Annotated in this window: 53 protein-coding genes and 2 pseudogenes (1 of these 55 only partly in view); 19 read left to right on the top strand and 36 right to left on the bottom strand. The window is 58.5% G+C overall.

Annotation, left to right across the window (positions count from 1 at the left end):
- The 4 genes from FHT77_RS17215 to FHT77_RS17200 all read right to left on the bottom strand — a co-directional run.
- Positions 1-1,424: the 5' portion of a response regulator gene (locus FHT77_RS17215; protein ID WP_183756152.1), read on the bottom strand. Its footprint begins 631 nt before the window's first position; the window shows 1,424 of its 2,055 coding nt (coding positions 1-1,424); its start codon is at positions 1,422-1,424; its stop codon lies off the left edge, out of view.
- On the bottom strand, positions 1,417-2,913 hold the full coding sequence (locus FHT77_RS17210) for an ATPase domain-containing protein (protein WP_183756151.1): 1,497 nt from the start codon (positions 2,911-2,913) through the stop codon (positions 1,417-1,419). The genes FHT77_RS17215 and FHT77_RS17210 overlap by 8 nt, the downstream gene beginning before the upstream one ends.
- A 143-nt stretch (positions 2,914-3,056) precedes the next feature.
- Positions 3,057-3,437, bottom strand: coding sequence for a response regulator (locus tag FHT77_RS17205; protein WP_183756150.1), 381 nt, complete (start codon positions 3,435-3,437; stop codon positions 3,057-3,059).
- A complete protein-coding gene (locus FHT77_RS17200) occupies positions 3,437-4,855 on the bottom strand; it encodes a sensor histidine kinase (protein WP_183756149.1) in 1,419 nt (472 codons plus the stop codon). Before FHT77_RS17200 ends, FHT77_RS17205 begins: the two co-directional genes overlap by 1 nt.
- A 555-nt stretch (positions 4,856-5,410) precedes the next feature.
- On the opposite strand from FHT77_RS17200, the gene FHT77_RS17195 reads away from it, so the two are divergent.
- Positions 5,411-5,656, top strand: coding sequence for a DUF982 domain-containing protein (locus FHT77_RS17195; protein WP_183756148.1), 246 nt, complete (start codon positions 5,411-5,413; stop codon positions 5,654-5,656).
- Between the two features lie 38 nt (positions 5,657-5,694).
- Here the strand turns inward: FHT77_RS17195 and FHT77_RS17190 are convergent, their stop codons facing one another.
- Genes FHT77_RS17190 through FHT77_RS17180 form a run of 3 tightly spaced genes read right to left on the bottom strand, consistent with a single transcriptional unit; the run spans position 5,695 to position 9,441 of the window.
- Positions 5,695-6,738, bottom strand: coding sequence for a glutathione synthetase (locus FHT77_RS17190; protein WP_183756147.1), 1,044 nt, complete (start codon positions 6,736-6,738; stop codon positions 5,695-5,697).
- A gap of 1 nt (position 6,739) precedes the next feature.
- Positions 6,740-8,623 carry a flavohemoglobin expression-modulating QEGLA motif protein gene (locus FHT77_RS17185; RefSeq protein WP_183756146.1) on the bottom strand — a complete coding sequence of 628 codons (1,884 nt, stop codon included), beginning with the start codon at positions 8,621-8,623 and terminating at the stop codon, positions 6,740-6,742.
- Positions 8,620-9,441, bottom strand: a complete 822-nt coding sequence (locus FHT77_RS17180; protein ID WP_183756145.1) for an N-formylglutamate amidohydrolase — start codon at positions 9,439-9,441, stop codon at positions 8,620-8,622. Before FHT77_RS17180 ends, FHT77_RS17185 begins: the two co-directional genes overlap by 4 nt.
- Before the next feature lie 637 nt (positions 9,442-10,078).
- Here FHT77_RS17180 and FHT77_RS17175 point away from each other — a divergent pair.
- Positions 10,079-10,617 (top strand): annotated as a pseudogene (locus FHT77_RS17175) (efflux RND transporter permease subunit); the annotation flags it as partial.
- Between the two features lie 164 nt (positions 10,618-10,781).
- Here the strand turns inward: FHT77_RS17175 and FHT77_RS17170 are convergent.
- Positions 10,782-11,063 carry an AAA family ATPase gene (locus FHT77_RS17170; RefSeq protein ID WP_246712695.1) on the bottom strand — a complete coding sequence of 94 codons (282 nt, stop codon included), beginning with the start codon at positions 11,061-11,063 and terminating at the stop codon, positions 10,782-10,784.
- Positions 11,064-11,702: 639 nt separating this feature from the next.
- Positions 11,703-11,921, bottom strand: coding sequence for a DUF982 domain-containing protein (locus tag FHT77_RS17165; RefSeq protein WP_183756144.1), 219 nt, complete (start codon positions 11,919-11,921; stop codon positions 11,703-11,705).
- 123 nt (positions 11,922-12,044) lie between these two features.
- Here FHT77_RS17165 and FHT77_RS17160 point away from each other — a divergent pair, with 123 nt between their 5' ends.
- Complete coding sequence (locus tag FHT77_RS17160; protein WP_183756143.1) at positions 12,045-12,275, top strand: hypothetical protein; 231 nt, start codon at positions 12,045-12,047, stop codon at positions 12,273-12,275.
- 32 nt (positions 12,276-12,307) lie between these two features.
- Positions 12,308-12,796, top strand: a complete 489-nt coding sequence (locus FHT77_RS17155) for an Rrf2 family transcriptional regulator (protein ID WP_183756142.1) — start codon at positions 12,308-12,310, stop codon at positions 12,794-12,796.
- On the opposite strand, the gene FHT77_RS17150 is transcribed toward FHT77_RS17155, so the two are convergent.
- From FHT77_RS17150 to FHT77_RS17135, 4 genes are all read right to left on the bottom strand, one after another.
- Positions 12,779-13,756, bottom strand: coding sequence for a mechanosensitive ion channel family protein (locus FHT77_RS17150; RefSeq protein WP_183756141.1), 978 nt, complete (start codon positions 13,754-13,756; stop codon positions 12,779-12,781). The genes FHT77_RS17155 and FHT77_RS17150 overlap by 18 nt on opposite strands.
- Before the next feature lie 90 nt (positions 13,757-13,846).
- A complete protein-coding gene (locus tag FHT77_RS17145) occupies positions 13,847-14,257 on the bottom strand; it encodes a cupin domain-containing protein (protein WP_409527462.1) in 411 nt (136 codons plus the stop codon).
- Between the two features lie 67 nt (positions 14,258-14,324).
- Entirely contained in the window at positions 14,325-15,077 is a 753-nt protein-coding gene (locus tag FHT77_RS17140) for an SDR family oxidoreductase (protein WP_183756139.1), read from the bottom strand.
- 58 nt (positions 15,078-15,135) lie between these two features.
- Positions 15,136-15,615, bottom strand: a complete 480-nt coding sequence (locus tag FHT77_RS17135) for a carboxymuconolactone decarboxylase family protein (RefSeq protein ID WP_183756138.1) — start codon at positions 15,613-15,615, stop codon at positions 15,136-15,138.
- A 130-nt stretch (positions 15,616-15,745) separates the two neighbouring features.
- On the opposite strand from FHT77_RS17135, the gene FHT77_RS17130 reads away from it, so the two are divergent.
- A complete protein-coding gene (locus FHT77_RS17130) occupies positions 15,746-16,645 on the top strand; it encodes a LysR family transcriptional regulator (protein ID WP_183756137.1) in 900 nt (299 codons plus the stop codon).
- A 198-nt stretch (positions 16,646-16,843) separates the two neighbouring features.
- On the opposite strand, the gene FHT77_RS17125 is transcribed toward FHT77_RS17130, so the two are convergent.
- From FHT77_RS17125 to FHT77_RS17115, 3 genes are all read right to left on the bottom strand, one after another.
- Entirely contained in the window at positions 16,844-17,038 is a 195-nt protein-coding gene (locus FHT77_RS17125; RefSeq protein WP_183756136.1) for a hypothetical protein, read from the bottom strand.
- Between the two features lie 146 nt (positions 17,039-17,184).
- Positions 17,185-17,382, bottom strand: a complete 198-nt coding sequence (locus FHT77_RS17120) for a hypothetical protein (RefSeq protein WP_183756135.1) — start codon at positions 17,380-17,382, stop codon at positions 17,185-17,187.
- Positions 17,383-17,908: 526 nt separating this feature from the next.
- Complete coding sequence (locus FHT77_RS17115; RefSeq protein WP_183756134.1) at positions 17,909-18,370, bottom strand: YbhB/YbcL family Raf kinase inhibitor-like protein; 462 nt, start codon at positions 18,368-18,370, stop codon at positions 17,909-17,911.
- A 243-nt stretch (positions 18,371-18,613) separates the two neighbouring features.
- Between FHT77_RS17115 and FHT77_RS17110 the strand changes: the two genes are divergently transcribed.
- From FHT77_RS17110 to FHT77_RS17100, 3 genes are all read left to right on the top strand, one after another.
- Positions 18,614-19,027 (top strand): hypothetical protein, encoded by a 414-nt coding sequence (locus FHT77_RS17110; RefSeq protein ID WP_183756133.1) that lies wholly within the window; start codon positions 18,614-18,616, stop codon positions 19,025-19,027.
- Between the two features lie 626 nt (positions 19,028-19,653).
- Complete coding sequence (locus tag FHT77_RS17105) at positions 19,654-20,331, top strand: Crp/Fnr family transcriptional regulator (RefSeq protein ID WP_246719892.1); 678 nt, start codon at positions 19,654-19,656, stop codon at positions 20,329-20,331.
- A 120-nt stretch (positions 20,332-20,451) separates the two neighbouring features.
- Positions 20,452-20,748: a PRC-barrel domain-containing protein gene (locus tag FHT77_RS17100; protein WP_183756131.1), complete on the top strand. Its 297-nt coding sequence runs from the start codon at positions 20,452-20,454 to the stop codon at positions 20,746-20,748.
- A 218-nt stretch (positions 20,749-20,966) separates the two neighbouring features.
- On the opposite strand, the gene FHT77_RS17095 is transcribed toward FHT77_RS17100, so the two are convergent.
- Genes FHT77_RS17095 through FHT77_RS17085 form a run of 3 tightly spaced genes read right to left on the bottom strand, consistent with a single transcriptional unit; the run spans position 20,967 to position 26,411 of the window.
- Positions 20,967-24,230 carry an error-prone DNA polymerase gene (locus tag FHT77_RS17095; RefSeq protein ID WP_183756130.1) on the bottom strand — a complete coding sequence of 1,088 codons (3,264 nt, stop codon included), beginning with the start codon at positions 24,228-24,230 and terminating at the stop codon, positions 20,967-20,969.
- Positions 24,227-25,738 (bottom strand): Y-family DNA polymerase, encoded by a 1,512-nt coding sequence (locus FHT77_RS17090; RefSeq protein WP_183756129.1) that lies wholly within the window; start codon positions 25,736-25,738, stop codon positions 24,227-24,229. The genes FHT77_RS17095 and FHT77_RS17090 overlap by 4 nt, the downstream gene beginning before the upstream one ends.
- The gene (locus FHT77_RS17085) at positions 25,659-26,411 is read right to left on the bottom strand and encodes an ImuA family protein (protein WP_183756128.1); all 753 of its coding nucleotides are present in this window, start codon (positions 26,409-26,411) and stop codon (positions 25,659-25,661) included. The genes FHT77_RS17090 and FHT77_RS17085 overlap by 80 nt, the downstream gene beginning before the upstream one ends.
- 1,069 nt (positions 26,412-27,480) lie before the next feature.
- Between FHT77_RS17085 and FHT77_RS17080 the strand changes: the two genes are divergently transcribed.
- The gene (locus tag FHT77_RS17080; RefSeq protein ID WP_183756127.1) at positions 27,481-28,869 is read left to right on the top strand and encodes a sensor histidine kinase; all 1,389 of its coding nucleotides are present in this window, start codon (positions 27,481-27,483) and stop codon (positions 28,867-28,869) included.
- Between the two features lies 1 nt (position 28,870).
- Complete coding sequence (locus FHT77_RS17075; RefSeq protein WP_183756126.1) at positions 28,871-29,497, top strand: response regulator; 627 nt, start codon at positions 28,871-28,873, stop codon at positions 29,495-29,497.
- Here the strand turns inward: FHT77_RS17075 and FHT77_RS17070 are convergent.
- Positions 29,489-29,986, bottom strand: coding sequence for a hypothetical protein (locus FHT77_RS17070; RefSeq protein WP_183756125.1), 498 nt, complete (start codon positions 29,984-29,986; stop codon positions 29,489-29,491). The genes FHT77_RS17075 and FHT77_RS17070 overlap by 9 nt on opposite strands.
- Positions 29,987-30,698: 712 nt before the next feature.
- On the opposite strand from FHT77_RS17070, the gene FHT77_RS17065 reads away from it, so the two are divergent.
- The 4 genes from FHT77_RS17065 to FHT77_RS17050 all read left to right on the top strand — a co-directional run bounded on the left by FHT77_RS17065 (position 30,699) and on the right by FHT77_RS17050 (position 35,754).
- Positions 30,699-31,889 carry an MFS transporter gene (locus FHT77_RS17065; protein ID WP_183756124.1) on the top strand — a complete coding sequence of 397 codons (1,191 nt, stop codon included), beginning with the start codon at positions 30,699-30,701 and terminating at the stop codon, positions 31,887-31,889.
- A gap of 99 nt (positions 31,890-31,988) precedes the next feature.
- Positions 31,989-34,067 carry a glycogen debranching protein GlgX gene (gene glgX / locus FHT77_RS17060; protein ID WP_183756123.1) on the top strand — a complete coding sequence of 693 codons (2,079 nt, stop codon included), beginning with the start codon at positions 31,989-31,991 and terminating at the stop codon, positions 34,065-34,067.
- Positions 34,068-34,214: 147 nt separating this feature from the next.
- Entirely contained in the window at positions 34,215-35,042 is an 828-nt protein-coding gene (locus FHT77_RS17055; protein ID WP_405049292.1) for a hypothetical protein, read from the top strand.
- Positions 35,032-35,754: a metallophosphoesterase gene (locus FHT77_RS17050; RefSeq protein ID WP_183756122.1), complete on the top strand. Its 723-nt coding sequence runs from the start codon at positions 35,032-35,034 to the stop codon at positions 35,752-35,754. Before FHT77_RS17055 ends, FHT77_RS17050 begins: the two co-directional genes overlap by 11 nt.
- A 48-nt stretch (positions 35,755-35,802) precedes the next feature.
- On the opposite strand, the gene FHT77_RS17045 is transcribed toward FHT77_RS17050, so the two are convergent.
- Both FHT77_RS17045 and FHT77_RS17040 read right to left on the bottom strand, forming a co-directional pair.
- Positions 35,803-37,131, bottom strand: a complete 1,329-nt coding sequence (locus FHT77_RS17045; protein ID WP_183756121.1) for a sorbosone dehydrogenase family protein — start codon at positions 37,129-37,131, stop codon at positions 35,803-35,805.
- Positions 37,128-37,580, bottom strand: a complete 453-nt coding sequence (locus tag FHT77_RS17040) for a DUF2231 domain-containing protein (RefSeq protein ID WP_183756120.1) — start codon at positions 37,578-37,580, stop codon at positions 37,128-37,130. The genes FHT77_RS17045 and FHT77_RS17040 overlap by 4 nt, the downstream gene beginning before the upstream one ends.
- Positions 37,581-37,834: 254 nt before the next feature.
- Between FHT77_RS17040 and FHT77_RS17035 the strand changes: the two genes are divergently transcribed.
- Positions 37,835-39,265 (top strand): phospholipase D-like domain-containing protein, encoded by a 1,431-nt coding sequence (locus FHT77_RS17035; protein WP_246719890.1) that lies wholly within the window; start codon positions 37,835-37,837, stop codon positions 39,263-39,265.
- On the opposite strand, the gene FHT77_RS17030 is transcribed toward FHT77_RS17035, so the two are convergent.
- Entirely contained in the window at positions 39,215-40,186 is a 972-nt protein-coding gene (locus tag FHT77_RS17030; protein WP_183756118.1) for a lysylphosphatidylglycerol synthase domain-containing protein, read from the bottom strand. The genes FHT77_RS17035 and FHT77_RS17030 overlap by 51 nt on opposite strands.
- Positions 40,187-40,249: 63 nt before the next feature.
- On the opposite strand from FHT77_RS17030, the gene FHT77_RS17025 reads away from it, so the two are divergent.
- The 4 genes from FHT77_RS17025 to FHT77_RS17010 all read left to right on the top strand — a co-directional run bounded on the left by FHT77_RS17025 (position 40,250) and on the right by FHT77_RS17010 (position 42,836).
- Positions 40,250-41,014 carry an endonuclease/exonuclease/phosphatase family protein gene (locus FHT77_RS17025; RefSeq protein ID WP_183756117.1) on the top strand — a complete coding sequence of 255 codons (765 nt, stop codon included), beginning with the start codon at positions 40,250-40,252 and terminating at the stop codon, positions 41,012-41,014.
- A 358-nt stretch (positions 41,015-41,372) separates the two neighbouring features.
- A complete protein-coding gene (locus FHT77_RS17020; RefSeq protein ID WP_246719888.1) occupies positions 41,373-41,729 on the top strand; it encodes a response regulator in 357 nt (118 codons plus the stop codon).
- A 106-nt stretch (positions 41,730-41,835) separates the two neighbouring features.
- Entirely contained in the window at positions 41,836-42,321 is a 486-nt protein-coding gene (locus FHT77_RS17015; protein ID WP_312859756.1) for a sigma-70 family RNA polymerase sigma factor, read from the top strand.
- Between the two features lie 191 nt (positions 42,322-42,512).
- Complete coding sequence (locus tag FHT77_RS17010; protein ID WP_183756115.1) at positions 42,513-42,836, top strand: hypothetical protein; 324 nt, start codon at positions 42,513-42,515, stop codon at positions 42,834-42,836.
- A 119-nt stretch (positions 42,837-42,955) separates the two neighbouring features.
- On the opposite strand, the gene FHT77_RS17005 is transcribed toward FHT77_RS17010, so the two are convergent.
- From FHT77_RS17005 to FHT77_RS16950, 13 genes and pseudogenes are all read right to left on the bottom strand, one after another.
- The gene (locus FHT77_RS17005; protein ID WP_183756114.1) at positions 42,956-44,023 is read right to left on the bottom strand and encodes a LacI family DNA-binding transcriptional regulator; all 1,068 of its coding nucleotides are present in this window, start codon (positions 44,021-44,023) and stop codon (positions 42,956-42,958) included.
- Positions 44,024-44,115: 92 nt separating this feature from the next.
- Positions 44,116-45,549, bottom strand: coding sequence for an aldehyde dehydrogenase family protein (locus FHT77_RS17000; RefSeq protein ID WP_183756113.1), 1,434 nt, complete (start codon positions 45,547-45,549; stop codon positions 44,116-44,118).
- Between the two features lie 56 nt (positions 45,550-45,605).
- A complete protein-coding gene (gene araD1 / locus FHT77_RS16995; protein ID WP_183756112.1) occupies positions 45,606-46,601 on the bottom strand; it encodes an AraD1 family protein in 996 nt (331 codons plus the stop codon).
- Positions 46,602-46,649: 48 nt separating this feature from the next.
- Complete coding sequence (locus FHT77_RS16990) at positions 46,650-48,041, bottom strand: aldehyde dehydrogenase family protein (protein WP_246719886.1); 1,392 nt, start codon at positions 48,039-48,041, stop codon at positions 46,650-46,652.
- 37 nt (positions 48,042-48,078) lie between these two features.
- Positions 48,079-49,665 (bottom strand): GMC family oxidoreductase, encoded by a 1,587-nt coding sequence (locus FHT77_RS16985; protein ID WP_183756110.1) that lies wholly within the window; start codon positions 49,663-49,665, stop codon positions 48,079-48,081.
- 108 nt (positions 49,666-49,773) lie between these two features.
- Positions 49,774-51,492 (bottom strand): FAD-binding protein, encoded by a 1,719-nt coding sequence (locus tag FHT77_RS16980; RefSeq protein ID WP_183756109.1) that lies wholly within the window; start codon positions 51,490-51,492, stop codon positions 49,774-49,776.
- Between the two features lie 21 nt (positions 51,493-51,513).
- Positions 51,514-52,653 (bottom strand): CoA-transferase, encoded by a 1,140-nt coding sequence (locus tag FHT77_RS16975; RefSeq protein ID WP_183756108.1) that lies wholly within the window; start codon positions 52,651-52,653, stop codon positions 51,514-51,516.
- Positions 52,535-53,041 carry a CoA-transferase gene (locus tag FHT77_RS32265; RefSeq protein ID WP_183756107.1) on the bottom strand — a complete coding sequence of 169 codons (507 nt, stop codon included), beginning with the start codon at positions 53,039-53,041 and terminating at the stop codon, positions 52,535-52,537. The genes FHT77_RS16975 and FHT77_RS32265 overlap by 119 nt, the downstream gene beginning before the upstream one ends.
- A gap of 39 nt (positions 53,042-53,080) precedes the next feature.
- Positions 53,081-53,524: a MaoC/PaaZ C-terminal domain-containing protein gene (locus FHT77_RS16965; protein WP_183756106.1), complete on the bottom strand. Its 444-nt coding sequence runs from the start codon at positions 53,522-53,524 to the stop codon at positions 53,081-53,083.
- A gap of 88 nt (positions 53,525-53,612) precedes the next feature.
- Positions 53,613-54,647 (bottom strand): ABC transporter permease, encoded by a 1,035-nt coding sequence (locus FHT77_RS16960; protein WP_183756105.1) that lies wholly within the window; start codon positions 54,645-54,647, stop codon positions 53,613-53,615.
- Between the two features lie 13 nt (positions 54,648-54,660).
- A complete protein-coding gene (locus FHT77_RS31360; protein ID WP_246719899.1) occupies positions 54,661-55,524 on the bottom strand; it encodes an ATP-binding cassette domain-containing protein in 864 nt (287 codons plus the stop codon).
- A 258-nt stretch (positions 55,525-55,782) separates the two neighbouring features.
- Positions 55,783-56,233: pseudogene (locus tag FHT77_RS31355) on the bottom strand (ATP-binding cassette domain-containing protein); the annotation flags it as partial.
- Between the two features lie 58 nt (positions 56,234-56,291).
- Complete coding sequence (locus FHT77_RS16950) at positions 56,292-57,248, bottom strand: substrate-binding domain-containing protein (RefSeq protein WP_183756104.1); 957 nt, start codon at positions 57,246-57,248, stop codon at positions 56,292-56,294.
- Positions 57,249-57,442 lie beyond the last annotated feature (194 nt).

Raw genomic sequence — 57,442 nt, 5'->3', positions numbered from 1 at the left:
TATCGGCCAGGTCCGAGATCATCATCCAAATCGTCGACGGCCTCCTCCCTGAGGGCGACCGTCAACGTGCCTCCCTCGGGCATGGCATCGCGGGCGTTGACCGCCAGATTGAGCAGCGCCAATTCCACCTGATTGGCATCCGCCAGGACCCGTGGCAGGTCTTCCGGTATTTGTCGGAGGAGAGTGACCATCGGTCCGATTGATCTTTTCAATAGCTCTTCCATATCGGCCACCAACGACCTCATGTCGACGGACTTGACCTGCAGGTCCTGCCGCCGGGCGAATGCCAGCAGCCGTTGCGTCAACGAGGCGCCTCGCTTTGCACCCTGAACCGCGCCCTCGATCAAACGCTGCATGCGAGGATCGTCACCAACATTCTTGCGAATGAGGTCGAGATTACCGAGGACCGCCATCAGGAGATTATTAAAGTCGTGGGCGACACCCCCGGTGAGTTGACCGATCGCTTCCAGCTTCTGGGCCTGTCGGAGTTGCTCTTCCGCTTTTTCGCGCTGTGCGACCTCCGCCATGACAGCTGCGTGAGCCGCTTCCAGTTCCGCTGTTCGGGCTGCAACGCGCTCCTCGAGGACTTCGTTCAGCTTTTTCTGCTGCTCCTCGGCATTACGCCGATCTGTGATGTCGGCCAATACGCCGACAAGTTTGACAGCCTCGCCGCTACGATTTCGATAGAGCTGCGCCCTCATCTCCGCCCAGTGTACAGAACCGTCCGGCCAGATGGTACGGTATTCGATTGAGTAATCAGCACCCGTGTCGATGGTGGTAGCGACCGCAGCTTTCATTCGGTCGAGATCTTCGGGATGGATCGTGAAGAGAAGATCCTCGTAGGTGAATCGGTCCTCAGCCCCTCTGCCGAATATCGCGCGGCAAGTCTGAGATGTGGTGAGGACGTTGGTAGCGAGGTCGAGCTCCCACGCGCCGAGTCTGCCGGCCTTGAGTGCGGTCTGGAGCCGTCGCTCGCTTTCGTTCAGGGCCTCGATGCGCAGCCGAGCCTCAAATTGTCTGCGGCGGCCGCGCATCGCGGTATGTGCGATGCTGACAAATGTCGTGGCATGAAAAGGCCGCTCGAGGAAGCTGACATTGCCGAGAACCTCAGACAGGCGCGCGGCGGCGGGGTTGCGTTCGGGTCCACCCCCGCGATGGGTGAAGACGATAAACGGCATATCCGACCAGCTGGGCTGATTCCTGATCCATTCGGCAAGCGGTTTCAGATCTGCGGAACGGAGCGTCTCTTCCGTCAGAACGACAAATCCCGTGTTCTCGCCGATCCTCTGCAGCAGTTGCTGTAGGTCATTGACCGATTCCGAAGCCAATCCGGCTTCGGCAAGTAGTGCCTTTGCAATCTCGGCGTCACGGCCGGATGGAGCAAGCACAAGAATGGTCGTCGATAGGTCAGGAATCTTAATCATCCTCCGGCTGAGACAGCAGCTCTTCGCCTTTGCCCATGTAACTCGGAACCCCTCTTAGGACGCCCTGAAATTCGGAAAGCGGGGCTCCAAGGGTCAGGCCACATTCGCTGATCGTGAATTCCCGGATCGTGTCCTCGTGCTTTCCGGTGCGCTTCTTGATTACGGAAACAGCACGACGGATCTTTCCGAGCGCCTCGAAATAGCGCAGAAGCACAACCGTATCGGCAAGGTAGGTAACGTCGACCGGCGTCTTCATGTCGCCGACGAGACCGTGCTGAGCGACGGTCAGGAACGTCGTCGCGCCCTGCCTGTTCAAGTATTGAAGTAACTCATGCATATGCAGGATGAGCGCGTTCTCTTCCGGCATAGCGGCCTGATAGCCGTTGATGCTGTCCACCACGACAATCTTAGCGTCGAAATCGGACACGCGATCACGCACGCGCTGAGCGAACTCGCCGGGTGAGACCTCGGCCGCATCGAGCTGCTCTATATGGATCAGCCCCTGATCTCTCATCTTTTCGAGATCGATTCCTAAAGCCTTCGTTCGGTCAAACAGGAGGGAAAGTTCCTCATCGAACACGAAAACCACAGCTCGCCCTCCGCGCTTGACGAGAGCGTCCACGAACTGAAGCGCAAAAAACGTCTTGCCGGTTCCGGCCGGCCCGATCAGCAGCGTGCTGGATCCCTGTTCGATCCCTCCCCCAAGCAAACCGTCAAGCTCGGCAACGCCACTTCCAAGCGTGCTTCGGTGAAAGTCGGTTCTGTGCTCGATAGCGCGCAATCTCGGAAAAACCACGACGCCGCCGGTGTTGATGATGAAATCATGGTACCCACCCCGGAAAGCCTGCCCACGATACTTGACGATGCGTAATCGCCGCCGCTCTGAACCGTAGTCCGGCGCCAACTGTTCGAGGTGCACCACGCCGTGAACGACACTATGGACTGTCTTGTCCATAGTGTCCGATGTCATGTCATCGAGCAGCAACACGGTCGCACCGGACTTTGCAAAGAAATGCTTCAAGGCCAGGATCTGGCGGCGATAGCGGAGCGAACTTTGTGCCAAAAGCCTGATTTCAGACAGGCTGTCTATGACGACGCGTGCGGGCTTTAGCCGCTCGAACGCCTCGAAGATCATCTTGGTCGTCTCGCCAAGTTCCAGATCCGAGGAGTAAAGCAGGCTTTGTTGCTGGTCAGCGTCAAGCAGGCTCTCCGGCGGCACCAGCTCGAATATCTCGATGCTGTCGTTCAGTTCAAGCTCATGAGACGCTGCGCTGCTCCGCAGTTCTTCTTCTGTTTCCGACAAGGTGATGTAAAGACAGCGCTCGCCAAGTGCAGCCCCCTCGAGCAAAAACTGCAATGCAATCGTGGTCTTTCCCGTACCGGGCGCCCCTTCGAGAAGAAAGACATGACGGCGGGTCAATCCTCCCGACAGTATCTCGTCGAGACCAGCGACACCCGTTCTTGCCTTTTCCTCACTGCCTTTCGTCATTATAGGTCCGCTCCCTCAGCCGCAGATGGTATCAATAGAATTTCAATCTGCTTGATTATGTAAAAGCGGCGAAGCGCCAGAAAAGGGTATGAATGTAAAAGAGTTGATGGGGCATATTATGGGCACCTCCAGCATATTCACGATCAATCGACCGTCGTCGCGAACAGGGCGCTCAGAGACGAAAGCAGCTCACGTTCGGAATAGGGCTTTCCGACGAAGCCGACAGGATGCCACTGTTGAGCAAGCTGCCGCGTCCTTTCGTCGAGGTTCCCGCTGACAAACAGGGATGGAATATTCCAGCGCTGCCGCAGGGCCGCCGCCGTCTCGATCCCATTCGACCCCCGCGCCAGGTTCACGTCCATGATGGCGACATCGATCCTGCCACCAAGCTGTTCAGCCAGCGACAATGCCTGGAGCATGTCGGATGCCTGGCCTGCGACGATATGGCCGGCTTTGAGGAGCATGTCCTCGAGATCGAGGGCAAGCAGCATTTCGTCTTCAACGATCATGACCTGAAGAGGCATCACGACAGTTCCCTTGGAAACGTTACAGTGGCCCGAAAACCTTGCGTCGGATCCTCCTCTTCGATGAAAACACCTCGTATCTGTGCGGTCATGGATGTGACAAGCTTGCTCCCGAGGTCGGACAGACCGTTATCGTCGCTTTGGCGAGGATCCGGATTGGTGACACTCAATGCCAGGACGCCGTCCTCTGGGAGTTCTCGCAGCTTGACGAGGAGACGGCTGCCATGGGCTGGAGCCGCCTTCAATGCCGCAGTGACGAGCTCGTTCACGATGATCGATAGCGGAATTGCACGTTCTGTTGGCAACTCGATCTGCTCTACTTCCACCGCGATCGGACGAGACGGTCGCTCATTCGTTATATCGAGGCAGAGTTTTGTCAGATGATCGGCCATGTCGACTGTAAGCGAATTGGCGGTCCGATACAGATGCTCATGAACCGATATGACGGCTCTGACCCGTGAGATTGCCTGATCGAAGGCCTCCTTCGTCTTGGAGTCCCGCAACCGGCGCGCTTGCAGCCTCAGCGTACTCACGACGAGCTGGAGGCTGTTCTTGACGCGATGATTGACCTCAGCGAGCAACGCATCCTTTTGCTCAAGGAGCTCGCCCTGGGTCTTTACGGACACAGTCAGCGCAGCCTCCCTTTGCCGCTCGGTGGTAACATCCATCAACACACCGATCATTCTAACCTTGCCGTCGGACGTCCTTAGAACCTCGCCGCGGGATTCCACGTGTCGCACGCCCCCCGTCGGCAGAACGATACGATAGTCAAAACGCGCGGCAGTCTGGTCCGGGCTTGACTGGATGCGGCGAAGGCCCTCTTGCACCGCCGCAAGATCCTCCGGGTGAATCCGCGCGAAAAAGGGCGCGGCCACTGGCCCGCCCTCCCCGGGCAGGAACCCGAACATCTCATCGACGGCGTTGCTGCGTCGCCAGATATCGGTTTCCGGCTCATACTCCCAGGTCGCAAGATCGGCGGCATGCAAGGCAATCCTCAGACGGGTATCAGCCTCCCTCGCCTTCAGGACGCGATCTGTAACATCCATCGGATTCTGTATGATGTACTGGACATGGCCATCATCACCGATGACCGGCGTGTGAACAGGTGTCCAGAACTTCTGCGAAAATCCGCCACCGGGTTGGGGGATGTCGTATTGAATGACCGCCATTTCGTGCGGTTTGCCAGTTGCAAGGGCGTGGCGGAGGGAAACTTCAAGCGGCCCTTGCTCCACGGTCCCGGCAGCCTCGGGATTTTCGGGAAACGCTTCGAGAATGTGACGACCGACAATGTCGTTTCGCGCGCGCGATGTGAGCGAGAGATATGCGTCGCTTGCGGCGACGATCGTCAGACCGGGATCAAGCACAAGATAGGGCTGTGGCATCCCCTGAAAGATAGCTGCGAAGTTTGTTGTCTGCATCTATTGAGGCACTCGACTGCGGCTTCGTGCTCTTCCCCAGGGAACGAATCTTCTTTCTGAGGAATGGATCATCAAAATAGGGCGGGCCGACACGGCGGCAATTCTTCCAGGTTTTGTTTCTCGGCAGATGAAAGCATCGTAACGCGCCGAAACGACCGGAGTTCCTATCTTCGGATCTCTTCGGAGCAAAAACCATCGAGTGTGTCGAGTTGGCGTCAGGCAGTCGTCCATCGAATCCGCTGCGCGCTGACAATGTCACCGGACGAGCCGAAGTCCTTCGGCGGGTACGTCTCAATCGATCGTTCGGCTATTCCGCAGCAAAAGCAACACGATTGCTGTTCAGTGCGACGAGCGTCCTTGCCCGCTCAAGCGATGCACTCTGATCGTTACGATAGCGGGAACCAATCTCCATCATCAGCACGGTGCCTGGCAGCGTTCAAACTCGCCGAAGATCCTCCCACTCGCTGTCGCCCCCGCCAAGCGGCATGTGGCGGGCCTCAATGATCTCGGAACCATTGCCACGCTCGCGCATTAGGTGGCGCGAACGAGGTAAGCATGACTGAAATCACTTTCTGGAACAGGCCGGTCGTCATCGTGATCGGATCCGCAATGCATATTGTCCGCAACACCCGAGAAGCCGCGTGGCTGCTTGCAGACAAATGGCCTGTTGTGAGCGGAAACTCCTTCACCAGGGCATTGCGAGCCTGTTCGGCGAGCCTCGATGGGAAAAAATCGGCGACCTATGCCCGACTTGCCCTGATCGCTGCAGCCCGCCACGCCAACCTCAGGGTCGAAGCGTAAAGGCTAGCGCCCTTTGGCCATGTCCCACGCTCACGACCTTACAAGGTCGCGAGCGTCGCGTTGGAGATCTGGGCACCATAGCTCTGGCGAATGCTGACCTTTTTCTCGAGTGCTTCGATCACGAGGGCGGAAAAATCCACGCCATAGAGATTTTCCAGATTCTGAAGTCCGCCCGGTGTGAAAACGTTGATCTCAAGGATTTTTGATCCCACGATATCAAGGCCTACAAGGAACATGCCATCAGCCACAAGCTTGGGCCGAACCATCTCGGCAACGGCCAGCATTTCCGGAGTGACCTTCACCTTGGCCGCCTTTCCGGAGGCACGGATATTCGATCGCACTTCACCCTTGGCCGGTACCCTCCTGAAGGCGGCATAGGCTCCATCCTTTTCGAGTGGCCTGCCATTCATCACGAACAATCGTACATCACCTTCAACTGCGTCCGGCAGGTATCCCTGGGCAATCAGGTACCCCTCCCCGCTGACCGCCTCGAAGATCTGATTAAGATTGGATTCCTTGTTGGATTTGATCTTGAAGACATGCTTGCCGCCTGATCCCTGAAGAGGTTTCAGGATCACACCGCGCTTCTGGCTGTCGATAAACGATCTGATTTCATCCAGGCTCTTGGAAATGAGCGTGGTCGGACGGACGCTTTCGGGGAAATCCTGGAAATAGAGCTTGTTTTGAGCAGTGGCGAGCGCATTCGGATCATTCACCGTCAACACCCCGCGCTCGACAGCCAATCGTCCAAACATTGCCCCGACATTGACAGCCCATGCTCGCTCATCTGCATCCTCAGAGGGATCGTTGCGCAGGAACAGGACATCGATATTGGAGACGTCGATTGTTTCCCTTGAAACCTCAGCCCGCAGTCCGGCAATGAAAGCGTCCTGATCCCTGGTTTTGGACGGAGGCGGGATTACCGCGCGGACCAGGAGGTGGTCGTCAGGCCGAAGCACAAAATCATCAGGTGTAAGGTAACAGACGTCGTGACCACGTGCCCGGGCGGACATCGCCAGCGATGTCGTGGTATAGTACGATGACTCGCTCTCAATGGAATTTACGAAAAAAGCTATCCTCATTCTACATTTCCTTCGATTGAAGAAGATCGATCGGCCTTAATCCCTGGCGTGCTTTCTCAAGCCTGTCGCGGCCATCCTTGGTGGCCAGAAACAGCGGATAAATCGCCGGCGGCTTCAACAAGCCACGTGACGCCAGTTCCTCCATCACACCAAAATGGCCGGATGAGATTTTTCCCATCCAGAATGGATCGAGCGCTGCCCCTCGTTTGAGATGGTCGAGAAGCTCAAGAAGCCCCCGCAGGTAGATCGCGTCCTTTGCCAGCCCACCACCCCGGTAGACACGCAGAGTCAGATTGAACGCGGCAGCTCGTGAAAAGCCGTAGTCCCGCACCAGCCGATGGAAGGTCTGATCGAATTTTGCACCGGACAGCATGTCGGCACATGCGACCACGCGCGCCGCGATCAACTTGAGACGTCCTGCCGTCATTCCGCCGGCTAGATACTCGGCAAAGACTGCAAGACCTTCCTGCATGCCCTCATATCCTGCAAGCCCTGAACGAAAGAGCCTCAGTCCCTGGCACCCGCCATTGAAAAACGTAAGAAGGTGGACCCCTATTTCGTGGGAGAGAAGCGGCGCCACCCGGCGGGGATCCATCAATGTCTTTCTCGAGATGAGAAGACGGTGGTTCGATACCATCAGTCCCGACGGCAAGTCGTCCCGGACCTCAACGTCGACCTGGAAGTCGGGGAACTTTTCCTGGTAGGCGGCGATCATCGACTGCGCCTGCCGTTCAAGGTACACACTGTCGGCCGCCTCAACGTCGTCGCTCCTTGACGCCGTGTCGGGCCCGTCTTCACTGAGGTAGTCCAGAATGCGTTCGGCTTCAGCCAGCAACAATGGTTCGACAGGTCCATAGAGCGCTCGTCCAAACTCGATGAAGGTCTGGCGATTGCGCGCAGCAACCAGGGACAACTGCAGATCCACTTCCTGCTGCTTTTGCCTGTACAGTTCGTAAAGCACCGGGTCCTCGATCCGGTCAAAGGCAATGGAAAAGAGGCGTTGCTTTGCATCCTCGACCTGCACGGTCAATGGCCGATACAGGAAGCCTGGATCACCTACGAACCCGTTGGCTTCGAAGCGATGGAAAGCTTGACCTGCATTGATCGGGGTCACTGCCAAAAGGACATCAAATGCCGTGGCGATCTCATCGATGCCACGATCCACACGGTTGACCGCCTCGACCAACGCGCGGCGTCCGAGCGAACGATGGGACGCAGGCTTCATAATTCCACGCGCCTCTATGAAAGCCGCGCACGCTCGAAGCCCGGCATCGAACAGCGTCGCAATGAGCTGGTCGCGCACCTCCGGAAAGGTGTTACCGGACTGGGGAGCACGGTAGATCGGGGCGAACTCCGCAACCAGAAGGGCGGAGCCGGCAAGCCCGGCCAGATCCCCGTCAATCTTCGAGGATGCCATGCGCCGCTCCTCGACCTGGGGCGTGCGGAAGCGTGCTTCGCTGGCACTGACAGCCTTCGAGAAGGTTTCCCTGACTTCCGGCGCATTGCCTGACGACCAGACCGAAACCTCGAATGGTGGGAGGTACGGTGCATCATCTGTCAGGAACCTGTCGCGATCGAGCTCAGCAAACCGGACAATGACAAAGGCCCCGAACTGTTTGGCCGCCACCATTGACAGTGCCTTGACGATCGGCAGGACGGACCTCGGATCCGATGCGACAAGGTAGGAGGCGTTCGCCTGCACCACGGATCGGGCAACGTCCTCGTTGCGACCGCCATCGATGTGGAGGAACAGAAAGGGTAGCAATCGATCGACATGGAGGCGACTGCCGTCACCGAAATCCTTGCGGATGGCCTTGCCTTCATTCAGAGAGCTCACGACATCAACCAGCCAGTCGATCTGATCAAAGTGGACCGGGCCAGTCATGAGCCGTACCCCAGAATGCGTTCCAGCAGGGGTACTGCCGCGGCAAGACCACGACGCAATTCATCAAGGACGACGCGATTGGGCTCGCCCGTCCATTCGTCCATGAAGATTTTCTTGAATTCGATCGCGACGGCGCAGCCTGTCTCCGGAAATGCCTCATGGATAAACCGTGTCTGTTCTCCCCTGCCTTGGAAGGCAACATTTTCTCTCACATCCAAAGGTCTGCCGTTCACGACGATGGTCTGGAGGTGTTCGATCAGTTGGTCCACCACATAGGCCCACCGGTCCCTGTCCATCGAGAATGTGCCAATATTGATATCCGGCGCATCCTCTTGGCTGGTCTCGACGTCAGGCGCTGCCCGCCGATGATTGTAGCTATGGACGTCCAGAACAACGAATCTGCCAAAGTCGAGCTCAATCTGTTTGAGGAAGGTCCGAAGCATCGTGTAGTAGCTATCGTGAAGAGCGAGCGATCGGGCTTTTTCCTCCTGTGGCAGAGGCTCGCGCCAGACCTTCAGCCCCCACGCCTGTTCGGGGGTGAGGTAGAGGGCGCCGTCCCGGCTCCGGTTGAGGTCGAATTCAAAACGCGAGCGGTGGCCAACGACCTGGTTCGGCACATCATTGATCAGGAATGCGGTAAACGGATCTTCCTCGCGTTGTCTTTGATGGGCTGACAGCGCAAATCGGTCCTGTAGACTTTCCCTGACACCGCTTCCGTCATGGATTGCTGTACCGATCACCGGTGAGTCCGCCCTGGTGAGCGTCCATAGCCTTTTGCACCCTGCTTCCGTCGGTCCTGCGTCGACCCTACTTTCCATCAATACCTCCCGCTCGGTTGAAGGCCGGGTTGAACCGGTCTAGCGACGATCGCAGGTCCATATATTCCTGCAAACTTCCTGGTGCGTGCTAGCAGTGCGAGGTGCACCCAGAAATGTCTGACATGGCTCCCCGCAGGTCCTCCGTCTCCTATCAATTCCTTGAGACACAAACGCGATGCGAGGCAATTTGGTTCGATGCCTCCTCCTTGTGGGCGGGACGTATGAGACGGACGCTCGACCGTGCTCCATTGCGAATTGAGCAGCCGAACAACTGTCGGTAGATTTGCCGCCTGCGACATGGTAGGTTTCGCCCGTACTTCAGCGTTGGCGTGCGTTCAGGAGAATGCGATGTTGCGATCGGGCAGGAAGTATCAGCATCTCGTTCATGACGCTGGCTGGAAATGCGCCAGCCCCCTTCTCCAGCAGGCAGCTATGTGGCTGCGAGAATATCCGCGGAGAGATTTGCTCAAGATTTCGGATCGGCGGCGATCGCCAGGATGATAGCTGTTCGGCCCAGTGTACGGCCACATCGACGGACGTGATCGATGACTGCAGCTTCCGATCACCTCAATAGTCTTGCCCCTCGACCAGGTTCAACGTTCTACCGGAGACGGGTCAATGAAGGCGCCATGTACCATTAAAGCCATCTGCAGTAATCAACGGACAGGCATCGGCGGGCACCAGTACAGGCGAGGCGCTCGTCGCCATGGAGACGCTCGCCGCAGAGAAACCTCCGCCCGGCTTCGGGTTTGAATGGACTGTTCTGGCACGGCAGGAAAGCAGGCGGGTGGACAGACCGCCCTGATCCTTCTGACGGGAATGGTTTTTACCTACCTCCTTCTCGTCGCCCGGTACGAGAGCTGGAGTGTCCTGTAGTGGTCATGATGTCCGTCTCCCTTGCCGTGCTTGGGGCACTCACCGGGCTCGCGCTTTCCGGCGTTGACCTCAATATTTACGCCCAGATCGGATTGCTGCTCCTGATAGGCCTTGCGGCTAAGAATGCCATCCTCGTCGTCGAGTTCGCCAAGGAGCGGCGCGAGCAAGGCGCAAGCCTCATGAATGCAACAATCGAAGGCACCTCGCAGCGGTTCCGACCCGTGCTGATGACCGGAATGGCTTCGGTGCCTGGGGGTGCTGCCGTTGGTTGTTGCAACAGGCGCAGGGGCCGGTAGCCGCTCGCCAGCCGTGCGACTAAGCGCTCCACAGGCAAGAGAGAGGCACTGCTGCAAGAGTGTCCCCGAACGGCAAAACCTTGTCGCCGTCACAGAGTACCCATCCCGCTGTGAAAGCCGCTCCCGTCGCTGCGGCGACCTTTCTAAGACCCTTAAAGTCGGCCGGTGTCACGGTGGCCGAGGCCTTGATCTCAAATGCCACAATGTTACAGGAACCCGCTGAACCTCGTCGATGACGGCAGTGTCGATCTGCCGAATGAACCCGACAGGGTCGGTCCTGGCGGATGACAATGTTGTTTCGTCGTCAAACGTAAAATAGGGTCGATCCGGCTCCAGCAGGGTTCGTGCCAACGTCGTTCTTCCGCATTGGCGTGGTCCATTGATCAAGACGACCGGAGTGTCCTTCAAGGCGGTGCGGATCCGCTCGGCTGCGCCCCTCGGATAGAGCATATCTGCTTGTCTTCCAGTCATTGAATCCTCCAGACATGCGGCGCACAACGGCCTGCCCTATCCCGTCCAATTCGGAACCTTCTCTCGTCCAATTCGGATTTCAAGCTCGTCCAATTCGGATTTTATCCGCGGCTATCTCGGATCGGGATATAGCGGAATTCTCGGCAGCGCAAATGTACATGTCACGTCCGTCCTCCGGATCGGATCCGTTCCCACTGTTGTGATGCGGGCGCGCCGGCCTTCAATGCGCGGATCGTGCGCGGCGGAAACGCCAGGCACAAGATGACAACCGATGTAGCGACAAGCTGCTCGGCAAGGTGAATGCCGAGTGCAGCAAGGTGGCGACAAAATGCTTCCGGCCAGTTCCCGTCATTTTCAGCTTCGAATTCTACAGCATGGAAATTCAGGCCTTTCGAAGCTGGCGGATCGACAGGCTCAAAACGGCCGGAAGGGCGAACATAAGTCCGGGATCAATGAGAACGCCCCCCAAGGAAAGTGCTGGCGCTTTCAAAGTCGTTTAGAGTGCGTCCAGTCGTCATCGGCGCCGACATGGAACGAGCGCGACACGAAACAGCGCGAGCTGCGAGAAGCTGTAAGTCAATCATCGAAGGATGGAGGACATATGGATATGACCAGGCCTTAATGCGCAGCCGCGAGCTCGACGGCGGTCTTGGCGTCTTCAGCGTTCATCCGACCGTCAACCACCGCTTGGCACGCTTTCCATGCTCGTTGCCACTTGGCAGCGCTCTGGTGCGGCTCATGGATGAGCCACGTCAACGCCTCCTCTGGGGAGCCGACAACAATACGAATGCGGCTGTCTCCTAACACGAGAGGCTTTTCCCATCGGTGTACCAACATGGTCTCTCTCCAATTCGGGCATCCGCTCAACCTCCCCGATAGATGGGTAGCGGCCGCCTCAGTTCAATCGTCGACACGCTAAAGGAACATCCAGACCCCCGTCGATCCTTCAAGGAGAACCCGTTGGCGAAGGAGACGCGGGCCGAATTCCGGTTCTGCAAAGCCCGCCACGGCGAACGCAAGTCCAGCGAGTGGAAACCATCAATCGATCTTCGGGCGCAGCGCTTGAAGCTCATCGAGCGCAACCTTGTGAAGGCCGGCTTCGAGTCCTTCGTGCCTGCCTTAATCCTCGGATTCATGGTAGTGATCTGGCAGTTTACACCTACGACAAATAGAGATATTCTATATCCTTAATAGATGCAAATCAGCATCTTTCGGATCTTTCAATGAATCTCAAGAGCCAAGTCGAATGGGCGCTCCACTGCTGTGCCATTCTCGCAGGCCTGCCAGAGGGCCGTTATCTATCCACCAAAGCTCTGGCGGAGTTCCATGGGCTTCCGAAGGAATACCTCTCGAAGGCCTTGCAAGGACTTTCGCAGGCAGGACTGGTGCATACGACCCTTGGCCCGACGGGCGGGTATCGGCTGGCCAGAACGCCCGCCGAACTGACCTTTCTCGATATCGTCGAAGCCGTGGAAGGCAAGGCCAGAACCTTCGTTTGCAACAACATCCGGGCAAACAACCCCTGCAGACCTCCAGGATACTGCGAAGACCAACCTTGCGCGGTCGCGCGGATCATGTGGGAGGCCGACGAAGCGTGGCGGGACAAGCTCCGCAGCGTGAGACTTTCCGACCTAGTGGAGACGCTTTCCAGGGATATTCCGCGCGCTCTTTGGAAGAGCAGTTTTGAATGGGTGCTAGAGCGCGCCGGATGATGGTGTTCCGGGAATCCTGGCGGGAAAGGACTGGAGCGGCATCGCCAGGAAAAATCCCTTCTCCCTGCAATGGCGATGAACAGAAGCGATCACTTCGTTTCGGGCGGGCGTCCGGGCTGCCGGGCTCGTGACACGAAACTGAAGCTCCGTCTCGATCGCTACTGCGTCAATCGCTTTCAGTGCGACGACGGGCGGCGGATCCTTGACGATCGCATCACAGGCTTGAAGCGCGGTGAGCATGAGTTCTTCGACCTGCTCCGGATCGTGGCTTGCCGCAATTCTTATAAGAAGCGCGATCTGATGACTTTCGTCGGGCCGGCTGAGATTGGTGAGGCCAACCTTGGCGAGCACGCTGTTGGGCAAGACTACGACATTGTGAGCGCCGGTGATCAGGGAGATGGACCGCCAGTTGTTCTCAATAACCCTTCCCTCGGTACCGTCGCCGAGCACGATCCAGTCGCCAATTGTAAAGGGCCGTCCCAAGGTCAATGCAACCCCGGAAAAGACGTCACCGAGCGTATTCTGCAGCGCAAGGCCGAAGATGATCGCGACAACGCCCGAGGTTGCGATCAGAGTGCCGATGGGCGCCTGGAACACAAAGCCCAGTATGGACAGCGCTACGCCGAGATAGACGATCGCAACAATGAGGTCCTGCAATAGTCGCGCCTCGCGCGGACGTCGTTCAAGAACGATGTAAATGCGGACAAAACCGATGAGCGTCCAGGCGAGGTGAGTCCACCACAGGACGCGTGCAGTGGTAGCCATGCCGGCCCTGAAGCCCGTTAGCTGCAAGTCGTCGACCCGGTGCGGCATGATTCCGGCTCCTGCCAGAACGACGGTCATGGCAGTGAAGAAGAAGATTTGCACGACAAGTCTGGCCGTCGGTCGGCCGCTGCCCTGAAGATGCCAGACAGCAATCCCGGCAATTCCCAGGAGATTGATCAGCGTCAGCGGCAGCAACGGATGTTCCCTCTTTCATACTCTTTGGCACCCCAAAAGAAAAGTAAAAGAGGCACGATGCTCAACCGCACCGCGCCCCGCTTTCCCTCACTATTTCTTCATGGGAAAGGTGAGTTCCTTTTCACTGGTATCGACCACGAAGACAGCAAGAAGCTTGGCAGGTTCTGTCTTGCTGCCGTTTTCGCTCACACCATGGCGATCCCCCGGCATTTCCGAGAAGCTTTCACCTGCCTTGTAGACCTTGACCGGTCCATCGTTGACCTGGCTGCGGATCGAACCCTCCAGCACTGTCGCATAGATGAAGGCCGTGCTCGGATGGGTGTGCCCCTCTGAAAATCCGCCGGGGCCGTACTCCACGAGCACGCCCTTGATGCTTTTACCGGGTACATTCGGAAGCTCATGTTCGTACACAAGGGTCACTTTCGACGCTTCGCCGGCAACTGCATCGTGAGTGCCGGCCGGTCCCGTCAGTCCCGCAACGAGAAACGAAAAGGCGATGATTGATCTGATCATTGTCATTCTCCTGTTCTGGACGATTGCGCACCTGTTAGCGGCACAAGTCGGCCGATCAATTGCGCTGGGCCATTGCAAACCACTGTTCGAAGGTGATCTGGCCAAGTCGGGGATTGTTGTCAGAGACGAGCGAGCCGTCGTCGAGCCGGGCGCCGAAGTATCGAGCTTCCGGGTCCGGCTGCACTTTCCGCCCGTCGCCAGTTGCTTCGAGATAGCGCGCAACGAGTTCGTTGAGCCGGAAACGCTCGGGGCCGGCGATCTCCACCGTCCCGTTGATCGGGGCAGAGACGGCAACTTCGGCCATCGCGGCGGCGACGTCGTCAGATGCGATCGGCTGGATGTAGGCCGGTGACAACCGCACTGTATCGCCGACCGTTCCGGACTTGGCGATGCCGCCCACAAACTCCATGAATTGCGTGGAGTGTACGATGGTGTAGGGAATCGCCGATGCCTTGATCAGCTTTTCCTGCGCAAGCTTGCCCCGGAAATAGCCACTCTCCTGCAGGCGCTCGGTTCCGACAACCGACAGCGCGATGTGATGTTTGACGCCGGCATCCTTTTCGGCCCGAAGAAGATTGCGCCCCGAGGCCTCGAAGAACTCGAGGACGGCCTTATCTTCGAAGGATGGTGAGTTGGCGAGGTCGACGACAACATCGCAACCGACCAATGCCGCAGCCAGACCTTCCCCGGTCACGGTGTTGACGCCCGTGTTCGGAGAGGCAGCAAGGACATCATGCCCCTGCTTGCGCAGGCGTTCGACCGTCTTCGAACCGATCAGGCCGGTTCCGCCAATAATAACGATTTTCATGGGACTTCTCCCCGGTTTGCGGCCAGGCCGCGGTGGTTGGTGGCTAAAGGACAGGGGCTTAGTTCAAGCCTGCCTTGTCGAGGCCGTAAAGCTTGTCTGCGGAGCCCGGCACCGACTTGAACGCAATGCTGGCGCGGTTCCAGGCATTGATCACCATAACTACAAAGGTCAGATCAGAGATCTCTTTTTCTGAGAGCTGGCCTCGAACGCGTTCGTAAAGCTCGTCGGGAATTCCACCCTCCGGAAGCTTCGTCAGCGCTTCAGTCCAGGCGAGTGCGGCGCGTTCGCGCGGGGCAAACAGGTTCGATTCGCGCCAGATCGCGACGTGGTAAAGGCGTAGCTCTGTTTCGCCATGCAACTTGGCTTCCTTCACGTGCATATCGAGGCAAAAGCCGCACCCGTTGATTTGCGACGCCCTGATCTGCACCAGATCGTGGAGCTTCGGCTCGATGACGCTTTCCTTGAGGCTCATGCTGAGCTCGGAGAGCTTCTTGAAAAGTTCCGGGGATTGCTGTGCGTAGTTCAGGCGCTGGGTCATGTCCGTCTCCTTATTTAAGGATATTTGTCATCCTTATGGATATACGATATCCGTAATTGCTGGACAGTAAAGCGTTTGCGGTCTAGTCTCGGAACATAAGGGTTATGTCGAACGGTACGGGTAAAGTGGGATGGACATCGTTTGCGCGCTGAGGACGTTCATGAGGGTCGCCGAGACAGGATCTTTTTCTGCAGCGGCAGCCGATCTCGGCTTGACGCAGCCAGCCGTTTCAAGGCAGGTTTCCGCGCTCGAGGAGCACCTCAGCATCCGCCTCTTCCATCGCACCACGAATGCGCTCGCCCTGACCCTCGAGGGTGAGCAGATCATTACGATGGCCTTGAAGGTGATCGACGCAGTGGACTCACTCAATGAGGCGTCGGGTGCCGAAGCAGCCAATGCCATGGGCCGTGTGCGCCTCGCCTTGCCCGCCCCACTTGGCCTTTATGTGAGCGACCGACTTGCGCAGCTTCTCGACCAACATCCTGGCCTGGTGGTCGAACTCCTTTTCCGGGAGGAGCCATCAGACCTCATCGGAGAAGCCATCGACCTTGAGGTACGGCTCGGTCTTGTCTCTGACAGCAGCCTCATGTGTCGCCGGATCGGGTGGACGACAGCCTTTCTCTGCGCAGCCCCCGCCTACCTCGAACGCCGGGGAGTTCCAAAGGCTCCGGCCGAGGTCAACACGCACGACTGTATCTGTTACAGCCGAGCCGGAGATGGCCGATCCTGGCTGTTTTCAGACGGCTCAAACGAAATTTCCGTTCGCATCTCGCCGCGGCTGGTCGCAAACAGCGCCCTTGCGGTGCACCGCGTGGTCTTGAGCGGAGGCGGCCTTGCCGTGCTTTCGCATATTCTGGCATATCCCGATATGGAGGCAGGCCGGCTGATCAATGCAATGCCGGACTATCCACCCGTGCGGCTGCCGATCAACCTTGTCTATCCGTCACGAAAGAACCTGCCCTTGCGGGTTCGCACCGTTCTCGACTTCCTCGTCGAAGCCGTCAGGGACGATCCGTTTATGGCCTCCTGATTTCGCGCCAATAAAGAGCAACGGTGTTAAGCGTCAAGCATCGTTGCGCGATGATCGCGCGTTCGAGCGTTGAGGACGATGATCATCCTTCGCAATCCGGCCGCAACGACAGACCTGGTTCTTCACGCCGGCCATGCGTTGTTCACTTGGCAAAATTGCTGAAAGTGATCGAGCAGAAGAGGTGAGAATGCCGTGTTCTTATGCCGCAGCCTTCGCAGCGCGAGCGACGGCAAGATGCTGCCTGATCGCCCGATGGATATCCGTGATCGTGTCGAACACCAGATTATCCAGGTCGATCACGTGGAAACGAACGGCGATGAATCTCAGCCGGCTGTCGGCGGGGACAGCGATACCGACCTCTTGACCACCAAAAATGACTGCTTGCCTTTGCATAAACGCCCTGCACACTCAACCTCGGCGCATCTTTAGCAAGATCGAATGAAGGATTTACGACAGGGCAACCATCAGTAGTAGTGAGGCCACCGAAAATCCACGATAATACCCGCGCTGCCCCTTTGGAAGGTCCTTTATACCAAGGGTCAGTGTGAGGTGGCCGTGGTTTCAGCACGAGATGCTAGGTGGTCTCTTATTGCACGCCTGATTTCAGTCACCGTGTCGAACACCTCGTTGTCCAGGTCGATGACCTGGAAACGGACCGCGATGAATTTGAGGCGGTTATCCACTGGAACCGCAATACCGACTTCCTGACCGTTAAAGACGACAGCTTGTCTTTGCATAACCAATCCCTGGCCCGTCATGGGCGTCACATCTAGCAAGTGGAATGAACAAAGAGGACGCGTCAATACACGCTCGAGAGCCGGTATCGGATCGAACGCACATGGTGCACCGTCACGAAGAACTTTAGTCGGATGGACAAGACATCACTCCCTTTGGCAAGGCCAACGGCAGCCATAAAAATTTATGCCAGAACTATCCATTAAGCAACTGATTTCTGTAATTATTTAGCGTTAATTAATCATATGACAATTACCGCAGGTGCGAGAAAAAAGGTGGTTCACCGGACCAAGCAATTGCATTAGCTGACGGAACGGGATGAAAGCAGGGATGCGCGAAAGGCACCGAAGCCGGATGTCCTTTAACGCATCCCTGGCCGGTTCGAAACGGTTCGGCTGAGATTGCGTGGACCTGGCGGTCTTCTTCCGCGCTTTAACGGCATCGCCTTCCTACCCTTTCCCTTGCCCGGCCGCCGTCGGGAATTTGCTTGCGATCAAGGGATGGGTGCGATCGCCCGTTCCCTGCCGTTCACACCTGCTGGAATGTTCCCATCAAGGACGATTTTGCCAGCATTTGATTTTGCACCTCCTCCCACATCGCTTCGATAGCTGCTGATGCCGGCACAGTGAGATTCGGCACGTCGAGCGCTGCAACTGTAAAGTGGTAGTGATGGACGCCATGTCCTCGCGGCGGTTCTGGTCCATCGTAACGTCTATTGCCAAAATTGTTGTCTGAAAACCGCAACCCGCTGCCGTTAGCTGTATCGCTGCTTTCCTGCAGGCCGTTGCTTGTTGGCGCAATATTATAGACGCCCCAATGCCGGAAAGTTCCATAAGGAGCATCCGGGTCCTCGATGACAATGGCGAAGCTTTTGACATTGTCCGGCGCTCCGGACCAGGACAATGCCGGCGCTATGTTCTCACCCAGCCTGGTATGCTTTTTGGGAATTGGGCCTCCGTTCGCAAAGGCGGAACTGCTCAAAAACGGCATCTGGACCTCCAGGTGGGTTCGAGGGTCGCCTCGGCAATATATTCGCCGGCAGCACTGGCATCGGTCGCCCACTGCGATTTGAATGGGTGGCCCAACAACCTTGCGACACGAAAGTTCCAGACGTCTGTCCACTCATCCTGAATTGTCATAGCGATGCAGCATGAGGCGCGCCCGGCAACACCAGCGGTCTCCAAATCGCGGCTCCTTATCCGTGGGATCTGACCAAATCTAATGGCGCCTTGCGTGCCCGGCTATAACCGCAGCAAGCCTCACCATTATCTCTCCGGGTTCCACTGGTTTGAGAAGACATTGTACACCTCTGAAGCGATCCGGGATCTCTATCGGGTCGTAGCCGGTAACGAAAAGGAACGGAATGTCTTGCTTCATAGGGCAATCAGCGAGTTGGAAGACGTGTCGATACAGCAGATGAACATCGAGAACAGCTGCATCGATGCTCGCGTGATTGAGTGCGGCCAAGCCGCCATCGAGGTGAGGAAAGGGCCCGACGATATCACTTCCCTGTTCCTCCAGCGCCAGGGTCATATTGACGGCCTGAAGATCGTCGTCTTCCACGACGAGCACGCGCTGTCCTATGAGATCGCTGAACATGGTCGGGTCACTCGGAACATGGAAACAGTAACCACGCGTTGCCTTTAGGAGCCAACCGCTCCGGGCCCGCGCTCGGTTTTTGTATGTATTCGACCAGTTCCGGAAGCTGGGAATCGGGACTTCATTCTAAAGGGCCATACCTCAGGCACCTAAGCCTGAACGCGACCCGACACTCCTGCGCGGCGGGCCGCACGGTCAGCAGCATGGACGATCATCGATTGCAGCCGCTGACGCTGCTGGATGGCGAAGGTCGGGCGTCGGTCAGAGCCGCTGGTAGTCCGGGAAATTGAAATCAACAGGCTGGTAAGTTCTCCTGGGTCCGGTGACCATGAGCGAAAAGATCCATCGCTTCGATGCAAAGGATTCTCGACGCGTTTCCGTTATGAGCAGCCGGCAATGGCTGTTCAAGGCTCACTGAAGCATTGCCATTTCACTGTCTCGAATGCGCCTGTTGATCATCACCAACCTTTCCGTCTGGTTTAGCAGGATAAATGGCAGCGACGGTATATTGGAGGTCAATGAAGAACGTGTGTACGTGATCGTACTTGAACCGAACAGTGCGCGACCTATTCTGGCATGTGGGGCGCTACCTGTTGCCTTGTCTCGGTTGGTAACGGGTGATCACGGGCAGGGGAGAGTCTGATATGCCGTCGCAAGGAGACGTTAGCAACCGAATGCTCAAGGCTTTGACAGCCGACGATTTCGATCTTCTCGCGAAGCATTTGGAAGCCGTCGATCTGCCCGCCAACTTCCGGATAGCGGAGCCGCGCAAGACACTCGACTTCTTGTACTTTCCGGAAAGCGGCATCGGATCGGTGATGGCGGTCGGCCCTACAGGACAGATGGCGGAAGCTGGCATGTTCGGCCGGGAAGGATTTGTTCCGACTGCCACGATCATAGGCGACGACATTGTTCCGTACCTGATTGAAATTCATGTGGCCGGAACCGGATACAGGGTGTCGGTCGAGGCGATGCGCCAGACAACCCTGAAAAGTTCGACCCTTCAGGTTCCGATGATCAAATTTATGCACGTTTTTGCCACCCAGGTGGCCTATACCTCGCTGGCGAACGCCAAATTCGATGTGGAACAACGGCTCGCGCGCTGGATCCTGATGTGTCACGATCGGCTTCACTCCGAGGAGATGGCCATTACCCACGAGTATATCGCCCTTATGCTTGGTGTGCGCAGACCAAGCGTGACCACGAGCTTGCATGTCCTCGAAGGCAAGCGCCTCATTCGCTCTAGCCGTGGTTCTGTGATCGTGCGGGATCGAAGGGGTCTCGAAGCCCTCGCCGCAGGTTGCTATGGAACGCCGGAGCAGGAATTCGAACGACTTCTCGGCAAGGCGTGAGCGCCGGTATCTGCACGAGAAGGCGTGAGGGGCCGCCGAACGCCCTTGTCCGCCCACTGTTGCAGGAACAATACCGCCGGATATGGGTTGGATAACTCCAACAAGGCGGAGGCTTCAGAAATGGACCATACCAATCACGTTCGGCTTAGCACTGCGGATCTCGTCCCTGATAATCTTGAAGGGGCGAGCGTATATGGCGCAGATGACGAAAAGGTCGGAAAGGTCGATCACGTTCACGGCGTCGGCGAAGCCAGCACTGTCATTATCGATGTCGGTGGGTTTCTCGGCCTCGGCGCCAAACCAGTGGCAGTGCCTGCAAGCCAGCTTGATTTCATGAGAGATGAAGACGGCGAAGTCCACGCCGTGACCACGTGGACGGAGGATCAGCTAAAGGCGATGCCCGAGCATCGCGACTGAAATACCAAGGCCCGTCGAAAACGTCGGGCCTTTTTAGCGCCTTTTCATCGAGTAATTTATTGAGTTCAAAAGATGTTTTCGTTTTTTGCTGTTGATGCACCTTTAATGGCATGCCGTGGAATTCGAACTGCTCACGCGTGATATCGCTCGAGCGTTGCCCTCAGCGCCGATAGGGCTTTGAACAGAGTTCTTGATTTGGTCTCATGGCGAAAGTGACCTTAGTGAAAATTCCGGCTCTTCACCTTCAATGTGTCGATGTGCAGATCAGGAACGAAGATATCTCTGGGCCGGACGGTCGATGGTGATCTTTCGCGCGAATCCGGACTGCCTGGCGAGCCATGGGTGAACTCATCGCCGCGTCCGGTCGGGATCCGGACTGACATATCCAGGTCGGCAAGGCCTGACAGTTCGCCGCTGAGGTCGAAAAGCTGCTGTGCAACGAGGTGAACGACATCCCCTTCCCTCTGCACGCGGCCGTTGATCGCCATCATCGAAGAGCCGAGGACCACGCGGCGGCACTTCTCGAACAGGCTCGGCCAGACCACAATGTTGGCAGGACCGGTTTCATCTTCAATCGTGATGAACATGACGCCCTTCGCGGAGCCTGGCTTCTGCCGCACCAGCACGAGGCCCGCCGTCATAAGCCAGCGGCCATCACCCGCATTCATCGCGTCATTGCAGGTGACGATCCCGCGATCTATCAAATCCTTCCTCAGGAACGCTATAGGATGTTCGCGAAGCGTCAGGCCGACATGGCCGTAGTCTTCCACGACGTTGTGACCCCTGGTCATCTGTCGCAGTTTGACCTCGGGTTCGTGCTGTTCTGCGATCGCTTTCATCTCGCGTTCGGCTGCGGCCGCAAATAGGGGAAGGGGCTCATCTCTCAGGGCTCTGATCGCCCACATTGCATCGCGGCGTTCCAGCGTCAGCGAAGGAAGGAAGGCATCTGCCTTGGCGAGCTGGACAAGGGCTTCCGACGGAACACCCGACCGGCGCCAGACATCGTCGACACTCTCAAATTGCGAATTCATCCGCGCTGCGACGATGCGGGCGGCATCGACGACCGCCAGTCCCATGACCAGTCTCATGCCAAGCCGGACGGCGTGGCGTTCCGTATTGCCAATGCGCTCAAGCGTACAGTCCCATCGCGAGCGATTGATGCAGACCGGGCGTATTTCGACACCGTGATTTCGTGCGTCGCCGACAATCTGAGCCGGCGCATAAAACCCCATCGGCTGTGAATTCAGCAACGCAGCGCAGAAGACGTCCGGGTAATGACATTTCACGAAATTGGACGCATAGGCAATGAGCGCGAAGGATGCCGCGTGGCTTTCAGGAAAGCCGTACGAGCCAAAACCCTCGAGCTGAGAGAATGTCTTCTCCGCAAATTCCGCCGTATAGCCATTGTTGATCATGCCATTGACAAGCTTGTCCTTGAAGCGCGAGACGCCGCCCGTGAACTTGAAGGTCGCCATGCTCTTGCGCAGTTGGTCAGCCTCACCACCGGTAAAACCTGCGCACACCATCGCGACCTTCATGGCACTCTCTTGAAAAAGCGGGACGCCGAGGGTCTTGCCAAGCACGGCTTCGAGCTCGGGGGTCGGATACTCGACCTTTTCCTTGCCCTCGCGCCGACGCAGATATGGATGGACCATGTCGCCCTGGATGGGACCAGGCCGGACGATCGCGACCTGTACGACAAGGTCGTAAAATGTCCGTGGCTTCATCCGCGGGAGCATCGCCATCTGGGCGCGGGACTCAATCTGGAAAGTCCCGAGCGTGTCGGCCCTGCGGATCATCGCATATGTCGCGCTGTCCTCCTGCCGGATATTCGAGAGATCTAGATCGTCGTTCTTATGGGTCCGGATGAAGTCGAACGCCTTGTTCATGCAGGTGAGCATGCCAAGGGCAAGAACGTCGACCTTCATGAACTTCAGTGCCTCGACATCGTCCTTGTCCCATTCGATAATCTGCCGGTCGACCATCGACGCCGGTTCGATGGGAACGAGATCGTCCAGTCGGTCATGGGTAAGAACGAAGCCGCCGGGGTGCTGGCCAAGGTGCCGCGGGGCGCCCATGAGCTGCTGAGCCAGTTTCAATGTCAGCACCAGGCGCCGGTCCGCAGGGTTAAGGTTGAGATCCCTTATGTTGCGATCGCTCACTTCTTCTGACCAGGACCACATGCCCGACGAAAGCGCCTTGATCACGTCCTCTGGCAGGCCGAGGGCCTTTCCGACATCGCGGATGGCACCCTTGGCACGGTATCGGGTTACGGTCGAGCAGAGCGCGGCCTTGTCGCGACCATAAGTCCTATAAATCCACTGGATGACCTGCTCCCGACGCTCATGCTCAAAGTCCACGTCGATGTCGGGAGGCTCGTCGCGTTCCCTGGAGACGAAGCGCTCGAACAGGAGATCGTTGGTCTCCGGGTCAATGCTGGTGATGCCGAGGATATAGCAGATGGCGGAATTTGCTGCCGATCCCCTGCCCTGACAAAGTATCCCCTGGCTGCGGGCGAACCTGACGATGCTGAAAACCGTCAGGAAATAGGGAGCGTAACGCATCTCCTTGATGAGCTCGAGCTCATGTCTGATGACCCTGAGCACGTTCTGCGGCAAACCTTCAGGATAGCGGTCCGGAATACACGCGCGAACATAATGCTCCAGCGACTGCTGAGCATCCATGCCTGGCATGATGGCTTCCTCGGGGTACTGGTAAGTCAGCTCCTCAAGGGAAAACCTGCATCGCTCGACGATCTCCATCGTTCGCGCGAGTGCTTCGCTGTGGCGCGGAAACAGACGTTCCATCTCTTCAGGCGGCTTTAGATATCGGTCGGCATGGCGTTCCCTCTCGAAGCCGACATCATCGATGGTGGTGTGATTGCGGATGCAGGTCACAACGTCCTGGAGTTGCCGACGGTTGGGTTCGTGGAACAACACATCGTTCGTCACGACAGTGCGAACCCTGAACTTTGCCGCAAGAATGGACAACTCGTGGAGTCGCATCTGATCGTTCGGCCGTCGCCTCAGCGACAGCGACAGGTAGGTGCGGTTTTCGAAAACCTCAGCCAGCTTTCGAAGCTGGATCGCACAAGTTTCATCCGGGAGATCAGGAACGAGAACACAAATGAGGCCCCCGGCGTAACGGGCGACATCATCAAGCGTCAGGATGCAGTTGCCCTTTCCTCCTCGGCTCTTTCCGAGCGTGAGAAGGCGGGTCAGACGAGAGTAGGCCGATCGGTCGGTCGGGTAAACAAGAAGGGAGGGGCCGTCCTGAAGATCAAGCCTGCAGCCCACGACGAGCCGCACACCGCTCGCACGAGATGCCTCCAGGGCCCGCACGACACCCGCAAGACTGTTGCGATCGACCACGCCAAGAGCTTCAATTCCAAGCTCCTTCGCGGTCCAGAACAACTCGTCGGCCGATGATGCGCCCCGGAGGAAGCTGAAGTGGGTGGTGACCTGAAGCTCGGCATATCTCATGCGAAGATCCCATGCAGGAACCATTTATGGCTGCCGGTTTCGGGGTCGATGCCGTCCCCGCTACGGAAAATCCACAGTCGTTCGCCTGCGTCGTTTTCGATGATGAAGTAGTCGCGCACTGCTGTGAACTCGGCATCGCACGTCCACCATTCACCGAAGGCCCGCTCCGGTCCATCGGCCCGTCTTACGCGATGTCGCTTGCCGCGCCACGTAATGGTTGCTGGCGGGTGGTCAGGGAGAAGGGCAATGGCGTCTATCCGGTCAGGGCGATCAAGCAATCGGACAGGACGCGGCCAATAATGAACCCAGGTTTCCTCGACTTCGGCTGCCGCAGCCGAAATGCGCCGCACACTCCGTTCGGGAACGTCGGACGCGACCGGAGCTACACGATAAACACGCTGTCCGCGGTTGCCAAAGATATCGATGAGGGGCGTGATGTCCTCGTTTTTCTCCTCCACGAGCGACGACGCGTGCTGCTCTTCGGCCAGCAGCTCGGTGATCACGGCGGCAAGTGTAAGCTTCTCGATACCGAAACCCGGCTCGATTTTTTCCGTGCGATCCCTGAAGAGCTTCGTCAACCATGCGATATCACGCGCGGGTTTCGCCGTGCCGGCGCGGATTGCTTGCCTACTGCCATCGACCTTCTCGACGATCAAGTCTGTCCTGCGAACGCCGAGCCCCTTGCGCTGCAGTTCGGCAACGAGCTGAACGATCAGGCGACCCACATATTTGTTGATTGTTTCGGCCGCGCCGATAGGTTCGGCGAAAGCGCGCGAGACTTCGATCCACTCCGGCGCACGGATCGGCTCAATAGGTTCCGACAGCCGGCCGAACATTTGATCAATGCGCCGGCCGATTTCAGGTCCGAACCGAAGCGCCAGCGGGGCACGGGGCGTTGCAGAAAGCTCTCCGATGGTCCTGAAACCCAGCATGCGAAGGTCTGACACGATCGGCTCCGGCAATCTCAGAAGAGAGATTGGAAGCCGCTCGGTTGCTCCGGCGGCTTCGCCGCGAGGGACAACAACTGTCTGCGTTCTCGCCGCACGCGCGCAGGCATGCGCCGCGCCCCAGGTGTCTGCCACGGCAATGCGTGCGGTCAGACCCCTGGCATGGAACTGATTGCCAAGACGCGTCAACATCGGCGCTTCTCCTCCCTGAAGATGGTCGGCGCCTTCCGTGTCAAGGACAATGCCATCTGGCGCATCGACCGCGACGATCGGCGAGTACACCGTCAGCGCCCATAAGGTTATCCGCCTGAGAGCCTCGGCATCGGCGGCGGCGTCTGCGTCAATCATCGCCAGTCCGGCAAAGAGCGCCTGTGCCTTGGCAGCCTGCATGCCGATGCGGACCCCCGCTTTCTGCGCCGCGGCGTCAGCAGCCGAGACCCATCGCTTCGGGCCTCTTCGTTCAATCACCGCAATCGGTTGATCAGCCGGAATGCCGGAATCGGCGCGACGAATCCGATCGGTTGCCAGATAGGGAAGATATATTGATACGACCCTTGTCATCGCAGGCTCCAATTTCAAACTCAGCACATTCGCCCGCCCGCGATCGCATCAATTCAAGCAACCACCTTGGACGTCCGACGCCCGGAACGGGCAATTCTGCGCTCGGCAGCACACTGACCCGCCAGCGTGTGACCGAGGCCGTCGGCTGGCCGAAGTCGTTCGCTTCGGTCTGACGGCGCCACCGCCGGACAACAATCCCCATCGTGCCGGTCCTTTCGGCTGCCAGCTGCAGACGTCGCGAAGCGACCATCGGTAGCCGAACAAGTTCTCCGATCACCGCACCGAGGCCACCATACCCAAGCGCCTCCTCCATGGATGAAAGGACATCCTCCTCCCGATCGCCTTCAACGAAGATGACCCGATCGGGATGAAGACCCGCCTGAGCCAGCGCCGGAAAGAAGAGGTCCGGACGTGTCAGACACCAGACAATCTTTCCTCGCGTACGCGCGGCGATTCCCGCGGCAAACAAGGCTGCCGCTGCTCCGTCGACCGTCCCGCATCCGCCGCCTGCAAATTCGTGTAGCGCGCCATAGGCGAGACCACCGCCAGGCAGGATCCGATCGATTTCGGGCACGCCGAACGACAGGCTGCCCGCCCGCCTGGACGCTCCCCCCTCCAAGGAGGAGATGCGCTCGCGCAAATCCGAGAGAATGTCCTGGCGAGCAGCCGACATCGTTGGCGAATCCTTCCGAAATCGCATTAAGAGGGACGACATTCATGTCGTTCATAACGGTGATGTTCTTCTTCTGTTCCTTTCCGCCGACGTCGTCAAGATGCTCAAAACAGGAAATTATTCCTCATTTTGGGGTGTGATGAGGATTCGTCAGATGAATCAAGTTCCTAGATAAGAGGATGCCGCCTTTGCGCCACGGAAGGTTTTGCGCCACTGAAGGAATTTTTGCATCAGCGCCCGTGCCTGTGGAATTCTCTTTGACGAGCTATGGCTGCCTGCGGAGGGTGTAACAACCTTAGGCAAATCTGGAGACCGCGCGAGGAACCTTTTCCTGTTGCTACCCATTCCCTCCCCGAGCGCGGGCCGTGTCAACCGGACGCGACAGGGATGGCGAACGCAGCGGTTTTTCCGGTTTCTCGCTGCGGCCAACGAAATGGCAGTCGAGCGTCCAACCTGTCCGGCATCCGCCTCGCCTAACGGAGAAGAGAAAGCAAACGCGCAAGGAGCGGCATCGGGACGAAAATGCCCGTTGAGCGGATCCCATCATGATGAAGGACAGAACAACGCCTCTCCACACCCGGACGGTCGATATATCGTGATCCGTGGCCGCCAAACAGGACCACTCAGATCGTTGTGCTGGTCCGAAGAACGGCGTCCGCGATTGTTGCTCCGAGGCACCACCGCCGAACGATAACGGAGGTAAGACAGTCCGCGCAAACTTCCTTTCTGGATGCGCTCCTGAGGCTTTCATCAGACTTAAGTCCTAGCCCGGGAACCTAAGTCACGCTCCGTCGTTTGAGAGCAATTCGGCTAACAGGAGCCGGATTGGGGAAAGACGTCTTGCAGGATAAACAGCAAATTCGAATGGCCTGCGCGCGCCGAAAGGCACCTTTTTCGGCATGGATTGTACTCTCGGCCGGGCTGCTCTATGTGTGTCGTTAGACAATGCCCGGTGATGCAGGAAAGCTTGCGGGAGGCGTTGCAGGCGCCCGTTTCATCGATAGTACGCAGTAATATCCATGCCCTATCTATCCCATGTCCATCAGCTACCCTCCCCGTCAGGTCATCGATGAACTGGCTCGGCCGCTGGAAGAACCAAACGCTCGCTTCGCAGTTTTTTCTCGCTGGGGGCATCGTCTCCGCCATTGCCATGTTCCTGGTTGGGCTGCTGGTGACCCACTTCATCCAGGGGGCCGTCATCCATAATGCAGGTGCGACCACCGCACTTTATGTGGATAGTGTGGTCGCCCCCCTGTTGCCGGACATGCAGAAGGAAGGCCTTCTCGACGACGCCACGGCTCGCGCCCTGGATGAGACCCTTGGCCAGGGGGCGTTGGGCCGCAGACTCGTTTCCTTCAAGTTGTGGCGCCGGGATGGCACCATCCTCTATTCAAACGAAAAAGGGCTGGTCGGAAGGACGTTTCCGGTCACTGACAAGTTACGCGAGGCCTTCTCCGGCACTCTCGTTGCCCGATATGAAATTCCAACCGATCCAGAAAGCGCGCAAGAGCGGGTCTACGGCAGGCCGCTCATGGAAATCTACAATCCCGTCCTTCAACCCTGGTCGGGAGAGGCCGTTGCGGTACTGGAATTCTATGAGAGTGCAGAAGGGCTGGAGGAGAGCCTGACGCAGGCGCGATTGGGAAGCTGGCTTGCGGTCGCCGGCGTAATAGCCGTGTTCTTCCTCGCCCTTTCGGCATTGGTTTTTCGTGGTAGCCGCATTATCGAAGCACAACGGGTGGCACTCGGAGCACGCGTAGACGAGCTTTCCGTATTGCTCGGCGAAAACCGCGGTCTGCAGCGACGGCTGCAGAAATCATACCAGCGTGCCGCAGCCTTGAACGAAACCTACCTGCGAAGCATCGGCGCGGACCTTCACGACGGCCCCGCCCAGCACATTGCTTACGCATCGCTGAGGCTGGACAGCGAACTCCTCGTCAATCCGGCAACCGCGCCTGCCGCTCGGGATGAAGAGCTGTCATGGATCCGCTCTAGCCTTGCAGAGGCGATCTCGGAAATCCGCAGCATCTGCCGAGGGCTTGTCTTGCCGGAGATCGAAAACGCCTCGATCCGGGAAATCGTCAACCGTGTTGTCGAGGCTCATCAAAGCAAGACCGAGACAGTCGTCGAACTGACCATCGACGACGACGACCCGGATCTCGCGCCCGCTGTAAAGATCTGCATCTATCGCTTCATCCAGGAAGCGCTCAACAACGCCTATCGGCATGGTGGCGGCGTTCAGCAGGCAGTCAAGGCAATATCGCACAATGGATATGTGCGCATCGAAGTCAGCGACAGAGGCGAGGGCTTCGATCCGAAGGAAATCAGGCCATCGAGCCTGGGACTGGTCGGTCTTAGGGAACGTATCGACAGCCTCGGAGGTGTTTTCGAGGTGCAGTCGGGCCCTGATGGCACGACTTTGACCATGAGCTTTGAACCGATGGAGGCGGAAGACTAGAATGGCATCAACTCGTATCGGCGTTGTCGACGATCATCCGCTCTTTCGTGAGGGTGTCGTGCGAAGCCTGTCTGAAAACAAGGACTTTGTCGTCGTTGGCGAGGGCGCAAGTGGCGCGGACGCCTGTCGGATCGCCCGCGAATTGAACCCCGACATCCTGCTTCTTGACGTTTCCATGCCAGGAAACGGACTTTCTACCATCTCAGACGTTCTCGATACCAGTCCGTCGACCAAAGTGATCATGCTGACGGCATCTGAAGAGGTCGAAAGCCTGGTTACGGCCCTGCGTCTCGGAGCGCTCGGCTATGTCCTGAAGGGCGTGGGTGCGAGGGGATTGATCGACGCCATCACTTCTGTTCTTCGCGGGTCACGAGCCGTGAGTCCGGCGATGACGGCAAAGATCATGGAGAAGTCCCTGCAGCGTCATCGCTCGGCCGAAACCGTGCTGACCCCACGCGAAGTCGAGATTGTCGATCTCGTCTCAATGGGTCTGTCCAACAAGCGGATTGGTCTGAAGCTCGACCTGCAGGAAAAGACAGTAAAGCATCACATGACCCAGATCCTGACCAAGCTTGGGGTCTCGAACAGGACTGAAGCCGCTATGCGGTGGCGAGACAGACTAGCGTAGAATGCCGATAAGCCGCCGCGCATCGTCGGCGGTTGCACCCCGACTGATGATTGTCCGTCCCTTCGAATCTCGCATGATGTAGCGACCCTTGCGAAGGGTTTCCGTGATCCCGTTGGCGTGGCGGACATTGATCGAGCCATCGCTGCCCTCACTCGATTGCGTCACCGTCGATCCGCTGGACGTAGAACTCGAGCTACCGTTCCCTGTGCTGGCACTGCCACCACCGTTGCCGTTGTTGCTGTTGTTGCCGCCGCCGGACTTCCCGTTCCCGTTTCCTCCGCCGTTGCCATTCCCGCCACCGTTTCCGTTTCCGCCGCCGTTACCGCCTCCGTTGCCGCTGCCGTTCCCATTTCCGCCGCCGTTTCCGTTACCGCCGCCGTTGCCATTGCCGTTTCCATTGTCTTTCGCTGATGCAGAGAACGGAAGAGCGACCGCAATTCCAGCGGTGCCTGCAAAAAGCTTCAGCAAAGAGCGTTTGGAAAGAATCATGGCATGCCTCATTTCGGTATCAGCTACGCAAGTCAATACGCGTTAGATCATTGTATTGTTTCCAAACTAGGAGGGCATCAGACCTATGGGAGTGGGGGCGCAAGACTTTGGTCCCATATTGCCGACTTTTCATAAAACGTGGGTCCGATTTTACACGCGACGTTCAGGAACACCTAGGGTGAGTATGATACGGCGACGCCGTCTTCTCCTTAACTGCACATTGTCGTCACCGGTCTGCCTCATTCCAGGATCGTCAACTGTACTGCGAGAAGGAGCTTTGCTTGGACGAAAAGGAACAGCGGCGGCGCATGCGCTGCGATCATATATGGGAGGATGCGGGCCCCAAAGGCCGACATCGTGATCACTGGGCACGGGCGGAATAAAACCACGGGGCGACGGAAGAGGCAGCCGAAGGAACCAAGGCAATCGGAACGCCAAAAGACAGTTTAACGATGAAAGGACCACCAAGGATTCGGCCGTGGACATCCGACCTGCGCTGATGATCAGTGCAGACTGATCGCGCACTGCTCGAGGCCAGACCGGCAACACCCTGGCACCTCAGGGATGGCCAGACGCGGTCACGAGCCATAGGATGCTCCGATCGCACGCAATGAGAGATTGATCGGCCAATAACCGATCCGAACATCTATCTTCGATTGCAGACCCTGGTCGCATTCGGGTAGAAATCGCTAGGGATTCTCCGGAGCGAGCCATGCACATTCAGCCGCAACAGCGGATTTATATCTGCTTTTTCCTGTTTGCGGTGTCGATGGGAGCGACATTGTCGCGCCTGCCCGATCTTCAGGATGCCCTGCGGATCGACAAGTCGGAATTGGGCCTGACACTGATCGGCGCCGCAATCGGCGCTCTGCTGTCACTGACATTCTCCTCCCCGCTCGTTGCCCGCCTTGGTGCACGCACGACGGCATTCGCAACAGTTCTTGGAACCTCCGCTCTGCTTGCGCTCGTGCCATGGATGACCGCTGCCCCGCTCGTATTCGGTCTCCTCTTCCTGGAGGGACTGTTGGCCGGTGCACTCGAGATAAATTTAAACGTCGAAATTGATCGCATAGAGGCCCAGCTGGGCCGCGGGGTCATGAACAGGGCCCATGGGTTTTGGAGCCTTGGCTTCTTCGTCACCGCGCTCATATCGGCTGCTCTCCGTCAGGCGGGAATGTCAATGCAACTCCATCTCGCGCTGACATTCACCTTCGTCCTTGTCGCTGGTGGGGTCGTCATTGGTGGAATGCGCAATGCCCCGGCCAAACCGAACACCGAACATGTCGATGCCGGGCATATCGCTCTTCCGACGGCAGGCCTGTTGCCCCTCTGCCTGATCGGAATTGCTGCATTTCTTGTCGAGGGAGCAGGCATCGACTGGTCGGCCATCTATATGCGCGACGTATTCCAGTCGGAACCATTCGTCGGGGGGCTTGGCCTTACCCTCTTCACCTTCTTCATGGCCCTGGCAAGGTTATTTGCAGACCCGTTTGTCGATCGCTTTGGCTCACGTTCCGTGGCCGTCGTCCTTCTCATTACATCTGCCGCGGGTCTTTGCGCGGTTTCACTGTCGCCCCACCAGAGTATCGCACTGGTCGGATTCGCGTTGATGGGTGCCGGATGCAGTGCCGTCTATCCTCTTGCTGTCTCGGCAGCCGCTCAACGAGTCGACAGGGCAGCCCATGTCAACGTCGCAGCCCTGGGTCAGATGTCGTTCGTCGTGTTTTTCCTGGCCCCGCCTCTCCTCGGCTTCGTCGCCGAACAGGCTGGCATTCGCACCGCGTTTTTCATTTGCCTTCCGGTCATCCTGACTGCGCTTTTGTGCGTCCGATCTCTCTCCTATCAACGGAAAGTCATGATCGCCCAGAACGCAAGCCGTCCCGGCATTACTCTGGGGTCATGAACCAAGCCGAACCTGATCGATTGCTCATGTCGGGGCACCGGTGGAACAAACGGACGGAAATTGTGTTCCTGTCCCGCTGACCACATTTGGGGGACTTTTATGCCGCAAAAATCTGGGTTCGACGTCGAGGCAGGTGACCATTTGGCTCTCGGCGCGACACCTGACGCTGATGGTGTCAACTTTGCTCTCTTCTCGGCGCATGCCGAACGGGTCGAGCTTTGTCTTTTTGATGCAGAGGGCGGCAACGAACACCGTATCGAGCTTCCGGAATACACCAACGAGATCTGGCACGGTCGCATCCCTGGCCTGAAACCGGGAGCGCTTTATGGCTACAGGGTCTACGGGCCTTACGATCCGGAAAACGGCCATCGCTTCAATCCCAACAAGCTTCTCATTGATCCATACGCGCGGGAGCTCGTCGGAGACATCCATTGGGGTCAATCTTGCTTCGGCTACGATCTCGAAAGCGAGGAAAAGGACCTTTCCTTCAATGGAGCCGACAGCGCACCCGACATGCCCAAATGCCGTGTGATCGACCCGAACGACTTCACTTCACTCGACGATCTCAAACCCGGCATACCCTGGTCACGTACGATCTTTTACGAGGCACACGTGAAGGGGATGACGCAATTGCATCCTGCCGTCCCCGAACAGCTGCGGGGCACGTTTGAGGGCTTGGCGAACCGGGACGTCGTCGAGTACGTGAAAAGCTTGGGAATCACCTCCATTGAGCTTCTCCCCGTCCATTATTTTCCCGATGATGCCCACCTACTCGACAAGGGGCTGAGGAATTACTGGGGGTATAACACGATCGGCTTCTTCGCTCCGGCTTCGCGCTACTACGGGCCCCATGGCCTTTCAGGATTCCGAAATATGGTCCGCGCTTTCCATGATGCGGGGATAGAAGTCATCCTTGATGTCGTCTACAACCATACTGCGGAGGGAAACGAGCTCGGACCAACCCTTTCGTTCAAGGGTATCGACAACTTCTCCTACTACCGGACGATGCCCGACGAAGCACGCTACTACATCAATGACACCGGCACCGGAAATACCGTCAACACCTCGCATCCCCGTGTCCTGCAAATGATCACGGACTCCTTGCGCTACTGGGCGCAGGTCATGAATGTCGACGGATTCCGCTTCGACCTCGGCACCATCCTCGGGCGGGAACCAGAGGGTTTCGACCAGCGAGGAGGCTTCTTCGATGCGGTTGGGCAGGATCCGGTCCTTTCCCGTCTCAAGCTGATTGGCGAGCCTTGGGACATTGGACCGGGCGGTTATCAGGTCGGTGGTTTTCCCCCCGGCTGGTCCGAGTGGAATGACAAATACCGCGATACAATGCGCGACTACTGGAAGGATGAAGACGGAACCGCGCGCGACTTTGCCGCACGCGTGCTCGGATCAGGTGACATTTACGACTTCCGCGGGCGCAGACCTTGGGCAAGTGTTAACTTCGTGACAGCACATGACGGGTTCACGCTGAACGATCTGGTCTCCTATAACGAAAAACATAATGAAGCGAATGGTGAAGCCAATCGTGATGGCCACGACCACAACCGAAGCTTCAATTACGGCGCCGAAGGCCCCACCGACGATGATGGGATCAATTCTGTCCGCGATCGCCAGAAGAGAAATTTCCTCGCCACCCTCCTCCTGTCCCATGGCGTTCCCATGCTTTTGGCTGGCGACGAATTCGGCCGCAGCCAGATGGGCAACAACAATGGCTACTGCCAGGACAGCGATATAAGCTGGCTGCATTGGCAAGGGCTGCCGGACAGCGCACAGGCTCTGCGCGTCTTTACAGCTCGGCTGATTGCGCTCCGCCAGGAACAACCACTACTGCGGCGTGAAAGCTGGCGCAACGACCTTACGATTAGCTGGCTCAACCCTGTCGGCGGTGAACAGACCGAAGACCATTGGGACGATGAGGGAAGCACGACACTTGGGCTGCGCCTGACCACCAAGCTCGATGGCAATGAAAATGCCTGGAAGGAGGCGCTGGTGCTGTTCAACCCTCACGACGGTCAGGTGCCGTTCAATCTTCCATCACTGGAAGACGGCCAATGGATTTTGGAGCTTACGACCGCCGACCCTGACGTGGAGAGGGTCGATCTCAACGACACCGATCACTATGACCTGGAACCCAGAAGCCTTGTCATCTTGAGGCGAGCTTGAGCGGTAGACGGAAGCTCCGTGCTTGTGTTTCGCGCCGTACCCCTGTTGTCGAAAACCGCAAGCGCCCGCCCGGCCGGTTAAGAATCCATTCCGGAACATCAGTCGCTTTCGCGGGTTGATGGAAGCGACCGCTTCAGAGGAATTTGGATGAGCGTACCCCCGATGACATCCGAGACTTCAGACAGTCCGATGATGAAGGCACGGGCCATCCCGCAGCTGATCGATCCTGACGCCGAGCCATTCGTCGCCAAGGCGATCGAGGAACTTGCTTCCTCCGAAATACCGTTTCTGGTCGCAGGGACTTACGCCGTCAGTGCCTATACGGGCATCTCCCGTCTCACCAAGGATCTGGACATATTCTGCAAGGCCGGAGACTGCGGGCGCATCCTTGGCTACTTCAGGGAGCGTGATTACGAGATCGCGGTCGAGGACGAGCGCTGGATCGGGAAAGTGCTGAAAGGAAAGCACTTTTTTGATGTCATCTTCGCCTCATCCAATGGCACGATGCCGGTCGGCGACGCGTGGTTCGATGACGCCCGGATGATTGAATTATGCGGGTTTCCCGTCCGCATCGTCAGTCCGACTGAACTGATCTGGTCGAAATGCTTCATTCAACTGAGACACCGCTATGATGGTGCTGACATCGCCCACGTCATCTTGCGGGCCAGCGAAGAAATCGATTGGGCAAGACTGCTCGGATACCTCGAGGTGCAGTGGGAAGTGCTTCTGATCCATCTCCTCAACTTTCGATGGATTTATCCTACCGAGCGAGACAGGGTTCCCCAGTGGCTCCTGGATGAACTGATTGATCGCCTGAAGACCCAATGCGACATGCCCCTGCCGCAAATGCGCATCTGCCGCGGGCGGATGTACTCCCGTGTCGACTACGAAATCGACGTGAAGGAGTGGGGCTTTGCGGATGTCGGTGGCGAAGGCGAGATGCGAGGCAATTGGGAGATCGATGATGACCAGTAGTGCCGGCAAGCTCAAGGTGGCGGCAGTCGCCGACCTGCATGTGAAGGAGGATGGAAAAACCTCCTACAAGGACATGTTCACAGAAATATCAGGCGTCGCGGACGTTTTGGTCATAGCCGGCGATTTGACAGATCTCGGCAAACCAAAGGAGGCCGAGTTGCTGGCGGCGGATCTCAGAAGCTGCACGATCCCGGTTGTCGCGGTTCTCGGCAACCATGATTATGAAAGCGGGATGGTTGAGGAAGTATCCACGGTACTGACCGATGCGGGAGTGGTACTCCTTGACGGAAACCCGACCGAGATAGACGGTGCGGCGTTCGTCGGTGTCAAGGGTTTTGCCGGTGGCTTTGGCCGCCATATGCTTGGGTCTTTTGGAGAAAGCGCCATCAAGGCCATGGTCGCCGAAAGCATCGACGAATCCATGCGGCTGGAAAACGCAATGCGCAGGATCAGTTCGGACCGGGCAATGGTGGTGCTTCACTATGCTCCGATTGCGGAGACCGTGGAAGGTGAGCCCCCGGAAATCTATCCGTTTCTCGGATCCTCGAGACTTGCGGAAACCATCGATCGTTTCAATGTAGCCGCAGTCGTTCACGGTCATGCACACCACGGTACCTATGAGGGCAAAACCCCGCGGGGGGCTCCGGTCTACAATGTCGCCGCCCACGTCGAAAAACCGAACGGGAAGCCGTACGCGATCCTTGATCTGTAAGCTCTACTGACGAAACGACAGCTCGTTTTCGAAGCAAAACTCAAACTATCAGCCAGACGTGACGCGCCAGACAGTATTGCCCGCATCATCAGCGATCAGCAGTGCACCTCCCTTGTCCAGTGCCAGACCGACCGGTCTGCCTCTGGCTTCATTCCTGTCGCTCAGGAAGCCGGTGACGATGTCGACCGGTTTTCCGTTCGGCTTACCTGCTTCGAACGGCACGAAGACGACCTTATATCCGTTGAAGGAATGCCTGTTCCAACTGCCATGCTCGCCGATAAAGGCGCCACCAGAATAGGCGGCTGTAAGGCTCTGTCCCTGGTTGAACACCAGACCGAGCGGGGCAACGTGAGAGCCGAGGGCATAATCCGGTGCGATCGCCTTTTCGACAAGGTCGGGCCTTTGCGGCATTACGCGTGGATCAACGTTCTTTCCGTAATAACTGTATGGCCACCCATAGAAGCCGCCTTCCTTCACCGAGGTCATATAGTCGGGAACGAGGTTGGGGCCGAGTTCGTCACGTTCATTGACCACCGTCCAGAGTGCCTTTGTCGTCGGTTCGAATGTGAGGCCGTTTGGATTGCGAAGCCCATCGGCGAATACCCGTGCCCGTCCCGATGCGCGATCAACCTCCCAGATGGCGGCCCGCCCCTTTTCGGCCTCGATCCCGTTTTCGGTAATGTTGCTGTTAGAACCGACACCAACATAGAGGCGCAAACCGTCCTCGCTCGCCACAAGGCTCTTCGTCCAGTGATGATCAATCGGCCCACCCGGCAGTTCGGTAAGGCGGGTGCCCGGATCGGAGATCTTCGTATCACCGTCCTTGTAGGGATATCGCATGATCGCGTCCGTGTTCGCAACGTACAGCTCTTTCCCGACGAGCGCGACACCGAACGGTGAATTCAAATGTTCGAGGAACGTCTGCTTGATATCGGCCTTGCCGTCACCGTCCGTGTCACGCAGAAGCGTAATTCGATTGGCGGGCTTGCCACCCCCGCTATTGGTGGCGAAGGCTTCAACGAAGCCCATGATGATATCCTTGGGCCGCTTGGCTGGTGCCTCGGCAGGAGCCTCTGACTCGACCACGAGGATGTCGCCATTCGGCAGCGTGTAGAGTGATCTTGGATGCTGTAGTCCTTGCGCGAGAGCCTGGATCTTCAGCCCAGACGCGACCGACGGCGTTTCGTTGCTTTTCCAGCCGACGACCTTGGCAAGATGCATCGGAGGAAAGAGATATTGCGACTGCTCGGGAAGATCGGGCGTCGGGCCTATGCCGCCGGATGGATCCGGATCGTTGTCACTGCATGCAGCCAAAATCGTCGAAGCCAGCAGTATCGAACAGGCTCGGACCTTCAGATTGGGCGAAAGGTTGTTCATCCCATTACCTCCTCTGCCGGATGGCGCTGAATGCCCGCGCCAAGCAACGCGGCAATGACGATTGCCACGAAGGTTGCGATCGAGGTTGCCAGGCCCGTCGGCACGACAGACGTCCAGGCATCCCTGCTGTGAATGAGTGTGTTTAGAAAACCGAGGAGAAACGCTGCCAGAAGACATCCGAAGTACATGACAAGGCGCAATCGAGCCGTCGTCAGAACCCCACGGCTCCAATCCGCAACAACCCCTATCGCTCCGACGACGCCCAATACCAAGCCTGCCATCAGAAGCCAGGCCGAGAAATCGGCCCAGGTCATTTCAGCGGTCTTCCAATAGGCGATGTCGGTCAGCAGGGCACCGATAAAACAGGTTGCCGAGAAATGGAGGGGAATAGAGCGGAAGGCGGTCCTGGGGGCCACAGGTTGAAGGGGAAGCAGGGCGTGAGATGACATGGCATTGATCCGGCTGAAGTTTCGGCCCAAACGACGTGACGGCCGGAATGTTCCAGCGGCAAAATGTTACACACCTCTGTCTGGCGTGCACCTCGATAGGAGGCTGGAACCCACACGCAGGCTTGCGCGTTACGCGAGACTTCCATGGCAACAGAAAACGGGACCAAATGCTGGAGTTTCATACCACGGGCGCGCCAAAAGCTGTCAATCCAATCAAGGTTGTTGGCTCAGCTTTGCGACGAGCGAAACCGGTCTTGCCTGGCCAACCGGTCATCCGCCCGGGATGGAACGCCTGGCGCAGCGAATGTGCGGATAAAGCAGCCTTCCTCGTCGATGGCGCAGCCTATTTTTCCGCCCTCGATCATGCTCTGAGACAGGCACGCCGCGAGATCTGGATCGTCGGCTGGGACTTCAACCCCGACATCCGGCTGAAGCCAAAGACGAGCACCCAAACACTTGGCGAACTGCTTCTGTCCATCGTCGATAGCCATCCGCAGCTACAGGTCCGGATTTTGGTCTGGGGCATGGGCCCGATCTATTCAGGCAAGTCGCTCCAGCTCTTCCATCGCAACCCCGTCTCCCATCCGCAGATTTCCTTGCGTTTTGATTTCCGGCACCCGCTTCGCGCATGCCACCATCAAAAGCTTGTATCGATTGACGGAAACCTGGCCTTCCTCGGCGGGATCGACCTTACCGCCAGACGATGGGACGAGCCTGATCATCGCGTGTCAAATCCGCTGCGTCGTTCTCCCGACGGCACGCCTTACGAGCCGGTTCACGACATCCAGTCAGTCATCTCAGGCAAGGCGGCAGAGTTGGTCGGCGATGTCGCGCGCCGGCGCTGGAAGAAAGCAACGGGCGAAAAGATCGAGCCCTTAAAGCGGCCATCGGATATCTGGCCAGTCGTTGCTGCCGAGATGGAGAACATTCCTGCCGCCATTGCTTTGACCGAACCTGGTCTCATCGGAAAGAGGGGGCGTTATGAGGCAAGGCGGCTGACGCGGGATGCCATCGCTTCCGCACAGCGTCTTATCTATGTCGAAACGCAGTACCTCGCATCATCCAGTGTCGCTCGGGCCCTTGCGAAGCGATTGAAGGATCCAGATGGCCCGGAGATCGCGGTGGTCGTTACGAAAAGCTCGCACGGCTTCATCGAAAAGCTCGCAATGGGGAACAATCGTGACAGGTTGATCCGCCGACTGAAGCGCGTCGATCGTCATGGTCGACTGAAAGTCATGTATGCCGTTGTTCCGGACGAGCAAGATAAAGATCAAGAACTCACTGTTCATTCGAAGCTGATCATTGTGGATGACCGCTTCATGCGCATTGGCTCGTCCAATCTCAACAACCGATCAGAGGGCCTGGACACCGAGTGCGATCTTGCCCTCGAGGCAAATTCAAAGAAGCATCAAGACGCGATCTCATTCCTGCGGCATCGCCTGATGGCAGAGCATCTGGACGCAAGTCCTGCAGACGTCACCGAGTTGGAACGATCTTGCAGGTCAATGCTGACAACAATCGATGAGCTGAATATCGGACGACGAAAACTGAGAGAATTTCCGGTCGATATCCAGGGAAAAACGGAGTTGTTACCCGGTACATCGTTTGTCGATCCACGCAAACCCTATTGGCCGCTACAACGATTGCGCCTGCGCCTCAGTCGTATCCTGAGCGGGCTTGGTTGAGGATGTGGCCTTTCGCTTGCGGAAGGTCAGCTCGCTGATCCCGAAGACAGCCAGGCCGATCATGAGGGGAAGAAGAAAATATACAACGCGAAAAGCGACGAGCGCCCCAATCGAGGCAGAGCCTGGCAAGACATGGTTGACAATCGCCTCCAGCACGCCAAGACCGCCTGGAACATGTGTGACAAGGATTGCCACATTAGCCAGGACGAAGGCCGTAGCCGTCTGGACAAAATTGACGTCGCCGCTCGCTGCCAGAAGCTGGTGCAGGCAGGCCGCCACGAAAATGAAATTCAAGGTACCGATAATGACCTGCCCCACTGCCAATTTAGTGTTAGGCATTTCGAAGCTCCATCTCCAGAGCTTCAGTTCCGATCGCACTGTCCCGGCCAAAATGACGTAAGCCACGGGAACAAGGAGGCAAAGGATTCCCATCCAAAGCAGCCCAGCCGAGCCGATGCGGAGCAGATTGCTCGCATCGCCGGGATTGACGAGCAGGGCAATGCCAGCCAGCGTTGACAAGCCGATGCCAACAGTGACGCCGCAAAACAGTATGACCTTGGCCACTTGCTGAGCATCGAGACCCCACCGCGAGTAGAATCGGTATCGTACGGCTCCGCTGCTAAGGGCTGCAACGCCGAGATTGTGCCCGATCGAAAGTCCGGTGAAGGATGCAACGGCAGCCCGCCGATAGCTCAACGGCCTGCCTGCGTAGCGGAGTGCCATCCAATCAAAGCCGGTCAGGCACAAATATGAAAGCGCTGAGCACCCAAGGCTCGCCATGAGTCGCGTTTTGGGAATTGCAACAACAGACGCCATGATTTCGTCAAGCGAGTACCGCTTGAAGACCTTGTAAAGAAGGTAAGCTGCAAGAAGAAGGCCCAACATAAGAGTCAGATTGATGAAAATGCGCTTGGCTGTCATGAAGATCCCGATTGCATTGAGCTTTCAATGGGAACGAAATAAACCAACGCGGGTTCCCGCCGAATGAGTATCGAATCAGCGTCATTGCCGGCCCCTCTGCGCGGACTGAGGATCCTTACATACAATGTTCACAGTTGCATCGGGACGGATCGACGCCTCGACCCGAACCGCATAGCAGAGGTCATCGCGCAATCGAAAGCCGACATCATCGCCCTCCAGGAGCTTGATGTGGGAAGAAAGCGAACCGGCGGTATCGATCAGGCCCAGACGATTGCAAGCCTTCTTAAGATGGAATCCCACTTCCATCCTGCGCTGCACGTGCGCGAAGAGCGTTACGGCGATGCGATCCTAACAGCGCTTCCCACAAAACTGGTAAGGGCCGGGTCCCTGCCCTCGGTCGGCGAGACGCGTGGCGCGATCTGGGCGGAAGTGACTGCCCAGGGTCACCGTCTCAACGTGATCAATACCCATCTCGGCTTGCGAGCAGGAGATCGAAGGCGACAGGTTTCAACACTCCTCGGTGAGAACTGGATGGGTAGCGCCGCATTTCGCGCACTGCCTGCCATCATTTGTGGCGATCTCAATGCCGTGGGCTCGTCCGCCGCTTATCGGCACCTGGCGCAGCACTTTCAGGACGCACAATTGATGGCGCCTCGCAAGCCCCGGCCGACTTTCCCGTCGAGGTTCCCACTATTGCGTCTTGACCATATTTTCGTTTCCGAGGGGTTTGGTGTCACTGCTTCTGAGATCCAGACCAACCTTCTCGCCCGCCAGGCATCGGACCATCTGCCGCTGATGGTTGAATTGGATTTGCAACGGTCTGGCTGAGCGAGCGTAAGGTTCCTGTTCGAACCACTACCCATCTCACCTGACACGGGAATTGATATAGCTTGTGGCCAGCTGAGCTCCGCGTTGCGGAAAGCCAGAGGTGCAAAGGACTGCCCATCAATCCAGTCGTTTGATCGGGAACTAAACGACGCCGCCGCGGTTCGTAGTTTTCTCGGTGCGTAAGCTGATGGGGCACCAGAGCCGTATTCAAACAGGTGGGTAACGCGGTGTCGAACGCCTTGGCGACACGAACAGCTTGCCCGCGGAAGACAAGACCGGACTTTGTCCGTATCATCCCACCGGCAGTCTACGCCGGAAGCAAACAAGGATTTGTCGACTGAAACAGATAGCGCCCCTGTTGTTCAAAGGACGAACCGTCCTCATTGTTGAGGAGGGACACCTTCTCGATGATGACACGCGCCTGCTTCTCGAAACAGGCGGTGCCATCGTGATCGCTGCAGCATCGGTGCCGTCAGGCCTGACATTGTTGACGAATGAGAACATTGACGCTGCCATCCTCGATCTACAATTCGATGGTGACGCAGTGTTTCCATTAGCCGAAAGGCTGCTATTCCTCGAAATTCCCTTCATCTTCGCCACTGCCTATGTCAGCCCGGAACTTTCGGGTGTCTATGGTGGGTTCCATCTTTGCGCAAGGACGACAGAACTCCAGCAGATTGCCGAGGCTCTTTTTGGAACTGTCGCCTCGATCTGAGACTGCCATCTTCAATTCGTGCGGTTTCGTACTTAACGCATGAGGCCGGAACGAAGTACCCGGTCAGTCCTTCTCCTTCATGTATCTCCAAGGGAAGGCAATACTCGTGTACAGTTCAACCGAATCCGTTCGCCGGGAAATCGTGAGTCTGATGCCGGCGTTGCGCGCGTTTGCGAGAACCTTTTACCGGAACGCCGCCGACGCCGACGATCTGGTTCAAGAAACGCTGGTCCGCGCACTTATTCACCTGGACCGTTATGAAGAGGGAACCCGGCTCAAATCCTGGCTCTTCACAATCATGCGCAACACCTTCTGCTCGCGCTATCGAGTGACAAGAAGGGAAGCGGTCGGGACGTTGGAATGCGTGTCCTCGCGGGAAAGCGTTCAGCCGGACCAGGAATGGCGCATTCGAGGTCATGAACTGGAAGCGGCCTGTGTGCGCCTGCCTGAGAAATATCGGGGCGCTTTCGAGTTCGTCTTCATTGACGGACGCAGCTACGAGGAAGCTGCGGATCATTTTCAGTGCCCTATCGGCACCATTAAAAGCCGCGTCAACCGTGCACGCCAGCACTTGATGCATGCGCTGTCCTAACGAGCCAAACGACCGCTGAGCACTGTCTGATGCCAAAGAATTGCCCGCTAACCATTACGGCCTTCGATCGCAGGACCGACAGTAATTCTTATGAAATGCGGAACGGGAAAGAGACTTGCACGTTCGAGCATATGTCCGGGACCCAATATCCCTGCTTGTCTAACACATGACCGAAGCCGTGGGAGAACACCATGATACTGGGCAGTCAGATCAAAGCGGCCAGGGCCCTGTTGGGTTGGCAGGTGAGCGACCTTGCCATGGCCGCGGGAGTAACGGCAAGCACTATCGATCTTGTGGAAAACCAGATGGGGATAATCGCTGAAGATACCGAGGGCTTAAGGGATATCATCGCCTCGGTGGAGAGGAGCGGTGTTGTCTTCTTAACAGAATATTCGAATGGCGGTGGACCAGGCGTGCGCCTCAAACCAGCAGAAAGGGTCTATACCGATGAAGCGGACACGGTTCAATACAAGGAATATCTCGTAAACGATGCGCCACCCGGTGCCGGTGGCTAGCTCCGTCCCCCTTCCTCCCGCGCGCAAACCCAGGACCATGCTTACGATAATTTCAATCGCTCTCAGCCGCTAGACGCTGAATGCGTCCATTCGATCGACTAAAGGCCGTCAAAATCACTTCACGGAGTTCCTAGTTTACCAAGACGATCGCTGCGGGGCGGAGCGATCGACTCTCGATAGACGATCGAGGCGTCGAGTTCGACCTTCTGCTCTGTCGTCCGGCCGGAAATCATAGCAACGAGTATGTCCACCGCGCGCAGGCTGATCTCCCGAACGGGGATCTTGACCGTGGTGAGCGGCGGATCGACCTGAGCGGCGAGTTCCATGTCGTCATATCCCGTCACGCTGATATCATCCGGCACGCGCAGATTTTGCGAGCGACATTCGGCGAGAGCGCCAACCGCAAGCGCATCGGTTGTGCAAATGACGGCAGTGACGTCGCTCGACGCCGCGAGAATCCCGTTCATGGCGGCCCGGCCATTGATGATGGTCGGCGTGTCGACCTCGACCACGAGTTCCGGCCTAACCGTGAGGCCAGCCGCCTTCATCGCATTGATCGCGCCATCGCGACGCGCCGCCGACCGCGCATTCGCACGCGCCGTATTCGAGATGATGGCAAATCGGGTATGGCCGAGGGAGATCAGATGTTCGGCGAGCCGGGCTGTCGCGGCTTCGTTGTTGATACCAACTGTGGGAAACCCATAGGGCGATTCTTGCATGTAGGTCGCCACAACAGGGACCCGGGAACTCTTGATGAGCTTCAACGAGGCGGGGGCGAGATCGCCTGCGACCAGCAGCAAGCCCGCGACGCTGTGCTCGAGAAAGGCCTGTATCTGCTTGCATTCCTTGCGTGCATCATACTGCGAGTTCCCGAGAAGCAACGTATATCCAAGGTCGTCCAGGCGGTTTTGCAGACATTCCACGCCTTCGGCGAATACCGCCGTCCCAAGCGTTGGTACAATGGCACCGACCGTGGTGTTGCGGCCCGAGCTCAGCGCCCGCGCAATGCGATCCGGGGTATAGTTCAGGATCTTGATCGCCTGGTGAACACGTTCCTTGACGTCCTCCCTCACCAGATGTGGCTTGCTGAGCACGCGTGACGCTGTGGCGATCGACACGCCAGCTGCGTTCGCCACATCCATCAATCGAGCCTTGCCAGCCTTCCCACCCCGGATTGAAGTCGACATTTTCACCTCGCAACGCTCTGTAACATGTGTATTTCAAGAGTGGACCCGCTTCAAGCGAGCGCCGGTCCACGATATCATCGCCTCGGCTGCGCTCACGCTAGCGTGTAGGCGGTCTTGACGGTTGTGAAGAACTCGTTGGCGTATTTGCCCTGCTCGCGCGAGCCGAAGGACGAAGCCTTGCGGCCCCCGAACGGAACATGGAAATCGACGCCTGCCGTCGGCAGGTTGACCATCACCATGCCGGCCTCTGCGTTGCGCTTGAAGTGCGTCGCATATTTCAGGCTGGTCGTGGCAATACCGGAGGACAGGCCGAAGTTCGTGTCGTTGGCTGTCGCCAGCGCTTCTTCGTAGTTCTTGACCCGGATCACGGAAGCAACCGGTCCGAAGATCTCTTCGCGGCTGATGCGCATGTCGTTGGTTGCCTCCGTAAATAGCGTCGGCTGCAGGAAGAAACCCGGATTTTCGCGCTCGATCATGCCGCCGCCGAAGGCAAGCTTTGCACCTTCCTGCTTCCCGATCTCGATATAGTCGGTATCGGTCTTGAGTTGGCGGGCATCGACAACGGGCCCGATATGGGTCCCGGCCCTGAGCGCGTCGTCGACCACAAGAGTCTTGAGCTTCTCGGTCAGCGCCGCCACGAACTTGTCGTGAATGCCTTCCGTGACGATGATGCGCGAGGAAGCGGTGCAGCGCTGGCCCGTGGAGAAGAAGCCGGAATTGGCGGCGGCTTCGACGGCGACCGTCAGCTCCGCGTCGTCGAGAACCACAAACGGGTTCTTGCCGCCCATTTCGAGCTGGAACTTGCGGTTATGCTCGATCGAAGCGAGCGCGACGCGCTTGCCTGTACCGGTCGAACCGGTAAATGTCAGGCCGGAAAGATGCGGGCTGTCGAGCATGACCTGGCCGACGACCGAGCCCTTGCCCATGACGAGGTTGAGCACGCCCTTGGGCAGGCCGGCGCGATGCAGGATATCGACGATCGCCCAGGCGCAGCCCGGAACGAGTTCGGCCGGCTTGAAGACCACGGTGTTGCCATAGCAGAGCGCCGGCGCGATCTTCCAGGCCGGGATGGCGATGGGGAAGTTCCATGGCGTGATGATACCGATCACACCGAGCGGATCGCGCGTGATCTCGACGCCGATGCCCGGACGGACAGAAGGCACTGTTTCACCTGCCAGACGAAGCGCCTCGCCCGCAAAAAAGTCGAAGATCTGGGCGGCGCGGATCGTCTCGCCGATCGCCTCCGGAAGCGTCTTGCCTTCCTCGCGTGCGAGAAGCACACCGAGCTCGTCCTTGCGTGCCTGGATCTCGTCGGAAGTCTTCTTGAGAATCGTGTGGCGATGGAGGATGCCCGAGCGCGACCATTCGGGAAAAGCGGCCTTCGCGGCAGCAATTGCGGCTTCCATATCGGCGGCATTGCCGCTTGCATAATGACCGACGACTTCGTTGGCGTTGGACGGATTGATGTTTGCAACCGCTTCGGAGCCGACCCATTCGCCGGCAATCAGATTCTGGTGCAGTGCCATCGTTTCATTCTCCTTAACGGGCCAGTCTGGCGGATCCCGACCGGCCGCTAATCGATTTAGAGTATGCGGACCGAAATATTCTCTTCGGCAGCAATTTTCAGCGGGTTGCGCAGTGCAAGCCCGAATTCCGGAACTTCGATTTCAAACACATCGCCTGCTTCCGGCTTGACGCCGTCGGCAAAGGAAAGCGTCGCTGTGCCGAACATGTGGACATGGATTTCGCCCGGCTGGCGGAACAGGTCGTATTTGAAGTGGTGATATTCGAGATTGGCAAAAGTGTGCGACATGTTGGCCTCTCCCGACAAAAAGGGCTTTTCGAAGATAACCTTGCCGGCACGGCGGATGCGTGACGTGCCGCGGATGTCTTCCGGCGGCGCGCCGATGCGGATCTCCGGGCCGAAGCTTGCCTGGCGCAGCTTGGAATGAGCGAGATAGAGGTAGTTGATCCGCTCGGTAACGTGATCGGAGAACTCGTTGGACACGGCAAAGCCGACGCGGAACGGCGTCCCTTCCTGTCCGATCACATAGATGCCGGCCATCTCGGGCTCCTCACCGCCATCCAGTGCAAAGGACGGAGAAACGAGCGGCTGCTCGCCTGCCACTGCCTGCGTGCCGTTGCCCTTGTAGAACCATTCGGGCTGCACGCCCGTTTCGCCGGCTTTCGGCTTGCCGTTTTCCAGACCCATCTTGAACATCTTCATCGAGTCCGTCAGCGTCTCTTCGGCGGCCTCGGTCGTCTTCTTGTGCATGGAATCACGTGTCGCGGCCGAGCCGAGATGGGTGAGGCCGGTGCCGGTGAGATGAAGGTGGGCCGGATCGGGATGGGTGATGGGCGGCAGGAACTTGCCTTCGTCACGCACCTTTTCCAGATCGACCGCATCACCAAAGCCGTAAGCCTTGATCACATCATCCAGCGATTTGCCGGATTTCGCCGCTTCCATCGCCAACGCATAGACGCTGTCTGCATTGTTGACGACACGGGCAGCACCGCCCGCCTCGCGAGCCGCGACTATGATACCGCCCTTGTCGCTATTGATCTGGGAAATAAGCACGAGATTTTTCCTTTATCCTGAATTCATTGCGTGTCGTTCGACGACGCCTCAGTTCGGCAGGCGGATGCGGACCACCGTCTTCTGAGCGAATTCCTCCATGCCGTAGCGGGAGAACTCAACGCCCAGGCCGGACTGCTTGGCACCGCCCATCGGGATCTGCGGGCTGACCTGATCGTGGGTGTTCACCCAGACCGTGCCGCTGTGGAGACTCGGCGCCAGGCGGGCCGCACGGTCGAGATCGTTGGTCCAGATCGAGCCGCCCAGACCATACTCCGTTGAGTTGGCGTCCGCGATGGCCGCATCGAGATCGTCATAGGCCAAGAGCGGCAGGATCGGACAAAACTGTTCCTCCCGGACGAGCCGGCTGCTTGCCGCGACGCCGCGGACAAGCGTGGGCGCCACGAAATTGCCCTCGTTGCCAATCCACCCGCCCGAAATGACCTCACCATCCCGGTTTGCCACATCCATGTAGTCCCGCGCCTTGCGGAACTGCTCGCCGTTCTGAAGCGGCCCGACGCGGACGCCTTCGTCGAGGCCGTTGCCGACCTGCCGGGCCTTCGCCCTGTCGACGAGCGTGTCGCACAGCGACGCATACATGTGACGCGGCGCATAGATGCGCTTGATGGCCGTGCAGATCTGACCGGCATTGGCCCAAGCACCATCCAACAGGCGGTCGGCGACGGCGTCGATGTCGCAATCCTCAAGCAGAATCGCCGCGTCATTGCCGCCGAGCTCGAGCGTCACGCGCTTGATCGCATCCGCGGCCGTGGCCATCACCTTGCGGCCGGTCGCGGTGGAACCGGTGAATGAAATCTTGTCGACGGCGGGATGGCGGGTCAAAAATGCGCCGAGATCACCATTGTCCGTAACCACATTGAGAACGCCCGCAGGGAAGATGTCACGGGCAAGCGCACCGATTGCCAGCGAGGTCGCCGGCGTCGTCTGTGCGGGCTTCAACACGACCGTGTTGCCCATCATCAGCGCCGGCGCGATCTTGAACGCGGCAATCAGGACGGGAAAATTCCACGGCGTGATGGCCGCGATCACGCCGAGCGGCCGGTAATGAAGGCTGCTTCTGAACTCGTCGCTATCCGGCAGCGCGTGAGAGGCGAACTCCTGCGTGGCAAAATAGCGGACGAAATTTTCCGCCACGGCCAGCTCGATGCGCGCCTGGGCGATCGGCTTGCCCTGCTCCTTGACAAGCAGTGTCGCCATTGCCTCCGCATTGTCGCGCAGAGCATCGGCAAACCGCGCGACCAATACTGAACGCTCAGCGAACGACGTCCTGGCCCAGGATTTCTGGGTGGTTTTGGCTGCGGCCAGCGCGGCTTCGAGCTGCCTTTCCGATGCGCGCGACACGGTCAGAAACGCCTTGCCCGTCGCGGGGTTGACGACATCCAGCGGCAGCTCACCCGTCACGAGATCGCCGTTGATGAGCATTTGGGTGGTTTCCATAGTGAACTCCTAAAAATTCGGCTCAGGCGGCGCCGTTGAGAATGAAATCGGATGCCCGTTCCGCAATCATGATCGTCGGGGCATTGGTATTGGCGCTGACCAGTCTCGGCATGATCGAGGCATCGACCACGCGCAGCCCGTCGACGCCACGCACCCTCAGGCGATCGTCGACGACGGCCAGGTCGTCATGGCCCATCTTGCAGCTGCCGACAGGGTGATACTGTGTCACGCAGTTTTTGCGGATGAAGCTGTCGATCTCCGCATCGGTCGAGACATCGGCGCCCGGCGTCAGTTCCTTGCCGCGAAACCTGTCGAACGGCTTCTGCGCCATGACGTTGCGGACGATCTTGACGCCTTCGCGCAGTGTTTCCAGATCCGCGCGCTCGGACAGATAGCGCGGATCGATCTCGGGATGCGCGAGCGGGTCGGCGCTGACGATCTTGACGGTTCCCTTGCTCTCGGGACGCTGGATGTTGATCAACGGCTGCACGCCGTGCTGATCGATGATCTTCCGGCCGTGATCGGTATAGAGCAGGGTCATGAAATGAATCTGGATGTCGGGTGCCGCGACTTCCGGACGCGTCTTGATGCAGGACAGCGCCTGAAAGCCGGAATGTGCGCCAGGCCCCCTGCGGAACAGCGCATATTCGAGCATGGCCAGCCCGACCCGCATCGGGTTGAGCAGCGAGAGTGTCGAGAACGGTCCCGATGTCAGCTGCCGGAAGGGAACGGCGAGGTGATCCTGGAGATTTTCGCCCACACCCTTGAGGTCATGCAGAACCGCGACGCCTGCCGCCCTCAGATGATCGGCGTTGCCGATACCCGACAGCTGCAGAAGATGCGGCGAGTTGACCGCGCCGCCGGAGAGAATGACTTCGCGCGTCGCCCGGATTTCCTTGGCAACCCCGCCTTCCACATACTGAATGCCGACGGCGCGAAGCTTTTCGATGATAACCTTCGTCACCTGGGCATTGGTGATGACAGTGAGGTTGGGCCGGCTGCGCACCGGGCGGAGATAGGACCAGGCGCTGCTTGCGCGCTTGCCATCGTGAATGGTGCTGTAGAGCGGTCCGAAGCCTTCCTGCTGGTCGGTATTGAAATCGTCGTTGTAAGGATATCCGGCTGCGACACCCGCATCCATCCAGGCCTGCGACAAGGGATGGATGTCCTTGACCTTACTGGTCTTGAGCGGCCCGCTGCCGCCGTGGAACTTGCTCTCGCCGCCCTCGTAGCCTTCCGACTTTTTGAAATAGGGCAGGCATTCGGCATAGGACCAGCCGCGATTGCCCATCTGCGACCAGACATCGAAGTCTGACGGATCGCCACGGAGATAGACCATGCCGTTGACCGAGCTCGAACCGCCCAGAACCTTGCCGCGCGGCCAATAGAAGCGCTGGTTCTCGCAGTTCGGCTGGGGCACGGTATTGTAGCCCCAGTCGTAGCGGCCGGAGAGCATCAGGTTTCGGTGACCGCCCGGCGCGCGGATGTAGGGACTGCTGTCGTTGCCACCCGCCTCGACCAGAACGACCTTGATCGCGGGATCAGCGGTGAGCCTGTTGGCGAGAACGCAGCCCGCGGAGCCTGCGCCAACGATAATAAAGTCTGCCATTCCATAAACCTCTGGTTTGCGACGGACCGGAACGCTTCCAGCACTGCCGCTCTTTCGATCCGCCTTGTTCCTGCGATGCGATGTCCGGCGACCGCCGCCGGGATCGCCTCATCTTTCTGCAAGCGATATCCTGAAATAGCCCTCCCGGGAGGCGCCATCGAGAATGATGCTCGTCTTTTCTGCTTCGCTCCTCAGCGGGAAGTCCTCGCGATAATGACTGCCGCGGCTTTCCTTGCGGGCCGATGCTGCCAGTATCATCATATCGCAGACGTCGAGCAGGTTGCCGATCTCGATGGCCGCGCGCCGGTCCGCTGGTCCCTCGATCGCCGCATTGGACTGCAACTCGCCGCGCAGGGCATCGCAGGTCCCGGATAATGTTTCCAGCCCTTCTGCGGTTCGAATGATCAGCAGGTGACGATTGGCCGCGCGCTGCAGCTCTTCGCGAATGGCAGAGAGGCTGGTCGTACCCTTGCCGCAGAAAGTATCGCGGAAAGCCCGCTCCGCTTCGAGCAGGCCGGCGATTTCGGCATGGCCGGTCCGGGCGGCGCGGTCAGCCGCCGCCCGTCCCGCCCTGCCGCCGAACACCTGACAGGTTACCGCCATGTTGCCGCCAAGGCGATCGGCGCCGTGTGGTCCGGCCGCGACCTCACCTGCCGCGAAAAGGCCTGGCAGGCTGGACTGGGCGTTCTCGTCGATCAGAATCCCGCCGTTGATCGCATGCGCCGAGCAGGCGATCTGGACCTTGTCTCTGTAGAGGTCGACACCCTTCTCCTTGTACCAGTCGTAGGTCATCGGCCACATGCGCGCGATGCTCTGGCTTGGATCGGCAAGAACCTTGCCAAAATCGGTATCGAGGAAATCGAGGAACACGCCGCCCTCGTTGGCGGCACGGCCCTCGTTGATGGCCTTCTGGACCGAGATTTCTATATATTTCGAGATGTCGCTCGAGCTGAAGGGGAAGTGCCGCTGCTTCTCGTCGATCACGGCATCGATCGTGAGGTCGCGCGGTAGGTAGTCCCGGACGAAGGGCTTGGCCTCGCGATCGGTCAGATTGGGATGCGCATTCCAGAGATAATTGCCGAAGAGATTGATGAAGGGGGACACGATACTGATGCCGGCCTGCATGAATTCCATGTTGGCAAGATGCGCTCCGGCCCTGTGAGCCATCGCATAGCCGTCGCCCGTAATGTCGGACGGATAGAGGTTGGTGGCAAACAGCTGGCTGGCGCCGCCTGTGGTCAGGATGGTCGACTTGGCACGTATGACGACCGGCATGCCGGCCGCATCGATGGCGTAGGCGCCGAGGCACTGGCCATCCCCGACGATCAGATTGGTGATCATCAGATTGTCCAGCACCTTGATGCCACGCCGCGATGCCTCACCACCCAGGGCTTTGACGATCGGTTTGAAATGATCCTTGATGACATGCGATCGCGGCCGCGACGAAAAGCATGCCTGGAACACGAGATAGCGATCGTCCTGGCGCTCGAAATGGACGCCATGGTCGGCGAGATAGCGCAATGCTTCCTCCGCCTCGTCGGCGAGAACGCGGCTCAGGCGCGGATCGGCCATGCCCTGTGCCGCAGTGAGAATGTCGTCCAGGAAGGCATCGGGGCTGTCATCGACGTCGCCGGCATTATCAGGCACGTTGAAGGCTCCCACTTCCGCAACGCTGTGGTACGTCGCACCGCTCTTGCGAAACTCGCCCTTTATGACGACAAGCACCTCGGCGCCGGCACTGTCGGCGTCGAGAATGGCGCGCAGCGCCGCAGCGCCGCTGCCGACGACAAGCACATCCGTGCGTATTTCCTGGAATTGGTCTTTCATGTTCAGGCTTTCGTCCAACGATCAGGCAAACAATGCGGGGTTCATGGTTTTCAGGTCTGGCAGGACACCGACCGTGAATGGAATGAGATCGAGCACCTGGCTCTGGAGATCGATGCCCGGGGCCACCTCCTCGACCACCAGCCCCGTCTCGCGCAGGCCGAAGACCGCGCGCTCGGTGACGTAGCGGACCGACTGTCCCTTCCGCATGGCCTGCCGCCCGTTGAACGTCACCTGCTCGACCTGACCCACGAATTTCGGATAACGCCCTTCCGATGTGATCGTGAGGCGGTTGCCGCCGATCTCCATCTCGACGCCACCGGCGTTGAAGGATCCGCAGAACACCACTTTCTTCGTCCTGTGGGTGATATCGATGAAGCCCCCGCAGCCGGGCACGATGCCGTTGAACTTGCTGACGTTTACATTGCCGGCCGCGTCGATCTGGCCAAATCCGAGAAACGAGATGTCGAGACCGCCACCGCAGAAGAATTCGAAGACCTGCGTGGAATCGATGATCGCCTCCGGATTGATATTTGTGCCGAAAATTGCGCGATCGCCGGGAACGCCGCCGACCGACCCGTGTTCGGGAAAGAAGGTCGCCCTGCCGATTGCACCTTTCTCCACCAGGATCTTGGGAATGCCGATGGGCATGCCGACTCCGAGATTGACGATCTGGCCGTCTTCGACTTCGTCGGCGGCGCGTTCGACCACAATGCGTTCCAGGCCTTTCGGCACCGGCTCGATATGGCCGATCGGCAGTCGGGTCTGGCCCGTGAGTGCTGGATTGAGCAACGCGCCACCGGACGGGGGCTGTTCGGGGTCCACGACGATGGCATCGACGAAAATGCCGGGTATCTCCACCATGCGGGGATGCAGCGCGCCGCTCTGCGTCATCCGGCTGACCTGGACGATCACCTTGCCACCCGAATTCTTGACCGCCATCGCCAGGCTCTTCACCCCCAGCGAAACCGGCTCATGTTCAAGGCTGATATTGCCGTCCTCGTCTGCCGTCGTGCCGCGAAGGAAGGCGATCTGCACCGGCAGCCTATCGTATTTGAGGAAGGTCTTGCCATCGATATCGATCCGGGAGGCCAGCGAGCGTTCGGACTTGCCGTTGATTCTGCCGCCTTCCGAAGCGGGATCGACGAAGGTTTCCAGCCCCACGCGCGTCAGCGTGCAGTCCTTGCCGGCCGCGGTGTCGCGGAATCTCGTAAAGCGTACCCATCGGCACGACGTGCGCCTCGAACGCACCCTGCTTGAGAAGTTCGGTATACCTGGATGTCTTGAGGAAGCTGTAGCCGCTGCCGATTGCCCGCTTGATCAGGCCAGGATGTGCAAGGTTCTCCAGCCCGAGATCCGGCCCCATGCCGACGATGATCGGATGGATTTCCGTCAGGTTTCGCGGCCGCTGCGTGGCCTTGTAGCGGTCGCCCAGCGCACGCAGCAGGGTGTTCGGCGCCAACACGTTTTCGCAGCCGCAAATGACAATCGTGTCCTCGTCGTTGACCAGTTCAGCAGCCTGCGCCGCGCTTAGGATTTCAGTTTTTCTCATTGCCTGTTTCATCTCAAAATCGGGAATCGAAAATGTTGGTCACGCCGCGTTGGTGCGCGGTTTGAGAACTTTGATGACCTTGCTGCCGATCGCGCAGAGCACGCCGTCCTGGTTTGTGATCTGGGCATCCATAAAGATCTTGCGGCGCTCTTCATTCAGTTCACGCACGCGCATGGAGACCTTGATCGTGTCGTTGATGAACACGGGCGCGAGGCATTTGACGGTGAACTCCTGAGCGGCATATCCGTTGGCTATCAACCGCTTGCCGATCAGTTCCACCGCGGCGCGGGAAACGAAGCCTGGCAGCAGCGCTCCATGGGCGACACGTCCGCCCAGCGCGCCCGCCGCATAGACAGCGTTGACATGGTTGGGATGGAAGTCTCCAACGATGCCGGCATAGAGGTAGACATCGGACTCGGAGATGGTCTTCTCGATGGCGTGCGTTTCGTCGATTTCAATGCCATCGAAAATACTGGCTGACATGATGCGTTCCTTGCGAATTGCGGGGCTCCGACCGGCGCCGGACGTGTCGCGCGCCGGCCGAAGCGTTTAATTGGGAGGATGAAGAAGATCAGGCGGCACGCCGCTTGCTGGTGAGGATGTTAAACGCCACGGCCAGGATGATGATCGAGCCGACGATAATTTCCTGCCAGTAGGAATTGACGTTGAGCATCACCAGGCCGTTGAGCAGCACGCCGATCAGGATTGAGCCCACGATCGTGCCGCCAATGGTGCCGATACCGCCGAACAGGCTGGTGCCGCCGATGATAACCGAGGCTATGACCCGAAGTTCGAAGGACACTCCGGCTACTGCTTCGGCGGATCCGAGGCGCGCTGTCATGATGAAGCCCGCCAGCCCCGAAAGAATGCCGGAAATGGCATAGACGAAGAGCAGCACGCGCTTGACGTCGATGCCGGCCAGGCGTGCTGCCTCGGCATTGCCGCCAATAAAGTAGATGCGCCGGCCAAAGCGCGTGTAGCGCAGGATGAAGAAGCCGAGGAAAGCCACGATCGCGAAGATGAGGACGGGAACAGGCACCGTATCCCAGAGAATGCGGCCCCGGCCCCACCACCGCAGGCCCTCGTCGTTCACGCCGAGAGGACCGCCACCACCCAGGAGAAGCGTCGCGCCTCGGAAGATCGACATGCCGCCCAGCGTCACAACGAAGGGCGGGACTCTGAGCCGCGTCACAGCGAGGCCCTGCGCCAGGCCGCAGCATGTGCCGACGGCCGCTGCCGCGAGAAGGCCTACCGGCCAGCCGAAACCCTGCGCGCCAGCATCGTTGAGACTGAACGAATTGTTGGCGCCGCCGGTGATGACGATGGCCGCGACCATGCCTGCAAGTGCCAGGATCGCACCGACGGAGAGATCGATGCCACCCGTAAGCACGACATAGGTCATGCCGATGGCCATCAGGCCGTAGACGGAAACCTCGGTGAAGATGTTGAACAGGTTCCGCGTGCTGAGAAAGCGCTCGTTGGCCAGTCCGAAGAACAGCACGAGCAGCAGAAGGAAGATCAGCGGGGCGAAGCGGGTGAGCCAGCTCAGGTCACGCCGCTTCTCCGCGTCGGGCGCGGCGACTGTCTGTGTCGATGCCATGGTCATCCATTTGTCCTTTTCAGAATTGGGCTATGCGCCGGTCACCGCCGGGCAGGTTGTCTCTGGCGGGGCGTTCGCCCGAATGCGGCCTCATCATCAGAGATGCGAGGATTTCCTCGGTCGCGTCGTGCTGCATGACGCCTCCGCTGATGCGGCCTTCCCGCATCACCACGATACGGTCGGAGACCATCATGACTTCCGCCAGCTCCGACGAGATCACGATGACCGCCGTGCCTTCGGCCGCCATCGACCGCAGCAATTGGTGGATCTCGAACTTCGCGCCGATGTCGATGCCGCGCGTCGGTTCGTCGACGATGAGCACCTTCGGTTTCATCGCCATCCAGCGTGCAAGGATCACCTTCTGTTGGTTGCCACCCGACAGGTTGGCGATCGACTGCTTCGGATTGGCGCTCTTAATGCGCAGCTTGTCCTTGTAATGCGTATAGGCGGACCGTTCCCGGTCGCCGACGAGCAGTCCGGCCGACACAAAACTGTCGATCGCGGAGATGCTGAAATTTGCGTCCACGGCCTGGGAGAGGAAGAGGCCTTGTTGCTTGCGATCCTCCGGCACGAGACCGATGCCGAGGCGTATCGCATCGCGCGGCGAGCGAATGCGGCTGGGCTTGCCATCGATGAATATGGTGCCCGACGTATGCGGTGTCGCGCCAAATAGAGCGCGCGCGAACTCGGTGCGCCCCGATCCGACAAGACCCGCAATGCCGACGACTTCCCCTGCCCGTACCTCGAAATCGATGTCATGGATGGCGATCTCATCGACAATGCTGCCATTTCGGCAGGCAAGCCCTTCGGTCCTGAGCACGACCGGACCGCTGGCGGCAGTGCCTGGCGCGCGCGCCTCGATGACGATTTCGCGGCCCACCATACGCTGGATGAGATCATCAACGCCGACATCGGAGACCGCGCCCGAACTCACTGCCATGCTATCGCGCAACACGGTAAACCGATCACAGATCTCCATCACCTCATCGAGCCTGTGGCTGACCAGGATGATGCTCACGCCTGATGCCTTGAGGGACTTGATCAGGGCGAAGAGCTTTTCGACCTCGGCCGCGCTCAAGGCTGCCGTCGGCTCGTCCAGGATAATGAGCTTGGCATCGACGGTCATCGCCCGGCTGATCTCGACAAGCTGCTGTTCGGCCACGCTCAGATCGGCGATCCGCGCCGCCGGATTGAGCGCGAAGCCGGTCCGGGTATTGAGCTCTTCCATTTGGGAGAACAGCTGCCTCCAATCGATCAGGCCGTAGCGCAGCGGCTCCTTGCCGACAAAGACGTTCTCTGCGACCGTCAGCCCCGGCACGAGCGTGAATTCCTGGTAGACCGTTACCACGCCCCGCGCGCTGGCCTCGGCGGGATTGGCGCAATCATAGTTGCTGCCGTCGAACCGCAGATACCCGGCATCGGCCTTCTGCGCGCGATAGGATCTTCAACAAGGTGGACTTCCCCGCACCGTTCTCTCCGAGCAGCGCGTGGACCTCGCCATAGCCAATTTCCAGATTGACGCCCTGCAGCGCTATTACGCCGGGGAAGGCCTTGGTCAGGCTCTGGATTTCAAGGAGCAGGTTCGATGTCATGGTCATATGTCCGTTCGACGGGGGTGCCATGGCCCGCGCGGGGCCATGGCCGGCACGATCAGTTGCTTTCTGCGGCCTGCTCGGCCTTGTCGAGATTTGTCTTGTCGATCACGAACGGCTTGAAGATGCGGTCCTGCTGCGCTTCTTTGGTGTCGAGATTGGCAACCATCGTGCGCAGCGCGTGACGAAACTGCTCGCCGAACTGCATTTCCACGGTAGCGTCCAGGCGATCCTGACGGATGCTGTCGAGACCATAGGCCAGTGCGTCGTAGCCGATGACGGTCACCTTGTCCTGGAGCTTCAGGCCTTCCAGGGCTTCGAAGGCACCCAGGGCGCTGTCGTCATTTGCCGCGATGATCACCTCGGGCGGGCTGTCGAGACTCTGGAGGATGTTCTGCGTGACTGTCAGACCGTCGGCACGCAGGAAGTTGGCAGTCTGCTCGGCGACGATCGGATACTTGTCCTTGACCGGATCGAGGACGTTGTGGACACCGCGATTGCGGTCGATTGCCGGGCTGGAGCCGGGCTGGCCCTGCAAATGAACGATGCGCGCGCCATCGGGGAACCGCGCCATGACCCATCGCGCCGCGGCTTCACCGCCGGCGACATTATCCGCACCGACGAAGGCCAGCAGGCCTTTGACATTCTCGACGCGGCGATCGACGTTGATAACCGGCGTGCCGCCGTCGATCGCGCTCTGTACCGTCGCGGTCAACGCGTTGACGTCGATCGGGGAGATGAGGATGCCGTCGACGCCCTGGACCTGCACGTTCTCGATGTCTGCGACCTGCTTGGGCGAGCTGTTCTGGCCGTCGAGTTCGATAATGTCGACGCCCCCGATCTTCGCTGCCTCATCCTTTACCGCCTTCATGGCGTAAGCGAAGATCGGGAAGCCCAGATACGGCACGGAGACGGCGATCTTCTTGTTTGCTGCGCTGGCCGACGTCGTTGCCAGGGCAAGACCGATCACAAGGCTGGCGCCCGCGGTCAGCAATTTCTTCGCTAGGATATTCATGAATTTCCTCACCTTTGTACGTGCGCCATTGTTAGGGCAGACGGTTATGAACCGCCGTGCCGCCGGGGGCGCGAAAGCCTATTTGCGTTTGAAGTCGCCCCACCTTTTCTGGGGCGAGTACGGCTCGTTTGAGACGGAAAGCGATCAAGCCGCTATTGGCTACCCCTCCGCGTAAGCGCTTACATCTCAACTTT

It is taken from the genome of Rhizobium sp. BK181 (genome assembly GCF_014193305.1).
GTDB lineage: Bacteria > Pseudomonadota > Alphaproteobacteria > Rhizobiales > Rhizobiaceae > Rhizobium.
Note: the sequence above shows the minus strand (reverse complement) of the source record. Positions and strands in the feature narration are given on the sequence as shown.

Coding starts and splice junctions, on each gene's coding strand:
- FHT77_RS17210 (WP_183756151.1), bottom strand. CDS start 2,913: ATGACGAAAGGCAGTGAGGAAAAGGCAAGAACGGGTGTCGCTGGTCTC.
- FHT77_RS17205 (WP_183756150.1), bottom strand. CDS start 3,437: ATGCCTCTTCAGGTCATGATCGTTGAAGACGAAATGCTGCTTGCCCTC.
- FHT77_RS17200 (WP_183756149.1), bottom strand. CDS start 4,855: ATGCAGACAACAAACTTCGCAGCTATCTTTCAGGGGATGCCACAGCCC.
- FHT77_RS17195 (WP_183756148.1), top strand. CDS start 5,411: ATGACTGAAATCACTTTCTGGAACAGGCCGGTCGTCATCGTGATCGGA.
- FHT77_RS17190 (WP_183756147.1), bottom strand. CDS start 6,738: ATGAGGATAGCTTTTTTCGTAAATTCCATTGAGAGCGAGTCATCGTAC.
- FHT77_RS17185 (WP_183756146.1), bottom strand. CDS start 8,623: ATGACTGGCCCGGTCCACTTTGATCAGATCGACTGGCTGGTTGATGTC.
- FHT77_RS17180 (WP_183756145.1), bottom strand. CDS start 9,441: ATGGAAAGTAGGGTCGACGCAGGACCGACGGAAGCAGGGTGCAAAAGG.
- FHT77_RS17170 (WP_246712695.1), bottom strand. CDS start 11,063: ATGCTCTATCCGAGGGGCGCAGCCGAGCGGATCCGCACCGCCTTGAAG.
- FHT77_RS17165 (WP_183756144.1), bottom strand. CDS start 11,921: ATGTTGGTACACCGATGGGAAAAGCCTCTCGTGTTAGGAGACAGCCGC.
- FHT77_RS17155 (WP_183756142.1), top strand. CDS start 12,308: ATGAATCTCAAGAGCCAAGTCGAATGGGCGCTCCACTGCTGTGCCATT.
- FHT77_RS17140 (WP_183756139.1), bottom strand. CDS start 15,077: ATGAAAATCGTTATTATTGGCGGAACCGGCCTGATCGGTTCGAAGACG.
- FHT77_RS17135 (WP_183756138.1), bottom strand. CDS start 15,615: ATGACCCAGCGCCTGAACTACGCACAGCAATCCCCGGAACTTTTCAAG.
- FHT77_RS17130 (WP_183756137.1), top strand. CDS start 15,746: ATGGACATCGTTTGCGCGCTGAGGACGTTCATGAGGGTCGCCGAGACA.
- FHT77_RS17125 (WP_183756136.1), bottom strand. CDS start 17,038: ATGCAAAGGCAAGCAGTCATTTTTGGTGGTCAAGAGGTCGGTATCGCT.
- FHT77_RS17120 (WP_183756135.1), bottom strand. CDS start 17,382: ATGCAAAGACAAGCTGTCGTCTTTAACGGTCAGGAAGTCGGTATTGCG.
- FHT77_RS17115 (WP_183756134.1), bottom strand. CDS start 18,370: ATGCCGTTTTTGAGCAGTTCCGCCTTTGCGAACGGAGGCCCAATTCCC.
- FHT77_RS17105 (WP_246719892.1), top strand. CDS start 19,654: ATGCTCAAGGCTTTGACAGCCGACGATTTCGATCTTCTCGCGAAGCAT.
- FHT77_RS17100 (WP_183756131.1), top strand. CDS start 20,452: ATGGACCATACCAATCACGTTCGGCTTAGCACTGCGGATCTCGTCCCT.
- FHT77_RS17095 (WP_183756130.1), bottom strand. CDS start 24,230: ATGAGATATGCCGAGCTTCAGGTCACCACCCACTTCAGCTTCCTCCGG.
- FHT77_RS17090 (WP_183756129.1), bottom strand. CDS start 25,738: ATGACAAGGGTCGTATCAATATATCTTCCCTATCTGGCAACCGATCGG.
- FHT77_RS17085 (WP_183756128.1), bottom strand. CDS start 26,411: ATGTCGGCTGCTCGCCAGGACATTCTCTCGGATTTGCGCGAGCGCATC.
- FHT77_RS17080 (WP_183756127.1), top strand. CDS start 27,481: ATGAACTGGCTCGGCCGCTGGAAGAACCAAACGCTCGCTTCGCAGTTT.
- FHT77_RS17075 (WP_183756126.1), top strand. CDS start 28,871: ATGGCATCAACTCGTATCGGCGTTGTCGACGATCATCCGCTCTTTCGT.
- FHT77_RS17070 (WP_183756125.1), bottom strand. CDS start 29,986: ATGATTCTTTCCAAACGCTCTTTGCTGAAGCTTTTTGCAGGCACCGCT.
- FHT77_RS17065 (WP_183756124.1), top strand. CDS start 30,699: ATGCACATTCAGCCGCAACAGCGGATTTATATCTGCTTTTTCCTGTTT.
- glgX (WP_183756123.1), top strand. CDS start 31,989: ATGCCGCAAAAATCTGGGTTCGACGTCGAGGCAGGTGACCATTTGGCT.
- FHT77_RS17055 (WP_405049292.1), top strand. CDS start 34,215: ATGAGCGTACCCCCGATGACATCCGAGACTTCAGACAGTCCGATGATG.
- FHT77_RS17050 (WP_183756122.1), top strand. CDS start 35,032: ATGACCAGTAGTGCCGGCAAGCTCAAGGTGGCGGCAGTCGCCGACCTG.
- FHT77_RS17045 (WP_183756121.1), bottom strand. CDS start 37,131: ATGAACAACCTTTCGCCCAATCTGAAGGTCCGAGCCTGTTCGATACTG.
- FHT77_RS17040 (WP_183756120.1), bottom strand. CDS start 37,580: ATGTCATCTCACGCCCTGCTTCCCCTTCAACCTGTGGCCCCCAGGACC.
- FHT77_RS17030 (WP_183756118.1), bottom strand. CDS start 40,186: ATGACAGCCAAGCGCATTTTCATCAATCTGACTCTTATGTTGGGCCTT.
- FHT77_RS17025 (WP_183756117.1), top strand. CDS start 40,250: ATGAGTATCGAATCAGCGTCATTGCCGGCCCCTCTGCGCGGACTGAGG.
- FHT77_RS17010 (WP_183756115.1), top strand. CDS start 42,513: ATGATACTGGGCAGTCAGATCAAAGCGGCCAGGGCCCTGTTGGGTTGG.
- FHT77_RS17005 (WP_183756114.1), bottom strand. CDS start 44,023: ATGTCGACTTCAATCCGGGGTGGGAAGGCTGGCAAGGCTCGATTGATG.
- FHT77_RS17000 (WP_183756113.1), bottom strand. CDS start 45,549: ATGGCACTGCACCAGAATCTGATTGCCGGCGAATGGGTCGGCTCCGAA.
- FHT77_RS16990 (WP_246719886.1), bottom strand. CDS start 48,041: ATGCTCATCAACGGCGATCTCGTGACGGGTGAGCTGCCGCTGGATGTC.
- FHT77_RS16985 (WP_183756110.1), bottom strand. CDS start 49,665: ATGGCAGACTTTATTATCGTTGGCGCAGGCTCCGCGGGCTGCGTTCTC.
- FHT77_RS16980 (WP_183756109.1), bottom strand. CDS start 51,492: ATGAAAGACCAATTCCAGGAAATACGCACGGATGTGCTTGTCGTCGGC.
- FHT77_RS32265 (WP_183756107.1), bottom strand. CDS start 53,041: ATGAGAAAAACTGAAATCCTAAGCGCGGCGCAGGCTGCTGAACTGGTC.
- FHT77_RS16965 (WP_183756106.1), bottom strand. CDS start 53,524: ATGTCAGCCAGTATTTTCGATGGCATTGAAATCGACGAAACGCACGCC.
- FHT77_RS16960 (WP_183756105.1), bottom strand. CDS start 54,647: ATGACCATGGCATCGACACAGACAGTCGCCGCGCCCGACGCGGAGAAG.
- FHT77_RS31360 (WP_246719899.1), bottom strand. CDS start 55,524: ATGGTGGGCCGCGAAATCGTCATCGAGGCGCGCGCGCCAGGCACTGCC.
- FHT77_RS16950 (WP_183756104.1), bottom strand. CDS start 57,248: ATGAATATCCTAGCGAAGAAATTGCTGACCGCGGGCGCCAGCCTTGTG.